This window comes from Halorubrum sp. B53, from assembly GCF_059752395.1.
The window spans coordinates 261,593-317,083 of record NZ_MWTH01000012.1; the positions used below are offsets into that span (position 1 = coordinate 261,593).

Consider the following 55,491-nt stretch of genomic DNA (forward strand, 5'->3'; position numbering starts at 1 on the left):
GCTTGCCGCCGGCGAGGACGACGTGGCCGACCTCGTCGGACAGCTCGTCGGGCTCGATCTCGTCGATGACGGCCTCCAGCCGTTCCTCGACCAGCGCGACCCGGCGCTCCAGGTACTCCATCTATCGTCCGGAGGAACCGGTCGCGCAAAGGCCTAACGGAACGACGCCCGCGAGCGCTTATTTAAATCGGATGCCGAGGTCGTGGAGCCCGTCGTTGTTCGAGGCGACGTTGATAAGCAGGGGCGTCAGCCCCTCGATCTCGGGCGCGTTGGCGATCCCGCCGGCGTCGAGCGCGCGGAGCCCCTCGATCCCCTCCGCGACGTCCGAGACCGTCCGCTTTGCGTCCTCGTCGTCGCCGATCACGAGCGTGTCGATCCCGAGGTCGGCGTCGAGGTTCGCGAGCCGGGCCGCCGCGAGATTGTGGAACGCGCCGACGACGGCGACGCGCTCCGGCGCGGCGTCCGCGGCGATCCGCGTCACCGAGCCCGCGCCGGGCTTGTGGTAGTGGAACCCCTCGTCGTCGCGCTTCATGCCCGTCGCCGGCGAGACGAGGACGTCGCCGTCGTCCAACTCGTCGGCGATCGCCTCGACCGTGTCGCCGATGTGGTACGGCGGGACAGCGAGGACGACGACCTTCGCTGCGGCCGCGGCGACCGCGTTCTCGGCGCCCTCGACCGTCGCGTCGAGGCCACGGCTCTCCAGCTCCGTGGTGTACTCTTCCGCTTTGTTTTCGGCCTTCTCCGCGTCGCGCGAGCCGATCGAGACGCGGTGAGGCGTGTCGGCCGCCAGCCGGAGGGCCAGTCCCTCGCCGATGTCGCCGGTGCCGCCGAGTATCGCGATCTCCATGCGTACAGTGGGGTCGCTCGCGGCTTATGGGTTGCGTGACCGGCCGTCCTCGCCACCGTTCGGAGCGGGATTGATACGCGTCGAGCGCCTCTTGTGAGCATGGCCAACACTCCGTCGCTCGCGCTGCGCTACGTCGCCTGCGACGCCTGCGACACGGTGTTCGCGCGCCCCGACGACCCCGACGAGCCGGCCGCCTGCGGTCGGTGCGGCGCACGTCCTCTCCGCGAACTCTCCGGGGTTCGGGGGCCGGACGCGTACTTTGCGCCCTGAGTTCGGCCCGCGGCCGCGGGCCTCGGGGCGCGAGCGACGCGTCAGCGCCGCCGACTCACCGCAGGTCGTCCATCTCCAGCTTCCCGGCGGCGATCGCACGCAGTTCCTTGTCGGAGAGCCGATCGATCACGAACTCGGGGATGCCCTCCGGAAGCCCGGGCGGTATCGACCGACCGCCGTCCGTCAGGGATGCCGCGCGGGACCTACTGCCGCCGTCCCCGCCGCCGTCCGCGGACAACCGGCGCACGGTCCGTTCGACCTCCTCGACCGCCGCCGACTGGCGCTCGCTTTCCGCCGCTAGCTCCTGCATCCGCTCGCTGATCCGGGTCGACTGCTCGACCACCCCGTCGATCGTCGCGGCGATCTCCTCGGCGGCGGCGGCCTGCTCGTCGGTCACGTCCGCGACCTCGTCGATCCCGTCCGCCGTCTCCGTCACCGCCTCGGCGATGTCGGTGAGGTTCTCGGTCGCGTCGTCGACGCGCTCGCTCCCCTCGTCGACCCGCACCGTCGTCTCCGAGAGGCTCTCGACCGTCTCCTCGGTGTCGGTGCGGATCCCGTCGACCATCGACTCGATGTCGCTCGCGTGCTCCTGCGACTCCTCCGCGAGCGACTTGATCTCGTCGGCGACGACGCCGAACCCGGCGCCAGCTTCGCCGGCCCGCGCCGCCTCGATCGAGGCGTTCAGGGCGAGCAAGTTCGTCTGGTCGGCGATGCCGTTGATCGCGTCGACGAACTCGTCGATCTCCTCGACGCGCTCCTTGAGCGCCTCGACGTCGTCCGCGACCTCGTCGACGGCGTCGCCGATGTCGTCCATGGCCGCCGCGGCGTCGTCGGCCGCGTCCCGCCCGTCCTCCGCCAGCGCCTCCGCCCGACTGCTCGTCCGCTCGACCTCGTCGGCGGTCGACGCCACCTCCTCGACCGTCGCCGAGAGGTTCGCCACCTCGGAGGAGATCTCGGCGACCCGCTCCGACTGGTCCTCGGCCGCGTCGCCGACCTCGGCGGCGCTGTCGGCGACGTCGTCCGCCGACTCGCGCAGGTCGCCGATCGGCCCTTCGACCTCGTCTTCCACCTCCGCCATCAGCCGCTCGTTCTCCTCGACGACCTCCGAGAGCTTCTCGCTGTAGGAGTGGATGTACGTGTCCGTGACGACCTGCATGTCGAGGTTGACGATCCGGAGGACGGAGAGCAGGTCCTCGATCGCGTCGTCGACCTCCTCCTCTATCGCCGTCGCGGTCGCGTCGTCGACCGCCGCACCGGCGGCGTCGGGGGCCAGCCGGTCGGTGAGCGAGTCGACGAGGCGGTCGCCGATGAGCGGGAGGATGAGGTCGTAGTACACGCCGTACTGGCCGATGTAGTGTTTCATCGGCATCTCCAGCATGTCATGGATCTTGCCGATCCGCGCTCGGTCCTCGAAGTACTCCGTTCCGTACTCGCCGTTCGCGAGCGTCACGAGGTAGGCCGACTGCGTCCGCTTGAGCTGGTCGAGCCCCTTGTCCGACCGGCCCAACACTTCGACGGTCTGCTCGTGACCGGTGAGGTTCTCGTAGAAGTCCTCCGCGATCCGGTCCGCGTTCTCCGCGAACGCGTCCTCGTACCGACTCAGTCGCCGCTCGTCCTCCTCGTCGAAGCCGACGAACTCCTTCCGCCACCGGATCTCCTCGGCGTCGAGGCCGATCTCCTCGACCAGCGCCGCGACGTCTAGCCCCTCGTTCAGGCCGCCCTGACCGAAGTCGTCTCGACCGTACTCTCCAGACGCAGTCATGCGAGCCCCTCTTCGTCTGGATCATATAAGCCCGCCCTCCCGTCTCTCACGAGTGATACCGCACCGCCTGCCGGTCGGCGCGAAGCCGGTCCCCGACCGCGCGAGCGACACTCTCTCAGTCGGCGTCGGCGGCGTCGCTCTCGCCCCCCGCCTCGCCGACGGCGGCCGGTTCGACGGTGACCGCCGAGTGCTTGAACTCCGGGATTCCGGCCTCGGGATCGAGCGCGTCGCCCGTCAGGGCGTTCGCGAGCGGCTCCGCGTAGTGGAACGTACAGAACGTCACGCCCTCGCGGACCGCCGGGGTGACCGCGGCCGCGACCTCGACGGTCCCGCGGTCGTTCGAGACGGTCACCCGGTCCCCGTCCTCGATCCCCCGGTCGGCCGCGTCGTCCGGGTGGATCTGGAGCGCGTCCTCGCCGCGCATCGCCATCAGGCGGTCCGAGCGGCGACTGAGCGCCCCGCTGTTGAAGTGCTGGAGCACGCGGCCGGTCGTCAGCGTCAGCTCGCCGGCGGCGAGGTCGTCTGCGGGCGGGACGGGGTCGACGACCGCGAGCGGCGCGGTGCGCTCGCCGGTGAGGAACTCCGCCGCGTGTAACACGTCCGTCCCGGCGCCGTCGTCGGCCGAGAAGGGCCAGCGCTGGTAGCCGTCGCCGATCCCCTCGTAGCTCATCCCCTCGTAGATGGGGGCGACGCGCGTCAGCTCCTCGAAGGCCGCCGCCGGCCCGTCGTACTCGAACTCCGCGGGGCGGTCGGTCAGCCGCCGCCCGAGCGCACTCAGAATCTCGAAGTCGCGCCGGGCGTTCCCGGGGAGGTCGGCGTTGGGCCGCATCCGCATCACGCGGCGGTCGGTGTTCGTCACGGTGCCGGCCTTCTCGGCCCACGAGCTCCCCGGGAGGACCACGTCGGCGTGGGCCGCGGTCGCCGTCTCGAACAGGTCGATGACGACGCAGAAGTCAAGTTCCTCGAACGCCGAGGCGACCGCGCTCGCGTTCGGCTCGGTGACCGCCGGGTTCTCGCCGAAGACCACCGCCGCCCGCACCTCGTCACCGAACCGGTGGGTCGCCTCGACCTCGGTGAGCCCGGGGTCGCTCGGCGGTTCGACCCCCCACTCCGCGGCGACGCGCTCGCGGGCGTCCGGGTCCGTCACGGGCTCGTAGCCGGGGAGCACGCCCGGGAGGCCGCCGACGTCGCTGGCGCCCTGCACGTTGTTCTGGCCCCGCAGGGGGTTGACGCCGGTTCCGGGCCGGCCGACGTTGCCGGTCAGCAGCGCGAGGTTGAGCAGGGCGTGGACGTTGTCGGTGCCGCAGCGGTGCTGGCTCGTTCCCATCCCCGTCACGATCGCGGCGCGGTCCGCCTCGCCGTACGCCCGGGCCGCCTCGCGGATCGCCTCCGGGTCGACGCCCGCCGCCTCGGCGTTCTCCCCCACGTCGACGGCGGCGAGGTGCTCGCGGAGCTCGTCGAACCCGGTCGTCCGCTCGGCGAGGAACGCCTCGTCGACGAGGTCCTCTTCGATCAGGACCGCGGCGATCGCGTTCGCCACCTCGATGTCGGTGCCGGGGCGCAGCGGGAGGTGGACGTCGGCCGCCTCGGTCGTGTCGTTCGCGCGCGGGTCGACGTGGACGAGCGTCGCGCCGTCGCGGACCGCCGGGAGGAGGTACGACCGGAAGGCGACGGGGTGTTGCTCCGCCGGGTTCGCGCCGTTGACGAAGACGCAGTCCGCCTCCCGCAGGTCGTCGAGGGTGTTCGTCATCGCGCCGGCGCCGAGCCGGTCGCTCATCGCGGCGACGGTCGAGGCGTGACAGAGCCGCGCGCAGTTGTCGACGTTGTTCGTCCCGAGGACGCGCGCGAGCTTCTGGAGGACGTAGTTCTCCTCGTTCGTGCAGTTCGAGGAGGCGAAGAACTGCACGGCGTCCGGGCCGTGCTCGTCGACCACTCGCCCGATCCCGCTCGCGACGCGGTCGAGCGCCTCCGCCCACGGCGCCGTGACGAAGCGCCCGTCGTGCCTGACGAGCGGCTCGGTCAGGCGGTCCTCGTGGTCGACGACGTCGAACGCGGCCGCGCCCTTCGGACAGATCTCCCCGCGGGCGTTCACCGGCCCCTCGACGCCGGTCGCGCTCCCGCCGCCGGCGTACTCGATAGCGCAGCCGACGCCGCAGAACGGACAGACGGAGGGGTTCGACTCGAAGCTCCGCTCGGGCGTCTCGGTCGGATCAGTCATCACCTCAACCGAGGGGCTCCACGGCCCTCCCGATGCGGCCGGAGTAATGTGGTGTTTTAAATAGCGATCCCGTGACCCGCGTCCCGCCGCGGGTCGCGGTCGCCGCGGGTCACCCGACGACCACCTCGACGCTCACCCGGTCACGGCGTCGCTGCCGACCGGGGCGAGGACGCGCCCGAGCGACAGGCCCCCCGCGGTGACGAGACAGGCGGCGAACGCGATCGTCCCGAGCTTCCCGCCGAAGCCGACGAAGTACGGCGCGGCGCCGACGAACGCGACGCCGGCGACTCCGCCGGCCAGCAGCATCGCGCCCGGACCCGGGATCCGCTCCGGGGTCGCCATCCCGGCGAACGACGCGCAGAAGGCGACCGCCGCGATCACGTCGCCGGCGGCGAACAGCGGCGGGCAGACGGTGCCGGCGACGAGCCCGACGACCGCGCTCCCGACGACCGGCCCGTGGTCGAGCCGGACGCTCACGAGGAACGTGGCGAGCGCAGTGACGGCCGCCGCGACGACGAGCCCCGCCGCGACGGTCGGCTCCGGGACGGACCCCGTTCCGGGGGCGAGGCCGCCGAGCGCCGCCACCGACAGGCAGCCGACGAACGCGGTCGTCCCGAGCTTCCCGCCGAACCCGTTGAACGCGCGCTTGGCGGCCACGAAGACGCCGCCGGCGACGAGCCCCGCGGCGGCGACGGCCCCGAGATCGGCGCCGGCCGCCGGGGTCGCCATCCCGACGAACGAGCCGCAGTACGCGGGGGCGCCGTACGTCTCCGACAGGAGGTACGCGCAGAGCCCGACCAAGGCGGACGCCACGATCGGCCCGACGCCGGCCTGCACGGAGAGCGCGTAGGTGACCGGCGCCGCGAGGGCGACGGCGGCCGCGTTGCCGAGGTCGGTCCGCGTGACGCGGAACCCGTCGGTCCGCAACGCCCATCTGGCCTCCGTGACGGCGGTGTAGCCGAGGGACGTCGCGGTGACCGCGAAGACGAGGGCGCCGGCCAGCAGCTCCGCGCTCGCCGCCGCCCCGGCGCCCGAACCGACGCCGACCCCGGCCGCCACTCCGGCGGCCGCCGCGACGCTCATCCCGCCCCCGGCCCCGGCCAGGGCGATCGCTCCGACAGCGTGGATCGCTCGTTGCACGGCCACGGCTCCGGGTCACGAACCGATACCGACCGGCCCACAGTATTGCGGGTGTTCTCGGGGCTCCTCGGGAGACGCCTCGCTGGTTGGGGATCAGGCCTTTGTGTCCGTCGCCCCTTCGGAGATCCGATGGCAACCGGGGGCGAGTCGACGGGGAGTCGCGCGGGAGACGCGCCCGAGGGCGTCCGCGCGGGCGTCGCGATCCACGGCGCGGGGAACTGCCCGGTCGTCGCGGCGTCGACCGCCCACGACGGCCCGATCACCGGCGTCACGTGGACGCACGCGGGCGACACGCACACCGAGGAGTTTCGCGCCCGCGATCCGGAGGCGGTCGCCGAGATCGAGGACGTTCCGGCGACGGCGTCCGTCGTCGACCTCGGCGACGAGCGGGTGTACCGGTACGACCGCCCGCGGGACGGGGCGTGCGCCTGCCGAGTCATCGAGGAGCTCGACTGCCCGATCGCCGACGCGCGCGCCGAGGACGGCGTCCTCCTCCTGACGCTCCATCTCCCCGACCTCGAACGCCTTCGCGACATCGTCTCGGCGCTCGACGGCATCGCCGACCACGTCGAGGTCCGCTATCTCGTCCACGGCGCGACCGACGGCGACGCGGTGCCGGACCGGACCCTCGTCGACCGCGGCCGGCTCACCGACCGCCAGTGCGAGGTGTTGCGGACCGCCTACCGCATGGGCTACTTCGAGCGTCCCCGCGACGCCAACGCGAGGGCGGTCGCCGAGGCGCTCGACATCTCCCCCTCGACGTTCGCTGAGCACCTCGCGGCGGCACAGCGGAAGCTGCTGGAGGAGACGCTGGCCTGCGAGTGACCGCCGACCCGCGCTTTTAAGCGGTCTCTCTCCGGTCCAACGTCTCGTTTATCGCGAGCGGCACGACGACGCCGCCCCCGATGAACAGCGCGAGCGGGGCCCACTCCGGATACGACACGGTCAGCGACTCCACGAGGAGCGCGACGGCGACGGTGAGGGCGATACACGTTCCGATGACGGCGTTCTCGCGGGAGACCATGTGCGACCCGTCGGCGGGGATTTATTAGGGCATTTCCCCGCAGCGGCGCGACCGAGGTCGGTCACCCGACATCGCCGAGCCCGAGCGCCGAGAGGTCGACGTTGTCGGCGACGAGGTCGGCGGCGCGGTCGTAGGGGGAACGGTCGTCCGCCTCCCCCGCCGCGCCCCCGTCGCCCTCCCCCGCTCCGACCGCCGGCCGCGACTTCCCGGCGGCCGCGAACGCCCGGTCCACGAACGCCGCCCGGACGCCCTCGTTCTCGAAGAGGCCGTGGAGATACGTTCCGAGCGCCCGGTCGGTCGCAGCGCTCTCGGGGCCGAGCGGTCGGGCGACCGCCTCGGTGGGCGACGACCGGCCCATGTGAATCTCGTAGCCGGTCGCGGTCCCGGCCGCGCCGGCGAGCGGGCCGCCCCCGTCCACGGACCGCGTCACGCGCTCGACGCGCTTGTCGGTCGCAAAGCGCGTCTCGACCGGGAGCACGCCGACGCCCTCGACCGTCGACGTCGGTCCGGTCCCCTCGACGTCGGCGTTCGTCAGCCGCTCTCCGAGGATCTGGTAGCCGCCGCAGAGCCCGACGATCGGCCCGGCGAAGTCGCGGAGCGCGTCGTCGAAGCCGGCGTCGCGGAGCGCGAGCAGGTCGTCGACGGTGTTCTTCGACCCGGGGAGGACGACCGCGTCGGCGTCGTCGAGGAGCGCGTCGGTACCGCTCCGGTCCCCGTCGATCGGGACGTACGCGACCCGCACGCCGGGCTCGCGAGCCAGCGGCTCTAAGTCAGTAAAATTCGAGATCCGCGGGAGCCGCGGGACGGCGATCCGGACCGCGTCGGCGTCCGCGACCCCGTCGTCCGCGCCGAGGACGTTCCCTCCGTCCCCGCCCCGGCCGCTCCCCGTCTCGCTTCCGTCGCCCGCGTCCGGCAGCGAGAGGCTGTCCTCCGCGGGGAGGCCGGGGTCGTCGTGCGGGACGACGCCGAGGATCGGGACGCCCGTGCGCTCCTCGATCTCCGCGATGCCGGGCTCCAGCAGGGCGGGGTCGCCGCGGAACTTCGTGATCACCGCGCCGGCGACGCGCTCGCGGACGTCGTCGGGGAGGAGCTCTAACGTTCCGTAGAGGCTCGCGAAGGCCCCGCCGCGCTCGATGTCGACGGCGATCAGGATCCGGGCGTCGGCGAAGCGCGCGCACTCGACGTTCGCGAGGTCCCGGTCGTGGAGGTTGATCTCGGCGATGCTGCCCGCCCCCTCGGCGACGACCACGTCGTGATCCGCGGCGAGGCGACCGTGGGCGGCGACGGCCGCCTCGCGGGCACGCTCCCAGTGCGACTCGTAGTACTCGCCGGCCGCGTAGTGACCGACCGCCTCCCCGTCGATCACCAGCTGGCTCTCGCCGTCGCCGCGCGGCTTGAGCAGCACGGGGTTCATGTCGGTCGTCGCCGGGAGCTCGGCGGCCCGCGCCTGCACGAACTGGGAGACGCCGATCTCGCCCCACTTGCCGTCCGGCGCGAGCGCGACCCGGGCGTTGTTGCTCATGTTCTGCGCCTTGAACGGCGCCACCGAGACGCCGTTCCGCGCGAGGTGCCGGCAGAGCCCGGCCGCCAGCGTGCTCTTGCCGGCGTGGCTCGCCGTGCCGGCGATCAGTATCGTGTCGGCGTCGGGGTCGCCGTCGGTCACGGGCGCCTCCGACGCGGCGCGCGTCGCCGGGAGACGGATCGCCGGCGGGACATGCGTCTCAGTACTCCGTCCCCCGCCGGGCGCGGTGGCCTGCGTCGAAGGGGTGCGCCACCTTCCGGACGTTCGTGATCAGGTCGGCGACGCCCTCCAGGTACGCCGGCTCCGCGTGGCTCCCGGTGAGGACGAGCTCGAGGCCGTCCGGCTTCGACTCCGCGAGCGCGACGACGTCGTCGGGGTCGACGAGCCCGCGATCGGCCGCGTACAGCAGCTCGTCCAAGATGAGCATGTGGACGCCGTCGTCCGGGTCGCCGCCGAGCGGGAGCGGCTCGGTCAGGTCCGCCTCGCCGGCGCCCACCACGAGCGCCTCGGCGCGCTCGAAGGCGGCCCGCGCCTGCGCCTCGTGCTCGTCGTCCGCGGAGCCGTCGAGCAGCCCGTGCCAGCCGTAGTGGCCGGCGTTCTCGTAGCTGAACCCCGGCATCGCGGCGATGGCGTTGTACTCGCCCCTGACGCCCTCCACGCTGTCGGCGCCCCCCTTCATGAACTGGAGCATGTGGACGCGGTAGCCGTGCCCCGCGGCCCGGAATCCCATCCCCATCGCCGCCGTCGTCTTCCCCTTCCCGTCGCCCCACCAGGCCTGCACGAGCCCGAACTCCTCGGGCGCGGCCGGCTCGATGGGCTCCGGCTCGGGGGCCGCGCCGCCGCCGGGCGTCCGGGTCGCGGGGTCCTCGTCGGTCGGCTGTTCGTCGGTCGCGTCCTGTGCGTCGCCGTCGGTGGTGGTGTCGTCGTGTGTCATGGGTCGAAAACCTCCGCCCGCTCGTCGGCGACGACGCCGTGTTCGGCGTCGCCGGTCGGACCGGGCAGGTCGCCGTCCGGGTACCGCGACCGCAGGCTCGCGCGCACCGCGTCCCGGACGCAGACGCGGGCCGCCGCGCCGACCGGCGTGGCGCTGCCCGAGAACGCCGCCGGCTCCCCGTCCGGATCGTCGGCGACGGCGACTGCGTCGCTGGTCGTCCCGGGCACGCCGGCGGTCGCGAGCAGCGTCGCCGCCTTCGCCTCGGCCGCGACGGCGACGAGGTTCGCCGCGGCGCCGTCCGCGAGCCGTCGGGTCGTCCCGACGAGCAGGTTGACCGTGCCGGGTCGCCGGGGCGGTCCCTCGGCCGTCGCCGCCTCGCGGTCCGGGTCGGGGGCGTCGTCCGTCGCCGCCGCGTCGGCCGCGTCGGCTGCGTCGCCCTCGCCTTCCGCCGCCGGGTCCATCGGGAGCATCGCCGGGTTCGAGAGCCCGACCGTCGCGTACGCGACCACTGGCCCGCGGCGCGCGCCCCGCGCGTGCTCCATCGCGACGCCGGTGAACAGGGTCGGCGGGTCGTCGCCGCGTCCCGCGTCGCTCTCTGCGTCGCGGTCGCGCCCCACCCCGCTCTCAGTTTTAAACCCCGCCCGCGCCAGCCGCTCGTCGCGGTACGCGCCAAGATCCGTGCGCTCGAACCCCTCCGGGACGGTCACGTTGTAGGCGGCGGCCGCGCGCGAGCGCCCGCCGTTCCACCCGGTCGAGAGCCAGCGGGTCTCCGGGCGCCGCAGGCGGAGGACGCCCTCGCGCACGGTCGCCTCAAACATCGTCGTCCTCCGGGGTGGTCGTCCCGTCGGCCGCCTCCCCCTCTCTCACGCCGAGCGCCGCGAGCAGTCGGTCGTTCTCGGCGGGGCGGCGCACCGCGACCCGGACGTGGGAGTCGAGCCCGCGGAAGGTCGTCGCGTCCCGGACCGCCACGCCGCGCTCGCGGGCCGCCGAGACGACCGCTTCGACCGACCGGCCGTCCCCGCTCACGTCGAGCAAGAGGAACGGCGCGTCGGAGGGGGCGACCGCGTAGCGCTCGGCGAGGGCCTCGCGCATCCGGGCGCGCTCGGAGCGCACGCGCTCGCGGGTCTCGTTTATAAACTCCTCCCGCCGCATGCAGTGCGCGCCGGTCGCGAGCGCCGGCGCGCTCAGGTTCCACGGGCGTCGGGCGTTCGCGAGTGCCGCGCCGAACGCGCCCGTCGCGACCGCGAACCCGGTCCGGATCCCGGGGAGGCCGAACAGCTTCGTGAGCGAGCGGGCGACGACGACGCCCTCGGTCCCCGCGAGCGACGGGCGGTCGGTGAACCCGAGGAACGCCTCGTCGACCAGCAGGCGCGTGTCGGCCTCGCGGCACCGCGCCGCGAACCGCTCTACCGCCTCCCGGTCGTAGGCGGTCCCGGTCGGGTTGTTCGGGTTACAGACCACGGCGAGCGCGTGCCCGCTCGGGTCGGCGTCGAGGATCTCGCTCGCCGGAACGAACGCGGGCTCGCCCCCCTGCAATCGCACCTCGCGGGCGTACTCGCCGAAGCTCGGCGCCGGGACGAGGGCGGTGTCGCCCGGGTCGACCGCGAGCGCGACCGCGGCCCGGATCGCGGCGAGCCCGCCGGGCGTCGGGACGACCGAGTCCGGGTCGCAGCCGACGTAGTCGGCCGCGGTCGCCCGGAACGCCGCCGGCGGCTCCGCGGGGTACGACCGCGCGTCGGCGAACGCCTCGCGGTAGACCGCCTCGACGCCCGCCGGAACTTCGGGGTTGGTGTTCGCGGAGAAGTCTAGCAGGGAGGGGTCGTCGCTGCTCCCGTGGGGCGCGCGGTCGAGGTCGGTGGCGTCGTCGAGGTTCATGGGTGTGGTCTCGGAGCGTCGGTCAGTCGTCGGCCTCCCCGTCGGCGAGGAGCCGCTCGGCGACCCGAACGTCCGACGGGTAGTTGACGTTGACGGCGAGCCGCGCGTCCTCGGTGACGTGGACGGCGGCGTCGCCGTCGTCGCTTTCGGTCTCCCCGTCGCTCCCGCCGTCCTCCTCGCCCGCGACGACGTTGATCCCGGCGGGAACGACCTCGCGGCCGTCGATCTCTGTCGCCGCGTCGGCGCTGACACCGAGCTCGCGCTTGCGCGCCGCGGGAACGCAGACCGTGAGCGACGCCGGCGCGTCGTCGTCGCCGGCGGCTCGAGCGGCGTCGATCACGCCGTTCACGGCCGCGGGGTCGAGGAGTGGGAGATCGGCGGCGACAGTTACGAAGGGTCGAGCGGCCGCGTCGCCCGCCCCGACCCGCTCTATTGCGTACCGCAGGTCAGCGACGTAGCCGTCGCCCGGGGCGTCGATCACGGGGAGATCCCTCCGCCCGTCGACGAGGTGTTCGCGTGTCGCCGACGCGTGCGGCGAGACGACCGCGTGCGTCGCCTCGACGCGGCTCCTGGCGAGCGCGTCGCACACGCGGTCGACCATCGGCCGCCTCCCGATCGGGGTCATCGGTTTCTCCGTGGCTCCGCCGAGGCGGGTGCCGCGGCCGCCGCACATCAGAAGCGCGTCCACGCGATCACCCCCGCGTGCAGCGCGGCGACCCGCGCGAGCTCGTTCGTCGCGCCGAGCACGTCCCCGGAGACGCCGCCGAGCCGCCGCCGGGCCCACCGCCGGAGCAGCCACGCCGTCGCCAGTGCGGCGAGGAGCGCGGCGACCCCCGGGAGGAGCCGCGGCCACGCGAGCAGCGCCGCCGGCGCCGCGAGCGCGAGGACCGGGAGCGCGGCCCCGGCGTCGACCTCCCCCGTGAGCGCGGACCCGAGCCCCTCGTGGGCCGCGTCGCCGACGCAGACGAGCGTCGCGGTCGCGGCCTTTGCGCCGACCTCGGCGGCGACGACGACCCCGACCGCGGTGCCGAGCCGGTCGCGAACGCCCGGCGTCCCGGCGGCACTCGCGGCCTCCGCCAGCCCGAGCGCGGCGGTCGCCAGCCCGAGGACGACGGCGACGAGCGCGACCGTCCCGCCGACGCCGAGCGCGGAGTCCTTCATGACCTCGCGGCGCTCGTCCGGACCGCCGTGGACGACCGCCGCGTCGCCGAGGTCGGCCACGCCGTCGAGGTGGGTGATCCCGGTGACGGCGTAGACGGCGAGGGGGAACGCCAGCGCGACCGTCGGCGCGGGGACGGGCGCGAGGAGCGGGAGCGCGACGAGCCCGCCGACGAGGTAGCCCACGACCGGGAGCGTCCACGGCGCCCGCGCGAACGCCTCCCATTCCGCCTCGTCGCGGCCGACCGGGATCCGGGTGAGGAAGCCGAGCGCGCCCCGGAGCGCGAGCGCAGTCGCGGTCATCCGACCACCCCCGCGGGGGGAAGCACCGAATCGCCAGACAACAGCCACCCGACCGCGAGCACCCACGCCGCCGTCCCCGCGACGGCGACCGCGCCGGCGACGCCGACGAGCCGGACCGCCCGCTCCGCGTCAGCGACGGTCGGCGACGCGGCGGCCGCGTTGAGCGCGTAGTGGCCCGGCTTCGCCAGCCGCACGTCGAGCGCGGCCGCCGCGGTCGCCATCGGCCACCCGGAGTTCGGGGACCCCGGCTCCCGCGCCCACGACCGGGCCCGCGAGAGCGCTCCGACCGACCCGGCCGCGACCGCGAGACAGCCCGCGGTCGCGCGGGCCGGGAGGTACATGACGGCGTCGTCGAGCCGGGCGCTCGCCCGCCCGACTGGCTTCGACCGGTAGCCCAGCATCGAGTCGAGCGTGTTCACGGCCTTCACCCACGCCGCGCCGGCGGCCCCCGCGGCGAGCGGGAGGGTCGCTGCCGGGGCGACCGCCAGCCCGACCGTCGCACCTCCCGCGAACCCCGCCAGCGGAGCGACGAACCCGTCCGCGAGGTTCTCGGCCGCGCTCTCGACGGCCGCGCTCCGGAGGGCCGCCGGCGAGAGGTCGGCGGCGTCCCGTCCCACCAGCGCCCGGACCGACTCGCGGGCCGCGGCCGGGTCGCTCTCGGTCAGCGCGACGACCTCCGCGGTGACCTCGCGTAACATTCGGAGACTGAGGAGCGAGAAGAGGACCGCGCCGGCGACGGGGACGGCGAGGAATCTCGGCTCCGCGCCCGCCCGCGCTCCGACCTCGGCGGCGACCGTAACGACGCCCCCAGCGAGCGCTGCGGCGGCGAGCGGGAGTCCGACCGCGGCCGCGACGCCGACGAGCCGCGGGCGTGACCACGCTCGGTCGACTCGGTCGACGACCGAGCCGAACAGCGCGACGGGGTGGACCCGCCCCGGGGGCTCCGCGACCGCGAGGTCGAGCGCGACCGCGACTGCCAGCGCGGCGGTGGCGGCGAGGGCGGCGATCGCGGGAGCGGGGAGGAGCGCGACCACGGTCACAGCCCGTCGAGGAACGCGTCGAACGCCCCGCTCTCGGGGTGGACGTGACAGTACGTTCCGAGCGTTCGGTGTTCGATCAGGCCGTCGTGCTCGCCGTCGATCCCGGTCCCGCGCTCCACGTCGAAGGCGAACCGGGCGTCGCCCGCGACGTCGGCGTCGGAGTAGTGGAACTCGTGGCCGCGCAGGGTTTCGCCCGCGGCCGCCGTCGGCGCGTCCCGACGCGCCCGCAGCTCGACGTGGTCGAGCGCTTGGTACCGGTCGCGCATTCGCACGTCGGCCGGGAGGGCGCCCGCCATCGGGTGCGTCTCGCCCTCGACGGTCGTCAGCGACTCGGCGAGCGCCATCAGCCCGCCGCACTCGCCGAGCACGGGGACCCCCTCGGCGGCCGCGGTCGCGAGGTCGTCGAGCGCCGGGCTCTCCGCGAGCGCCGCGGCGTGCAGCTCCGGGTAGCCGCCGGGGAGGTAGACGCCGTCGCAGGGCGGGAGGGGGTCGCCCGCGGTCGGCGCGAACGGCTCGACGGTCGCCCGCCCGCGTAAGCGCTCCACCGTCGCCGGGTACGCGAACCGGAAGGCCTCGTCGCGGGCGACCGCGACCCGGGGGCGGTCGCCGTCGGCGGTCTCGGTCGGCCCGCTCGCCCCCGCCGGCTCCGTCGTCCCCGCCGGCTCCCGCGCGATATCGAGCAGCTGCTCGACTCGGAGCCCCTCCGCGGCCGCGTCGAGCGCGTCGTCGTCGATCGGTGACTCCTCGCCCATGTGGAGCCCGAGGTGCCGCTCCGGCACCTCCAGCTCGTCGTTCGGCGGGATCCGGCCGAGGTAGGCCAGCTCCTCCGGGAGCGCCTCGCGGATCCCGTTCGCGTGCCGCCCGCCGTGCGCGCGCTGGGCGATCACGCCGGCGACGTCGACGTCGCGCCCGGCGCGCTCGGCGTACGCCCGGAAGCCGAGCGCGGTCGCGGCGACGCTCTCCATCCCCGCGCTCGCGTCGACGACGAGGGCGACCGGGAGATCGAGCGCCTCGGCGACCGCGGCCGTGCTCGACTTGTCGCCGTCGTACAGCCCCATCACGCCCTCGACGACGCAGACGTCGCCCGCTCCGCGGGCGTAGTTCCGGCGGAGCCCCCCTTCGCCCTGCAGCCACAGGTCGAGCGTCCGCGAGGGGCGTCCCGCCACGCGCTCGTGGTGGCTCGGGTCGATGAAGTCGGGACCGGCCTTCGCCGGCTGGACCGCGTGCCCGGCGGCTTCGAGCGCGCGGATCGCCGCGAGCGTCGCGACGGTCTTACCGACGCCGGAGGCGACGCCGCCGAGGACGACCCCCTTCACGGCGCACCACCCGCGGTCGACTCCGCCTCGCGCTCGGCGAGCAGTCGGTCGGTGACGGCGGCGACGCGCTCGCGGACGGCCGCGGTCGTCGGCTCGCCCCGGTCGGCGAGCGCCAGCGCGCCACCCATCCCGACGCCCTCCTTCGCCTCGCCGCGGGCGTACGCCCGCATCGCCGGGTGGTCGCTCGCGTCGAACGCGGGGTCGGTCGCGGCCAGCGTCAGGTCGAGGTCGTCCGCGAGCGCCGCGGCGTCGGCGGTCGGGTCGTCGGCGACGAAGGCGGTCGTCGCCAGCGGGAGCCGCCGGTCGACGCCCGCGTGCCGCGCCAGCGCGGCGACGGTCGCCAGCTGCGTGCCACCCGCGAGGGTCACGTCGACCCCGCGCTCGACCGCGCCGACCACGAGGCCGGCGGCCGCCGCGAGCACGGGGTCGCCCATCAGCCGGACCGCGCCGATCGGGTCGCCCGCGGCGTCGCCGGGCGCGAGCCCGCTCGCTTCCAACCCCTCCTCGACGACCGCCCGCTTGGTCGCGAGCGGGTTCGCCGCCAGCGACGAGGAGACGACCGGGCGCTCGCCGAGCGCCGTCAGGACCCCGAGCGCGGTCGTCGTCCCCCCCGGGATCGTCTCGCCGACGAGGAGCTCACCGGGGTCGCCGGCGTCGGCGTCATTATGACCGCCACCGCCGCTCCCGCCGGCGATCGTCCCCGCCAGCTCCCGCCCCCGCTCGAAGACGGCCGCCGCGTCCGGCACCGGCTCGGCGGTCCGGACGTCCCCGCCGGGGGACGCGTCCGAGTCGTAGACGGTCGCCTCCGTCGGCGCCGTCGGCACCGCGAGGCCGGCGTCGACGCCGACGAAGTCGACGCCGACCAGCTCCCGGACCGCCCGGGTGACGACCGCGGGAGTCGGGCAGCCGGAGGGGCTGACCGGCACCGGCGAGTCGGCGGCGGGCCGGCCGTCCGCGACGATCTCCAGGTCGGCGCTCGGCGTGTGCCGGCGGAGCGCGGGGTCGGCGCCCGCGGCGCTGATGCCGTCGATCGCGGCCGTCTCGGTCGCGCCGGCGACGACCGCGAGCGTCGCGTCGGTCACGCGGCACCTCCCGCCCGCCGCTCCGGTCGAGCCCGCCCGTCGGTCGCCGCGTCGATGATAACCACTAGCGGTTGGTTAGCACAAGTCGACTTTAATCGATCGGGTCGTGGGCGGTCGGCGCCGAGAGCCGCCGGCGTCGCGACCGGCTCGTCGGTCGGCCGCCCCGGTCACGGCCAGTCGGTCGGTCCGGTCACAGCTCGTCGGCCGTGCTGACGTGCATCCCGACGAAGCGCCACTCCCCGTCCCGCCGTTCGAGCGCGCCGCTCCACCGCGTCTCGAACGCGCGCCGGTCGCCGGTCGCCGCGTCGGTCCACGCCATCGACACGTCGTCGCTGAACCACGCGTGGCGGTCGCGCTCGGCGACGCGGAGCGCCCGACTCGTCACCGTCCAGTCGGTCGTCGTCTCGGTCTGCCGGCGGAGCCCGGTCCGGATCGCGTCCGCGCCGACCAGTCGCTCGGAGATCCCGAACTTCACGGGGTCGTCGTCGCCGGGGTCGGCCGCGGCGAAGTACGGGCCGAGCGGCTCCTCGGTCCGGAGCGCGTCGTAGTAGCTCTCGATCCGCTCGCGTGCGTGCATGGCGATCGGTTGGGAGTCATCCGGAAAACCAGTTCGGGTGTCACTGCCTCCCACCCGCGTTTCGACCGGCTGGGAACTCTCGCACGTCTTCTTATGAATTCCGTGCGCGGAGCTAGCTTATGACACAGTATGACGCGCTGCTGGGGACCGATATGGACGACGCCGCGATCGACGAGCTGCTGACGGCGGCCGGCGTCGGCGTGCTGTCGATGAGCGCCGACGGCGTGCCGTACGGCGTTCCGCTGTCGTTCGGGTACGACGGGGACGGCACCCTCTACTTCGTCTTCCTCGGCGGGACCAGCGAGCTCCGGAAGGAGACGTACGCGGAGCAGTCCGACGTCGCGAGCCTCGCCGTCTTCGACGTCGACCCCGACGGATCGTGGCGGAGCGTGATCGCCGCCGGACCGATCGATCGCATCGCGATCGACGAGTGGGACGACGCGCGCGAGGCGATGGCGGACAACGCGTATCAGGCGACCCACCTCACCGAGCACGAGTTCCAGGAGGCCCCCAACGTCTGGGCGCTGCGGGCTCGCGACCGGTCGGGCCGCGCTGTCGGGTAGGAGTGACCGCGTCGCCTCGAACGCGGCGGCGACCCGGGCGGCTCGGCGTCAGCCCCTGAACAGCCGCACGACCTCGTCGCTGATGTCCGTGTTCACGGCGACGACGTACCGGAAGCCGGGTTCCAGCACCATCTCCGGCCCCGGGAGCTGATTGCTGTCGCGCCCGGCGACGACGACCGCGCCCCGCGGGAAGGCGACCTCGCGGAGCTCTCGGTCGGCGACCGGCGCGTCGCCCGCCACGGTGAGTTCGAGCAGCGTGAGGTCGCCCGACACCTCCTCGATCGTCCGGACGCCGCCGCCGGCGACGTGGACGATCTCGTTGGTCGCCGCGTGCGCCGCCAGCTCCTCCGGATAGACCACGCGGTCGGCGAGCCCGGCGTACTCTTCTCTGTCGCCGTGGTCGATCCGCGCGACCGTCCCGATATCGGGTTCGATCTCCGTCGCCATCGCACAGATGCCGATGTTCGTCATCGCGCCGTATCCGGTCAGCGCCGCGAGGACGTCGCTCCGGTCGAGGCCCGCCTGTCGGAGGACCGACCGCCGGCCGCCGTCGCCGTGAATGATCGTGGCGTCGTACTGTTCGCTCAGGAACTCCACTCGATCGCGGTCCTTCTCGACGATGACGACGTCGTGACCGCGCTCGGAGAGGTGTCGCGCAGCGTGATAGCCGACGTGTTGTCCGCCGACGATCACGACTCGTAGGTCCGCGCTCATTCGCGAAATTTTCCGGACGCAGGTAATTGTAGGTTACGCTCGTTCCACCCGTTGCGGCGAGTGTCCCACCGGTCGTCCCGACCCTGCACGGGAGCCGTCCGCTCCGTACCGACGACTGTTAGAAAATACACATTATTGCGGGTTCCGCAACGGGAGCCGCGTATTCTCTTTCGGTACTCGGGTTCCTTTTACCTGACATCGAGGGAGCAGATTGATATGGGTTCAGCCGTCGTAACTGATACAGCCGCGAAATGATCGTTCTCAGAAGGGGCACTCTGGCGGGCGACGTATGAGTAGTCACGACCAGCGGGAACCGGAGGCCGAGTTGGGCCTGCTGGACGCGACGATGATCGGGATGGGCGCGATGATCGGCGCGGGCATCTTCGTCCTCACGGGCCTCGCCGCTGAAATATCCGGGCCGGCGGCGCTGCTCGTCTTCATGTTGAACGGGGTCGTGACCGCGTTCACCGGGCTCTCGTACGCGGAGCTGGCGTCCGCGATTCCGAAAAGCGGCGGCGGATACGCCTTCGTGCGGGAGATCTTCGACGACTTCGGCTCGTTCATCATGGGCTGGATGCTCTGGTTCGCGTACATGATCGCCGGCGCGCTGTACGCGCTCGGGTTCGCGCCGAACTTCCTCGAGCTGCTCCACGTGTACGGGGTGGTGGCGCCGCCCGACCAAGTCGGCGCGGTGGTCCTCCCGTTGCTCGGCGTGGGGGTCCCGGCGAAGTTCCTCCTCGCGTTCGTGGCGGTCGCCGGGCTCGTGGCCATGAACGCGGCGTCGACCGCCGCGAGCGGGAGCGCCGAGACGGTGTTCACGATCGTCAAGGTCTCGATCCTCGTCGTCTTCGTCGCCTTCGGGTTCCTCTCGGCCGGCGGCGGCGGCGAGACGAGCTTCACGTTCCAGAACTTCGACCCGCTGTTCCCGGAGGGGTCCGGCGCGTTCAGCATCCTCCCCGCGATGGGGCTGACGTTCATCGCGTTCGAGGGGTACGACCTCATCACGACCGTCACCGAGGAGGTCGAGAACCCGCGCGAGAACATCCCCAAAGCGATCTTCGTCAGCCTCGCCGCCACCGTCGTCGTGTACCTGTTGGTCGTGACGGTGGCGATCGGCACGCTGGGCGCCTCGGAGCTGGCTGCCGCCGGTGAGGCCGGCATCGCGACGGCGGCGACCTCGTTCATGCCGACCGGCCTACCGATCATCCAGAACGGCGGCGCGCTCATCGTCTTCGGGGCGGTGTTCTCGACGATCACCGCGCTCAACGCGGTCGTCATCGCCTCCTCGCGGGTCGCCTTCTCGATGGGTCGGGAGGGCCAGTTACTCCCGTCGATCGGCCAGATCCATCACCGGTTCGGGACGCCGTTCGTCGCGGTGCTTCTGAGCGCGGTCGTCATGCTCGGGTCCGTCTTCCTCCCCACGCAGAGCGCGGGGAACATGTCGAGCCTCTTTTTCCTGCTGTCCTTTATCATCGTCAACGTCGCGGTGATCCGGCTCCGTCGGGAGCGCCCGAACATGAACCGTCCGTACGAGATCCCCTACTACCCGATCCCACCGATACTGGCGATCGCGTTGAACGGGATACTCGCCGTCGTTCTGATCCGGTTCCTCGTGCGGACGGACCTGCTCGCGCTCCTCTTGAGCGCCGGGTGGCTCGTCGCGGGCGCGGTGATGTACGTCGCGCTCAACAAGTACCGAGCGCGAGGGACCACCGAAGAGGGACCGGACGCATCAGCTGACAAGCCGGCCACGGCCGGCTCGGGTGAGGACTGACATGCCACGAGACATCATCATCGCCGGCGGCGGCCGCGTCGGCTTTCAGACGGCCGAACTGCTCGCCGCCCGAGACGAGAACGTAACGATCATCGAACAGGACGAGACCCGTATCGAGGAGATCGCCGACGCGTGGATCGCGACCGTGATCCAGGGCGACGCGTCCGACCCGGACATCCTCGAACAGGCCGGCGTCGACGACGCCGACACCATCGCCGCGCTGACGGAGCTGACCGGGCTGAACCTCGCGGTCTGCCTGCTCGCCGACCGGCTCACGGACGAGATCAGAACGGTCGCCCGCGTCGACCGGGAGACGGACGAGACGTACGACCGGTTCGTGGACGCCGTCGTCTACCCCGAGGCGGCGGGTGCGCGCGTCGCGGCCAACAGGACCGCCGGCGAGGACGTCCAGAGCCTGGCGGACGTCACCGGCGACGTCGAGATCATGGAGATCAGCGTCGCCGAGGGCGCGCCCGCGGCCGGGCGAACGCTCTCTGACGTCGCCTTTCCGGCGGGAACCCTCGTCATCTCCGGCGAAGACGGCAACCGGATCGCGAAGCCGGACACGACGCTGACGCCGGGGCGGCGCTACGTCGTGGCCGTCGAGCCGGGCGTCGTCGACGAGGTGCTCCAACTGATGCGCGGGTAGCGCTCGCTTATAAAAGGCCGCCGGCGGTGAAGACGGCGTAACAGATCCCCACGAGCAGTCCGGAGTGGAGCAGCGCCTCGTAGCGCCCGCGGGAGGCGGTGCCCGCGAACCAGCCCGAGGCGAGCATCGTCGCCTGCGTGACGACGTACAGCCGGAAGCGCTCCAGGTCGGGGTGGACCGTCTCCGGTTCGGTGACGAGGTCGGTGGCGGCGGCGAGGTCGGCGAGCCGGGCGGCGTCGATCACCTGCGTGTTGACGACGGCGACGACGCCGGCGACCAGCGCGGCCGCCGCCCAGCCGACCGCGACGTACGGGTGCATCGACGAGCGGAGCGCGCGCTGCTCGCTGTACAGCTGTCCCACCTCGATCCGGAGCGTCTCGAAGACGGCGTCGGCGTCGCTCCCGGCGTTCAGCGCGCCCGTTACGAGTCCGAGCGTCCCCTCGGCGAGGGGCGTCCCCACGCGGTCGACGAAGCGGTCGATGGCGGCCGCGCGGACGTCGGCGGCGCCGTCGGTCTCGGTACGTGTCTCGCCCGTCGCCGTCGTCGACCCGAGCGCGAACGCGAGGGCGGCCACGTCGTCGTCGAGCACCCCGAGGTCGACGTCGCGCGCCACGGCCGCGACCGCGTCCGGGAAGGGGCGCCCGTGCGCGACGTGGCCGGAGACGGCGTGGACGAAGTCGACCAGCTCGCGGTCCTTCGCGTCGTCGATGCGAGTGCGCCTGACCGCGACGCTCCCCACGGGGACCGCGAACGCCGCGTACGAGAGCAGCACCACGTTGACGAGCGTGTACTCCGCGACCGCGAGCCCGATCGCCAGCAGGGCGGCCGGCGGCGCGCAGACGACCGCGGCGCTCGCCGGGTTGCGCCCGACCGAGGCGAGGACCGCGCGCGGCGCCCCCGGCAGGTCGTAGCTCGCGCGCTGGTTCGGCGGGCGGAGCGTCCCGACGGCGACGGCGCCGGCGAGCCCGATGGCGACGAGGAAGACGACGGCACCGTAGAGCACGACCGCACGCGTCGGCACCACCCCGACCGGCGTGTCGACCGGCGGGAGCAGCTCGGGGACCACGACGGTGAGCGCGGTCGCCGCGATGACGAGCAGCGCCGGCAACACCAGCACGGCGACGAACAGCTCCGTGAGCAGTTCGAGGAACCGGCGAGCGCGCTTGCGGGCCCGGTCCTGTCGGTGGGCGAGCATCCGGCTCTCCGTCCGGAGGTACTCCGCGAGCGCCTCGTCGCCGGTCGCGGCGTGCTTCCGGAACTTCAGCAGGAACGGCGCGAGCAGTTCCCGCGAGGGGGTGTCGCGGGCCACCCGCCGGAGCCCCTCGTCGAGGCTCCCGGCGAGCCGCGCCGCGTTGAGCGCCTTCCGGAGCGACGTGGCCGTCCCGCCGTACGCGTCGCTGGCGGCGGTCTTTGCGACCATCTCACGTGGCCCGTCGCTCCCGGAGGCGAGCAGTTCGAGGTACCGGACCGCCGCCGGGAGCGTCCGCTCGATGTCCGTCCGGCGCGTCGCCGTGAGCCACCGGAGGTGGAGTCCCCCCAGCCGAACCGTCGCTCGCTTCGCGAGGAGCCCGGCGAGCCCGGCGAGCGCGACGGCGACCGCCCCGGACGACGGCAACGAGACCGTCGCACTCTCGCCGATCCACCTCTCAAGGGCCGCGAGCAGATCGGGCGCCGCGCCGAGAGCGACGAGGAGGGTCGGTCCGGCGACGGCCAGCGCGACGAGCCACGAGCACCCGTACACCCGCGACAGGTACGTCTCGAACCCCGTGTCCAGCGCCGTCCCGCGGTACCGCTTCCGGTCGGCGTCGTGCCGCCGGTCGCTCGCGTGCCGCGCGAACAGCGCGTAGAGGACCCGGTCGACGGCCGCCGACCGACCGCTCCGCAGGAACCCGTCGGCCTCGGCGGCGTCGACGGCCCGGCCCAGCCTCGCGCCCGCATCGTCGCCGTCGGCGGTCGGCTCCCGACTCACGGTCGCCCCCGTTCGTCCTTTTTACCGCGCTCGTCCGCCGCCCGGTCCATCGTCCGCGCCGCGCGCTCGACGGTCGCGGCCTCGTCGGTCCGGAGGTCGGCGAGGAACTCGAACAGCGCGTCGACGTCGTCGACGCCCTCGCGGACGAGATACTCGACGTACCGGCGCTTGGCGACGAACTCGGACCGCACGGCGTCGGTCTCGCGGTCCGTGTGGTCCGCGATTCGGTCGAACGCGTGGAGACGCGGTCCGTCGCCCGGCGCGGTCGCCGCGTCGCTCTCGGGGGCGCCCGGGAACCGGAACTCGCCGTCGGCGTCGCGCCACGCGAGGGTGTTGTAGTACACCGCCTCCCCGCCCTTGTCGACGACGCCGGCGCCGCCGCGCTTGGGGTCCCCTGTCGGGCTCCGCTTCGCCTCCGGGTCGAGCGCCTCGTACTCCTCGGCGGAGAGCAGCTCGACCGCCCGCGAGACGTATCGCTCGCCGCCGACCTGTCGGGGGAAGACGACGAGGTCGATCTCGCGGAGCAGGTACGGCGGGAGCCCGCGCTCCACCACGCGGTTCACGAGCGCCTCGACGTCCTCGGCGTGCGTGGAGCCGATCACCCCGTGGCCCGTGTTGAGGGTCTCGGCGAACGTCTCGAAGCTCGCCGGCGTGTTGATCTCGGCGATCACCTCCACGTCCGGATTCAGGTAGTTCGCCTCCGTCATCAGCTCCGACATGCTCACGGCCTTGTACGCCTCCTCGTGCTCGCGGGTGGTGAGCGACACCCCGGTCTCGTGCGGAAGCCGGACCTCGCGGGACCCCTCGTCGATCGACACCGGTCGGTCGTCGAACGGGATGAAGGGAGTGTGGGCGTTGAGCAGCGTCGTCTTCCCGACGCCCGTCGGCCCCGCGAAGAGGACGACGCCGCGGTGCTCGTAGCACAGCCACAGCAGCGTGACGAGCTCGGTCGAGAGCGTCCCGCGATCGACCAGATCGACGGGGGTCATCGCGTCCGCGCTCTGCTTCCGGATCGAGACGTGCGGGCCGTCCGCGGAGATGACGGGCAGCGCCACCGCACACCGGATCGTCTCGTCGACGCCGTCGATCTCGAGGTTCACCTTCGCCGACGGCGTGGAGGCGTTGAGCTCGGTCCCGTCGCGGGCCGCCAGCCCCGTGACGACGTTGACGAACGTCGTCTCGTCCTCGAACGCGAGGTTGGTCGGGACCCGGGCGCCGGCGTCCGGCGTCGGGTCGTCGTGGTCGGTCTCGGCGTCGCCCTCGGCCTCTACGCCTCGCAGAACGGACGCCCGCGGGACGACCTTCACGCGCTCGCCGACGCGGTTGGCCTCGACGTCCTCCAAGTTCGGGTCCCGGATCGGTACCGTGAGGATTCCCTCGCCGACGAAGTCGCGGAGCACGTAGTACGCCAGGTCGTCGAGCCGGTCGTGCGCGTACCGGGAGTCGACCGGCGGCACGGCGAGCCCGCGGTCGGCGAGCGCGGACCGGACCCGGTGGGCGGCCGCGTCGAGCCACGCCCGGGTGTTGCGCGCGGTGAGCCGCCGGGAGAGGAACCGCCGGGCGTGTTCGGCCACGAACGCCTCGCGGTCGTCGACCGCGCCGTTCACGGTCGTCTCCCAGATCCGCTCTTTGCACTCCTCGATCAGCGCCTCGTCGCCGGGGAGGAGGTCCGGCTCGAGGACCGCGTACTTCGTCTCGAACGCGTCGGAGCCGAGCAGCCGCTCCCGGTAGACGACCACGTCGACCGAGAGGCCGGCGAAGCCGACCGCGTACTGCGAGAGCCGCTCGGCGGCGACCCGCTCGACGTAGTCGGCGTCGGCGTCGATCCCCGTCTCCAGCGGCGCGAACGTCTCGGTGTGGACGACCAGCTCGCGCTCGTCGCCCACGTCGGCCACCTCGATCCGGTCGTCCAAGGCGAGCGGCGTCACGTCGCCGAGCAGCCGGAGGTCCCGCAGCGCGTGGTAGTCGATCCGGCGGCGCGCCGCGGCGCTCGCGTCGAGCAGGCGGTCGAGCGCGCGGTCGTACTTCGGCTCGAACCCCGCCTCGGCCCGTTCGACGACGCCGACGCGGGTGAGCGGTCGGCGGTGCCGGACCGCGGAGAAGTGGTCGCGGACGCGCGCTAACGCCGCCTCGTCGGCGGGGGACAGCGGCGGCTCGCGGACGTCGTAGCCGAACCGGCCGCCGTCGCGCTCGCGGACCGTGGCGACGACGCCCGGCGCGGCCTCGTACTGCGCCCGCACGTCGGGGGCGTACCACGCCTCGGGGTCGTCCGGCGGGACCGGAGCGGGCACCGCGCCGCCGGGGTCGTCGTCCGGCGCGTCGACGATGCGGAGCGTCGGTCCGTCGCTCACGGCTCGGGTCCCGTCCTCGATCGGTTCGTCGAGACGTCGGTGTCCCGTCTCGGCGTCATCGTTCGATCCGCGGATGACCCAGAATCGATTTAAGAGTTATTTTCTCTCGAAATCGGTTTATTTCAAGTGCTAAAAATATGTGCGGGCGGAGCTTCGATCAACGGACGGCACGCCGTTTCCTGAAGGTGGTGTTCGCGGCCCTCGGTACCGCTTTTCAGTCTCTCGTCTCCTTTTAAATCCTCTCTATCCCTTTTTATATGACACCCCCGCGCCGCGCGTCGGGTACGTCCACTCGACGTTCCCCTTCGGACACGCCCACCGGCAGCTCCCGCACTCCAGGCAGTTCTCGTAGGCGATGTTCGGCACGCCGTCGTCGCCCTCTCGCCAGACGTTGGCGGGGCAGACGTCGATGCAGTCGTAGGTGGTACAGCCCTCCGCGCAGATGCCGGGGATCTTCACGTCGAGGTGCGACTCCCCCGGATCGTCGTACCGGACCGTGTACAGCCGGTCTTCCAGCGTGTCGTTCTCGGCGGACGGTGCTCCGGCGTCGACGTTCGGAACGTTGGGTGTGGCGCTCATCGGAGAACTCCTCTGTAGCGGTAGGCGAGCTTGGCGGCGCCTCGGAGACCGCCGACGGTCTCGAAGAGCCGCTCTCTCGCCTCTTCGGCGTGTTTCTCTTTCGGCTCTCGGTCCATCCGGAAGTACTCCGCGCCGGCGTCCGCGAGCGCGTGCGGGAGCTCCTCGAAGATCAGGTCGCGGTCCGTCTCGACGCGCTCCATGAGCCAGCCGTACCGCTCGAGGTTCTGGACGACGAACGACTCCTCCAGCCGCTCCGGATACGACCTGAACGCCGCCTCGTCGGTGCGGCCGCGCTCGGCCGCCTCCGCGACCGCCTCGCCGGCGAGGTGGCCGCTCTCGACGGCCATGTTCGTCCCCTCGAGGTGGACGCCGTTGTTGAGCACGAGCCCCGCGGCGTCCCCCACGACGACGGCGCCGTCGTGAACCAGTTCGGGGACCGACTCGCTGCCGCCCTCCGGGATCGTCTTCGCGCCGTACTCCACCGTCCGGGCGCCCCTGAGCAGCGGCGCGACCGCCGGGTGCGACTTGAAGGCGTTCAGCGTCTGCTCGGGCTTCGGCTGGGTCCCGGCGGCGTCCGAGAGCCGGTACGCGAGCCCGACGCTCACCGTGTCCTCGTTCGTGTAGATGAACCCGCCGCCGACCGCGTCGCCGACGGCGCCCTCGCCGAAGTAGTGGTACGAGACGCCGGCGTCGTTCGACAGCCGGAACCGGTCCCGGATGACCCCGTCGCGCTCGGGGAACTCCAGCACCTCTTTTACCCCGACGGCGATGTTCTCGGCGCGCTCCGGTTTCTTGAGGTCGGCCCCCTCGCTCACCAGCGAGTTGCCGCCCTCCGCGAGGACGACGTAGTCGGCCGTGATCGTCCCGTCCGGCCGGTCGGTCTCGACGCCGGCGATCCGCCCGTCGTCCTCGCGGACGAGCCCGGTCACCGTCGTCTCCGTGAGCAGGACCGCGCCGGCCTCGACCGCCTGCTCGGCGAACCAGCGGTCGAACTCGCCGCGGAGGACCGTGTACGAGTCGTTGTGCGGCGGGTCGTGCCACTCGCCGGGCCGCAGCGACACCGCCGTCTCGTCGTCGTCGGACAGCATGCTGAACCGCTTCTCGGCGACGTATCGCTCGACCGGCGCCGAGGTGACGTCCACGAGCTCGCGGAGCGTCGGCGTGTACAGCACGCCGCCGAACACGTTCTTCGCGCCGGGGTACCGACCCCGCTCTATCAGGAGCACGTCGAGCCCCTCGTCGGCCATCGTGACGGCCGCCGCGCTCCCGGCGAGCCCGGCGCCCACCACGATGGCGTCGAAGGCGTCGTCGTAGCTCGGGTTCGCGATCGGTTCGGACCGCTCGGTCGCGTCCGCGTCGTCGGTCATTGGAGTACCTCCTCGGGATCGGCCTCGCCCTCCAGCGCCGTCGTCAGCCGCGGCGCCACCTCGAAGAGGTCGCCGACGATCCCGTAGTCGGCGTGCTCGAAGATCGGTGCGTTGGGGTCGTCGTTGACCGCGACGACGACCTCGCTGTCGTTCATCCCCTCGACGTGTTGGACGGCGCCGGAGACGCCGAGCGCGACGTACAGCTCGGGGCGGACGGTCTTGCCGGTCTGCCCGACCTGGCGGGCGCCGTCGACCCACCCCTCGTCGACCGCCTTGCGGCTGGCGGCGAGCTCCGCGTCGAGCGCCTCGGCGAGCGCCCGTGCGGGGCCGAGCTCGCCCTCCGTCCCGCCGCCGACCGCGACGATGCGGTCCGCGTCGGTGATGTCGGCGGTGTCGCTCACGTCGCGCTCTCGCACCTCCGTGAGCGCGTCGGCCTCCTCCACGACGACCGCCACGGCTTCCACGTCGCCCTCGCGTTCGGGCTCGGGGTCGGCCGTCTCGAACACGCCGGCCCGGACGGTCGCCATCTGCGGGCGGTGCTCCGGGCAGACGATGGTCGCCAGCACGTCGCCGCCGAAGGCTGGTCGGCGAGCCAGCAGCTGCCCGTCCTCGTCGACGTCGAGCTCGGTCACGTCGGCGGTGAGGCCGGCGTGGGCCGGCACGGCGACGCGCCCGGCGAAGTCGCGACCGGTGTGCGTGCCGCCGATCAGGACGATCGAGGGGATCCGCTCCTCGACCAGCGCGCGGAACTGCGTGCCGTACGGGTCCGCGCGGTACGGCTCGAACACGGGGTCGTCGGCGACGAGGACGCGGTCGGCGCCGCGAGCGATCGCCTCGTCGGCCACGTCGCCGACGTCCTCGCCGATGACGAGCGCGACGAGGTCGTCGCCGAGGTCGTCCGCGAGCCGTCGTCCCTCGGTGAGCAGCTCCCACGAGACGGACATCACGTCGCCCGCGTGCTCCTCGATGAACACCCAGACGTCGCCGGCGCGGTCGACCTCGCTCGGCGCCGATTCCGCGTCGCCGGTCTCGGCGTCGGTCATCGGGCGATCACCCCCTCGTCCGCGAGGGCGTCGAGGAGTTCCGCGGGCGTCTCGACCGTCTCCTTCTCGCGGTCGACCGGCTCGACCGTCTCCATCCCGCCGACCTGCGTCGGGGAGGCGTCCATCCCCACGTCGTCGGCGTCGATCCCGAGGTCGTCGGCCGTGAGCTCCATCGGCTCGAAGTCGTTCTCGGCGTAGAGCTTCCGGTGGAGGCCGGCGGGCCTCGGCTCGAACTCCCCGTACGCGACCGCGACGACGACGGGGAGGTCGGCGGCGACCCGCTCGTGGCCCCCCTCGACGTCGCGTCGCGCGGCGAGCCGACCCTCCTCGGGGAGCGGGTCGACGCCCTCGACGTAGGTCAGCTGCGCCCAGCCGTTGTGGGCGGCGATCCCCGGCGGGACCTGCCCGGTCGAGGAGTCCGTCGTCTCCTCGCCGCAGACGACCACGTCGGCGTCGAGGTGGTCGACGGTCTCGGCGAGCGCGTAGCTCGTCGGCCACGTGTCGCTGCCGGCGAACGCGCGGTCGGTGACGAGCGCGGCGTCGTCACACCCCATCGCGACCGCCTCCTCCAACACGTCCGTCGCCGTCGGCGGCCCCATCGTGATCGCGGTGACCGTGCCGCCGACCGCGTCGCGGATCGACAGCGCGGCCTCTAACGCGTCCCTATCGGGCGCGTTGAGCACGGCGGGGGCGTTCGCTCGGTCGAGCCGTCCCGTGTCGGGGTCGATCCCGACCTCGTCGCTGTCGGGGACCTGCTTGACGGCGGCGACGATGGTCCAGCCGTCCTCGGCGTCGCCGGCGGCCGGATCGCGGTCGGTCGCACCCCCGCTCATGGCCTGCGCACCTCCGCGTTACCGCGACGTCCGACGGTATCAGTCGATCGAGTCGGCGGCGGCTCTCGATTGAATCCTCCCATACGTGACCATTCGGGGCTCGGTGAATAACGGTCTCTGCGAATAATACAGGCGTATAAGTACGCGAGTCGGTGACGACGTCACGCTCACCGGCGGCGTCGCTCTCGTCAGCGCGTACGCCGAGGAGCCGATGACCGACGTGCTCCGGGACACTCTCGCCCCCGCGCCGATCTTCACCGAGACGGTCGGCCTCGACGAGGTCGCCGAGGGCTACCGGATGATGGACGAGCGCGAGGCGATCACGGTGCTCGTCAAACCGTAGGAACGCCCGTTTCAGCGGTCCTCTCCGCGATATCGGCGTAACGCTTATCCGTGCATGGTCCTTGACAACTGTTGTCATGTGCCATCACAACGTCGAGGCGCGCTCGATCGAGGAGCTCCGAGCGCGTCACCGGTCCGAGGAGGCGGACGAACGGCTCGACGAGTCCCCCGACGTCGAGGCCGTCGACGACCCGGCGGACGACGCCGAGCCGCCGGCCGAACCGCGCACCCCGGCCGACGACTGACGCGGCCGGGGCCGTTCCCGCCTCGAATCCCGACGATTTTTCGCGGTCGACGTCTCGGTGAGCGGTAAGTCCGTATCCCGCAGCTCAGCGTCTTAGACCTGGTTTCAGGCTCTCCTTGACGATGTTTCAGCAGCCGGAAACGACGGTTCTGGCGGCGAAATACTACCCTACCGCCGGGCCTTCGTTACGATAGCTCCACGGCGGAGTGTCGCGAGTATGTACGGGCTCATCGACGGTTCACGCGAGGCGGGACAACGACCGGTGGTCAGTAGATGACACGCTCGTTGGCTCGTACGGTCTTCCTCGCCGCGGTTATCGTGACGCTGTCCGTGATCGCGTCGATCGGAGCGGCCGGGGGCGCTCCGGTCGGGGAGCCGGGGCTCGTCCCGCCGACCGCCCTGGGCGGGGTCGTCGGGGCGCTCGCCCTCGCGCTGCTGATCGTGGCCGTGGTCCGCCGCGCGGACCGCTGAGCGCACCCGACACGGCCGGGGTTCAGCGGCCGTCCTTTCTATGTTAACTCGCTTCCGACTCAGAGAAAATACCCCCGGGTGAGGTAGCTTTATTTTCATGGACGAGCGTGGTACGGCCGCTATATGACTGACGTGACTCTTCGCCGGACGCAGCTTGCAACGCCCGCGAGCGACGAGAAGATGATGCACTCGGCGGCCGACAGCGACGCCGACGAGGTGTTCCTCGACCTGGAGGACTCCGTGGCGCCGAACGCGAAGCCGGACGCGCGCGAGCCGCTCATCAAGGCCGCACGCGAGGAGGACTGGAGCGACAAGGTCCTCAGCTTCCGCATGAACGGGATCGACACCAAGTGGTGGTACGACGACCTGATCACGGTCGTCGGCGAGGCGGGCGAGTATATCGACGACATCATCGTTCCGAAGGTCAAGTCCGCCAGCGACATCCACACCGTCGAGAACCTGCTCGAACAGGTTGAGGAGAACAACGACCTGGAAGTCGGCGGCATCGGCCTCGAACCGCAGATCGAGGACGGCGAAGGGATGCACAACGTCCACGACATCGCGCACGCCTCCGACCGGCTCTCGTCGATCATCTTCGGTCCGGGCGACTACTCCGCCGCGATGGGGACGCCCGGGCTCGACATCGGTCAGTTCCCGGAGTACCCGGGCCACTACTGGCACCACGCGCTCTCCGAGTGTAACGCCGCGGCGAAGTCGGCCGGTCTGCCGTGTCTCGACGGGCCCTACGCCGACATCGAGGACGCCGAGGGCTTCCGCGAGTCCGCCGAGAACGCCAACATGATCGGCTGCGACGGCAAGTGGGCGATCCACCCGTCGCAGATCGAAATCGGCAACGAAGTGTTCGCGCCGGATCCGGAGACCGCCGAGCGCGCCAAGCGCATCGTCGACGCCTACGCCGAGGCGATGGAGGAGGGCAAAGGCGCCGTGAGCGTCGACGGCCAGATGGTCGACGAGGCGACCAACAAGATGGCGCAGGACATCGTCGAGACCGCCGAGGCCGCCGGCATCCTCTGAGGCCGCGTCCGACTTCGAGAAGTTCTTTTTATTGGACCCGTCGGCTCCGGAGCGTGCCGTTCACGCGTCTCCGACGTGCTGTCACCGTTGATTCACGACAAACGCTTATTCGACGGGTTCCGGGAGGAACGGCGCCGGATCGTCGTGGACGAACCGCACGGTGTCGTCGTTCAATCGGCGACAGAAGAGGCGCACAGTTCCCGCGTCTCTGATCGATTCGATCGTCTCCGCCGCCTGGCTCGGGTCGTAGTACGCGGGGACGAACACGGCCGTCTCGCTCTCGGGAGCGAGCTCGGCGACGAGCAGGTACACCAGCCCGTCGCCCTCCGCCCGGAACACCTCGACGTCTCGGAACTCCCGGTCGTCGACGAGCGACTCGAGGTCCTCGAACTCCGGGCCGGGGAGGACGACGTCGAGCCCCGTTCGACGGTCCGAGTCGACCAGGACCGAGTCCCCGGGGTGCAGTTCGAGCGCCGTCCACCCGCGCGCTCGGTACTCCGCCGCGGTCGCCTCCATGTCCTCCATGACCGCGGACCACCCGTCTCCGACCTGTACGTTCGTGGGCGCGTCGTCGCCTGCGGGACCGCTCATATCGTGAGACGCTCCGGTAGTCGTATAAAGGTTCCACTGTCCCCAAAGATATTTTTCCGTCAGGCGCGCTACCGCCGGTAGTGACTGACCTCCTCTCGCTCTCGTCGCTCCGGACCCAGTTCAGAACCGAACGGGGCGCGGTCAAGGCCGTCGACGGTATCGACCTCTCGATAGAGGACGGCGAGACTGTCGGCCTCGTCGGCGAATCAGGCTCCGGGAAGAGCGTTACCGCCCTCTCGGCGATGGACCTCGTCGACGATCCCGGCGAGGTCGTCGGCGGCCGGATCACCCTCGCGGATCCGGCGCTCGCTACCTCTCTCCTCGAGGAGTTCGACGGCGCGTACGTCCCGTACCCGTCCGAACTGGTCGACGCGATCGCGGCCGTGAGCAGCGACCTCCGCGCCGGACGACGCGTCCCCGACACGGCGGCGGAGCTCCGCGGAATGGTCGACGACCTCGCCGGCGAGGCGGACCCCGACGACCTCGCGAGCGACCTCGCGACCGCCGCCGATCGCCTCGCGGACGACGCCGACCCGACGGCCGTCGGCGACGACCTCGAGGCGGCGCTCGCCGACGCCGTCGACGGTTTCGTGTTCCTCGACGCCGACGCCCGCGAGCGGATCCGCGACGGCGCGAAGCCGAGCGACGTCGAGGTCACCGAGGGGATCGTCGACGTGACGGCCGCCCCCGAGGCGGCCGTCCGTCGGATCCGCGGCGGCGAGATGGGCATGATATTCCAGGACCCGATGACCTCGCTCAACCCGGCGGTCACCGTGGGCGAACAGATCGCCGAGTCGCTGCGGCTCCACCGGTACGGCGGGCAGAAGCGCGACTCGTGGCTCAACGGGATCCGCGAGATTCTCCCGAAGGCCGGGGGCCGCGACGGCGACGAGGAGGTGATGGACGAGGTCGTCAGAATGCTTCAGGCGGTCGGCATCCCGGAGGCGAAACAGCGCCTGGACGACTACCCACACGAGTTCTCCGGCGGGATGCGCCAGCGCGTGCTCGTCGCCATCGCGCTCGCCTGCCGGCCGAACCTCCTCATCGCCGACGAGCCGACGACCGCGCTCGACGTGACGATCCAGGCGCAGATCCTCGACCTGATCGACGACCTGCAGACGGAGTTCGGGATGTCCGTCCTGATGATCACCCACGACCTCGGCGTCGTGGCCGAGACCTGCGATCGGGTGGCCGTGATGTACGCCGGCGAGATCGTCGAGGAGGGACCCGTCGAGGAGATATTCGCCAATCCGAGCCACCCCTACACCTACACCCTGCTCGAGTCGATCCCCACCGAGGAGAAGGAGCGGCTGACCCCGATCGAGGGGAACGTCCCCGACCTGATCGACATGCCCGAGGGGTGCCACTTCGCGCCACGGTGCCCGTGGGCCGAACCGCAGTGCCGCGAGGGAGAGATCCCGTTCCTCCAGCACGGGGGGGAGGACGTCGACCACCGGTCGAAATGCGTCCACGACGAGTTCGACAAGGCCGCCTACGGGACCGACGGCGTCGAGGCCAGCGCCAGGTCCGCCATCGGCGACCCGCTCGTCGAGGTCCGCGGGATGCGGAAGTACTACCAGCAGGAGGCGGGCCCGCTCGACCGGGTGTTCGGCACCGGCGATCCGAGCGTCAGGGCCGTCGACGGGATCGACCTCGACGTGCGCGAGCGGGAGACGCTGGGGCTCGTCGGTGAGTCCGGCTGCGGGAAGTCCACGGCGGGGCGCGCGATCCTCCACCTGGACCCGCCGACCGACGGCACGGTCGTGTTCGCCGGCGGGGACCTCGGATCGCTCTCGAAGTCGGACCTCCGCAAGCGCCGGAAGGACATGCAGATGGTCTTCCAGGACCCGATGTCGAGTCTGGACCCGCGGATGACCGCCGGCCAGACGATCATGGAACCGCTGAAGATCCACGACCTCGCCGAGGGACGCCGCCGCCAGCGCGTCTTCGAGCTGATGGACGCGGTCGGATTGGAGCGCGGTCAGTTCGGCCGATACCCCCACGAGCTCTCCGGCGGCCAGCGCCAGCGGGTCGGCATCGCGCGGGCGCTGGCGGTCGACCCCGACTTCATCGTCGCGGACGAGCCGGTGTCCGCGCTCGACGTCTCCGTGCAGGCGCAGATCATCAACCTCCTGGAGGACCTCCAGGAGGAGTTCGGGCTCACCTTCCTGTTCATCGCCCACGACCTGAGCGTCGTCCGCCACATCTCCGACCGGGTGGCCGTGATGTACCTCGGCGAGATCGTCGAGGTCGCCGAGACGGACGAGCTGTTCGAGACGCCGAAACACCCCTACACACAGGCGCTGCTGTCCGCGATTCCGGAGCCGGACCCCCTCGCCGACACGGCCGATCGGACGATCCTCAAGGGGGACGTCCCGTCGCCGATCGACCCGCCATCCGGCTGTCGGTTCCGCACCCGGTGTCCGTCGATCATTCCGCCGGCCGATCTGGACATCGATCAGGAGCGGTACCGGGAAGTGATGTTCTACCGACAGCGCCTGGAGTCGGGGGACATCGACCTCGACGCCATCGAGTCGGAGGTCCGCCTCGAGGACGGGTCGGCGCCGACCGCCGTCGCCGACGGCGGCGAACACCCGACGCTCTTCGAGTACTTCTTCGACGGGCCGCTCTCGGGAGAGGCGCGGGCGGTCGTCGCCGACTCCTTCGACCACCTCAAAAACGACCGGTGGGAGGAGGCGGAAGCCACGCTCCGCGAGACGTTCGAGAGCGTCTGTGAGCGAGAGAACCCCGCGCTCGACGAGAGCGGCCACCCCGCCGCGTGCCACCTCTACGACGAGCGACCAGATAGATAAATAAACGCGCGACCACTCCGTCGGAATTTATGTCGCGGATCCGTCCCATCACTCCACCAGAATTATTTAGGTAGCCAATTTACGCCCTGTGTATGTCCCCTGACACCACGGAAACGTCACGACGGAGCTTCTTGCAACGAGCGGGCGGCGCGACGGTCGCGACGGCGTCCGTCGCCTCGCTCGCCGGCTGCGGCGGAAACGGCGGCGACGGCAGCGACGGCGAGGACGGCAGTGACGGCAGCGATGGCAGCGACGGCGAGGACGGCGGCGACGACACGACCTCGCTCCGCTACGGCCGCGGCGCCCACTCAAGCACCCTCGACCCGCAGAACACGACCAGCGGCGAGGTCGCGAAGGTCACCAATCAGGCGTACGAGGGGCTGATCGCGTTCCAGCCGGGCGAGGCGTCGCTCACCGAGTCGCTCGCCACCGACTGGTCGCTCGACGGCGACTCGGTGACGCTCACGCTACGAGAGGGGGTGAGCTTCCACGACGGGTCGGAGTTCACCGCCGACGACTTCATCGCCACGTACCGGCGGTTCGTCGACGACGACTACGAGTACCACTTCGAGGACTCCTCCGTCTACGGGCCGTTCACGCTCGGCAACTGGATCGACAGCGTCGAGGCCCCGGGCGACTACGAGCTCTCGATCACGCTGACCCAGACGTACGCGCCGTTCCTCCGCAACCTCGCGATGTTCGCGGCCGTCGTCATCTCGCAGGACGCGATCGAGGGCGACACGAACCTCGGAGAGGAGATGGTCGGGACCGGTCCGTTCCAGCTCGAGACCCTCGACGACGCCAACAACCGCATCCGGCTCACCGCCTTCGACGACTACTGGGGAGAGGCCCCGAACGTCGACCGGGTGCTGTTCCTCACCCGCGGGCAGAACTCCACGCGTGCGCAGGCGCTCGTCGAAGAAGAACTCGACATCATCGACGGGCTCGACCCCGACAGCATGCAGATCATCGAGGGGTCGGACACCGCGGAGAACCGGACCGCGACGGGAATCAACATCGGGTACATGGCGTTTAACCTCTCGCGCGTCGAGGCGTTCCGCGACCGCCGGGTCCGCCGCGCGATCAGCTACGCCATCGACACCCAGGCGATCGTCGAGAACATCTACTCCGGTATCGCCACGCAGGCCGACCAGCCGATCCCGCCCGCGCTGTTCGGGCACAACGACGACATCAGCCCCTACGAGTACGACCCCGAACAGGCGCAGAGCCTCCTCGATGAGGCCGGCTACGGCGACGGGTTCTCGTTCTCGCTGACGACGTTCCAGAACCCCCGCGGGTACAACCCGGCGCCGCTGCCGACCGCGGAGACGATCCGGTCGAACCTCGCCGAGGTCGGCATCGAGGTGTCGATCGACGACCGGCAGTTCTCCGACTACCTCACGTACACCAGCCAGGGGAGCCACGACGCGACGCTCGCCGGGTGGTACACCGACAACGCAGACCCCGACAACTTCTGTTACGTCCTCCTCCACCCGCAGACCGACGTGCCGGAGGGGCAGGACTGGGTCTCCTGGGACACCGAGGGGTTCAACACCTCGAACAACGCCGCGTGGGCCAACAGCGAGTACATGAGCGTCGTCGAGGAGGCCCAACGGACCACGAATCAGGAGGACCGCGCCGAGCTGTACCGAGAGGCCGCCCAGATCGCGCACGACGAGGCGCCGTGGGTGTTCCTCGACTACGCCGACGAGGTCCGCGGCGTGTCCAACAGCGTGAGCAACTACAGCGTCGCCGCGATCGGCGGGCCGTTCCTCGCCGAGGTCGAGCTCGAGTAACCAGCGCCGAACGCAGATTTTTTGACCGTCCCACGCGCCCGTTTCCCTGAATGGTCTCCAAACGCTTCGTCTTCAAACGGCTGCTCATGCTGTTCCCCGTGCTGTTCGGGGTCGCGACGGTGGTCTTTGCCATTCTCCACCTCTCGCCGGGCGATCCCGCCGTGGTCATCGCCGGCGACCGAGCGAGCCAGGAGTTCGTCAACCAGGTCCGCTCGGACTTGGGGCTCGACGACCCGCTCTGGCAACAGTACGTTCGCTTCCTCGGCGAGGTGGCGACGTTCGACTTCGGCCAGTCCTACCAGGTGAACCGGGGCGCGGCGGTGAGCCAGATCCTCGTGGATCGGCTCCCGATCACGATCGAACTCGCGCTGCTCGGACAGCTCGCCGGCCTCCTGTTCGGGCTCCCGCTGGGTATTCTCAGCGCGGTCAAACAGGACACGTGGACTGACCACCTCACACGCATCGGCGCGCTGAGCGGGATCAGCATCCCGATCTACTGGAGCGGTCCGCTCCTCATCCTGCTGTTCGCGCAGTTCCTCGGGCTCCTCCCGACCAGCGGTCGAATCGGCTCCGAGTACTTCGTCGAACCGGTCACGGGGCTCATCCTCGTCGACACGCTGTTGGCGGGGAACGTCGCGGCGTTCCAGTCCGCGGTCGTTCACCTCCTCTTGCCGGTGGTGGTGCTCGGGATCTATCAGATGGCGCTGCTCTCGCGGATGATGCGCTCGTCGATGGTCGAGGTGATCCGCCAGGACTACATGCGGACCGCGCGCGCGAAGGGACAGGGCTCGAAGATCACCGTCATGAAACACGGCCTCCGCAACGCCTTCATCCCCGTCATCACCGTGATCGGCATCCAGTTCGGATCGCTGCTCGGCGGCGCGGTGCTCACGGAGACCGTCTTCGAGATCAACGGCATCGGCACGCTGCTCGTCGACGCGATCAACCGCAGCGACTACCCCGTCGTCCAGGGGACCGTCCTCGTCTTCGCCGTATTGTACACGCTCGTTAACTTGGGCGTCGACCTCACCTACTCGGTCCTCGACCCGCGTATCGAACAATGAGCACGGAGACACAGACCGGCGCCGTCGACCGAAGCATCGTCGAGCGGCTGCGCGCGAGCCCGTTCCTCTCGCAGCTCTCCTCGAACCGACTCGCGATCACCGGGATCATCATCATCGTGAGCGTCGTCCTGATCGCGGTCTACGCGCGGCTCACCTACGACCTCAGCGAGCTCATGGCGACGCAGTTCGGGACGAACCCCTCCGAGGCTTCGCCCAGCGCGGAGTACCTCTTCGGCACGGACGGGCAGGCCCGCGACATCTTCCCGCGCGTGATGTACGGGGCCTGGTACGCGGTCCTCTACGGAACGGTCACCGTCGTCGCGTCGACGTTCCTCGGGGTGAGTCTGGGGATCGTCGCCGCGTACTACGGCGACCTGACCGACAACGTCATCATGCGGACGATGGACGTCCTGCTGTCGTTCCCGTCGCTACTCTTAGCGCTCGCGCTCGTCACCATCTTCCCGGAGGAGCTGGGCCTGTGGCGGGCCGTTGGGGCGCTGACGCTCGTCTACACCCCCCGGTTCGCCCGCGTCGTCCGCGGGGCCGCGCTGAAGGTGCTCGAAGACGAGTACACCGACGCCACGCGGGCGCTGGGCGCGACCGACCCCCGACTGCTCATCCGTCACGTCCTCCCGAACTGCCTCGCGCCGATCACGGTCCAGTCGACGCTCAACTACGGGCTCGCGATCATCGACATCGCCGCGCTGTCGTTCCTCGGCTTCGGCGCCAGTCCCGGGGAGCCGACGTGGGGGATGATGCTCTCGAACGGCGTCGAGTTCGGGCTGTTCTCCGGGGCGTGGTGGTGGTCGTTCTTCCCCGGCCTGCTGCTCGCGCTGACGGTGCTCGGCTTCAACCTCCTCGGCGACGGGATGCGCGACGCGCTCGACCCGCGGATGCGCGAGACCGTTGACTGACCGCGATCTCCTGCCGTTCGGACGGACCGTCGCGCGGTACGTCGGCGGCGGCGGCCTCCTCGGGCTCGTCGTCGCGGGCGTACTCCTCCCGATTACCGGGCCGCAGCGGGCGACCGACACCTCGTTCGCGCTCGGCGTCCTCCTGTTCGGCTTCGGCGTCGCGACGTGGGGCGGGACGGTCGGCTTCGGGGACTCCATGTCGACGGTCCAGCGCCATCTCGGCGGCGAGTCCGAGTGGAGCCGCGAGGGGGCGCGACAGGCGTTCGCCGTGTTGACCTGGGTCGGTGCGGGTTGGACGGGGGCCGCCGTCGGGGCGTCGATACTGCTCGTCGGACTGTAGAACGAGGCGTCGACGGGTCGGATCGACCAGCCCGAGGCCGTCGCGCGGTACCGACGATCGAGCGGGCGAGCGGATTACAGCGGCTCGATCAGCTCGACCGCGTGGCCGTCGGGGTCCTTCACGAACGCCGTGCGCGCGCCGGCTTCGGGCTGGTCGCCCGGCTCCTTCACGACGCCGTGGTGGTCGATCGCCTCGAACGCCGCGTCGACGTCGTCGACGCCGACGGCGACGTGGTCGTAGCGGTCGCCGTCCGAACTCGGCTCCTCGCCGTCGGTGTCGGACAGCTGGAACTCGACGCCGGCGTCGTCCGAGACGTAGACGTTGCGCGTGTCGCCGTCGGCGGTCGTGAACTCCCAGGAGCGCTCGAACCCGAGCTGCTCGACGTACCAGTCGGCGGTGCGGTCGGCGTCTGCCACGTTGAGACAGGTGTGGAGAATCTCCATAGGTCGCGGTGTCGCGGCGACACAATAAATCCCATCGAGACCGGCGCGCCCCCGGCGAGAGCGATCCGCGCCCCGGTCGTCGCAACCGAAAATTCAGAACAGGCGATCGGATGAAAAAAGCGAAACGGCGGGGCTGTCGCCCGGCGCCGGCGGGTCGCGATCATATTCATTTTTAACAAAGGATTTATTCGCCTTTCGACTCGGAGTTGTACTATGGCAACTGAGCCCACGTGGGGAGCTGACACGCCCGACCTGGACACGTCGGCGGCCGCGCTCGGTCACGATCGACCGGACGTGCCCGCCTACCGGGCGCTCGCGGAGGACCTCCGCGAGCGCGTCGCCGGCGAGGTCCAGTTCGACGAGTACGCGCAGGTGCTGTACGCGACCGACGGCAGCATCTATCAGGCGCGCCCGGCCGGCGTCGTGACGCCGCGGTCGGTCGACGACGTGCAGGCGGCGATGCGGGTCGCGGCCGACCACGAGGTCCCCGTCATCCCGCGGGGCGCCGGCTCCTCGCTGGGCGGCCAGACGGTCGGCCCGGGCTGTGTCGTCCTCGACTTCTCGAAGTACATGGACGAGATCGTCGAGGTCCGTCCCGACGACCGTCGGGCGGTGGTCCAGCCCGGCGTCGTCCAGGACCACCTCGACGACCGGCTGGCCGAGGACGGGCTGAAGTTCGCGCCCGACCCGGCCTCGTCGGCGCGCGCGACCGTCGTCGGCGGCATCGGCAACAACTCCACGGGCGCGCACTCGGTGCGGTACGGGATCACCGACGCGTACACGGAGGAGCTGAAAGTCGTGCTCGCGGACGGCTCGCTGCTCCACACCCGCGAGGTCGTCCTCGACTCGCCGGAGTACGAGGAGATCGTCTCGAAGGACGACCAAGAGGCCGCGCTGTACGAGACCACCCGCGCGCTCGTCGAGGAGAACGAGGCCGCGATCGACGAGAAGTACCCGAACCTCAAGCGCTCCGTCTCCGGGTACAACCTCCACAAGGTGATCTACGAGAACGACGCGGGCGAGACGGTGATCAACCTCTCGAAGCTGTTCGTCGGCGCCGAGGGGACGCTCGGCACGATCGTCGAGGCCGAGGTGTCGCTGGTCACCCGCCCCGAGGAGACGGCGCTCGCGCTGTACACCTTCGACTCGCTGGTCGACGCGATGAAGGCGGTGCCCGAGGCGCTGGAGTTCCCGGTGAGCGCGGTCGAGCTGATGGACGACGAGGTGTTCTCGCTCGCGGCCGGGTCACAGGAGTTCGCACAGTACGCCGAGCCGATCCCGGACCGCGCGGCCGCGGCGCTCATGCTGGAGTGGGACTCCGAGCTCGTCGACGACTTCGAGGACGCCATCGCCGACACGAACGCGTACTTCGTCGACGAGGGCGACGCGTTCGACGTGCTGGAGGCGTACACGCCCGAAGACCAGGCCGACATCTGGAAGCTCCGAAAGGCGGCCATCCCGCTGTTGATGGGCATGCAGGGCGACCCGAAGCCGTACCCGTTCATCGAGGACGCGACGGTGCCGCCCGAGGAGCTCGCGGAGTACGTGGGGCAGTTCGAGGACGTCCTCACCGACCACGACACCTCGGCGGCGTACTTCGCGCACGCGGGGTCCGGCACCCTCCACATCCGGCCCATCCTCTCGCTGAAGGAGGAGGAGGGCGTCGAGAAGATGCACTCCATCTCCGAGGACGTCACCGACCTCGTCTTGGAGCACCACGGTGCCTTCTCGGGCGAGCACGGCGACGGGCTCGCGCGCACCGAGTTCAACCCGAAGATGTACGGCGAGGACCTCTGGAGCGCGTTCCAGGAGCTCAAGTCGACGTTCGACCCCGAGTGGCGGATGAACCCCGGGAAGGTCGTCTACGTCGACGGCGACACCGCCGCCGAGCGCGGCTACCCCGACACCGCCGCCGACACGGACATGCGGGAGAACCTCCGGTACGGCCCGGAGTACCAGTCGATCGAGCCGCAGACCGCCCTCGACTTCTCGGACGAGGGCGGGTTCTCGCACCTCGTCGAGCTGTGTAACGGCTGCGGCACCTGCCGGGAGGTCGACTCCGGCGTGATGTGTCCGACCTACCGCGCCTCCGAGGAGGAGATTCAGGCGACTCGCGGCCGGGCGAACATGCTCCGGGCCGCCATCAGCGGGGAGCTCGACGAGGACGAGATCCATTCCGACCGATTCCAAGAGGAGGTGCTCGGGCTCTGCGTCGGCTGCAAGGGCTGTAAGAGCGACTGTCCCACGGGGGTCGACCTCGCGAAGCTCAAAGCCGAGGTGAAACACGAGCACCACGAGGAGGAGGGGTCGGGACTCCGCGAGCGGATCTTCCGCGACATCGACCGCTTCTCGGCGCTCGGGAGCACGCTCGCGCCGATCTCGAACGCGGCGTCGAAGATCCCCGGCGCCCGCGCGGTGATGGACGCGGTCGCGGGGATCGCCCCGGACCGCGAGCTGCCGACGTTCCGCTCCGAGAGCTTCGAGGAGTGGTTCGCGTCGCGCGGCGGCTCGACGGTCGACCCCGCGGAGGCGGTCGACACGGTCGCGCTGTTCCCCGACACCTACACCAACTACAGCTACCCGGCCGCGGGCAAGGCCGCCGTCGCGGTGCTGGAGGCGGCCGGCGTCCGCGTTGAGGTCCCGGACGACCTCGCGCCCTCGGGCCGGGCGGCGTTCTCGACCGGGTTCCTCGACGACGCCCGCGAGCGCGCCGAGACCAACGTCGCGGCGCTCGCGCCCCGCGTCCGCGACGGGCAGTCGGTCGTCTTCGTCGAGCCCTCGGACGCGGTGATGTTCCAGGACGAGTACCTCGTCCTGCTCGACGGCGAGGACGTCGAGGCCGTCTCAGCGGCCGCGTACGGGGTCTTAGAGTACCTCGACGCCGGCCGCGTCGACGAGCGGTTGGCGTTCGACGCGCCCGCGGAGTCGCTCACGTACCACGGCCACTGCAACCAGAAGGCGACGAACAAGGACCACCACGCGGTCGGCGTGCTCCGCCGGGCCGGCTACGACGTCGACCCGCTCGACTCCTCCTGTTGCGGGATGGCCGGCTCGTTCGGCTACGAGTCCGAGCACTACGACATCTCGAAGGCGATCGCCCGGATCCTCTTCGATCAGGTCGACGAGAGCGACGGCGAGACGGTGACCGCGCCGGGCGCCTCCTGTCGCTCGCAGCTCGGCGACCGCGACGCCGACGCGGAGAACCCGCCGCACCCGATCGAGAAGGTCGCCGAGGCGGTGACCGGACCCGCGCCCGACGCCGTCGCCGACGCGGGCGCCGCCGACGCGACGACCCCGTCGCCCGCCGACGACTGAGCCGGCGTCGCGGGCGACGGGCCTCGCGACACGGACTTTTGCTGCCGCCATTTTTCATGTCTCGCGTATCGACAGCACGAGACGGGTGACGAGCGACACCGGAGCGGGTGGATCAAACCGACATCTCCGAGACGATATTTAAAAAGCGAGCGACCGCGACGATCATTTATAAAACCGACGCGGTCGGCGCGTGCCGCCGAGCGCCCGCAGGGCGCGAGGTGCGCGCGCGAGGGAGTCGCTGGCGGCGCCAGCCGCCAGCGACGAGGCTGGGGAGGCGTGAGGCTGCGGTCCCGCGAGCAACGCGAGCGGGAGCACGGAAGTCGCAGCCTGCGAAGCGAACGTAGTGAGCGAGCAGGACCGTCTTCCGGCGGTGCCGTGCGGAGCGGGGCGGGACTCAAAGGGGCAGTCGCGAGGACGGCACAGGCGTTCACGAGAGCAACGCTCTCGTGAGCCAATCAGAACGCTTCGCGTTCTGATGACGACGTAGGCAGCGTGGCGCGTAGCGCCACGGGCAGCCGGCGGCGGAGCCGCCGGCGACACCGCAGGGAGTGAGCGAAGCGAACGACCGAAGCGCGCAGCGAGCGTGCGCCGTCCTCGCGGCTGGGGCTTTGGAGGAATTTAGCGTGGAATAGTCAGATACGTATCGCCGAGTGGCTGGGCCTTTGGCGGTGTTCACCGTCCCCCCACTGTCAGCCAATTATCAGCGAGCGGCCGGGGCTCCGGACGCGTTCGTCTCGGATCGTCGATGGATTATAAAAAAAGAGCCGCACCGCCGTCCCGTTCCCGCGTTCAGAACACGCCGGGGAACAGCACGTAGCTGAACAGCAGACACAGCAGACCGACGCCCGTCGCGTAGTACAGCAGCGGGATCAGGTTCAGCCGCATCACCCGCCCCTCCTGTCCGAGGAGGCCGACCGTCGCCAGCGCGGCGACGAGGTTGTGGATCGCGACGAGGTTCCCGATGGCGCCGCCGACGGCCTGCGCGCCGACGATGATCGTGCGCGGCAGTCCGAGCTGCGTCGCCGCCTCGAACTGGAACGCGCCGAACGTGATGTTCGAGACGGTGTTCGACCCGGCCATCGCCGCGCCGAGCGCGCCGATGAGCGACGCGAACGCCGGGTACGCGACGCCGAGGATGTCGGCGGTCGTCTGCGCGAGCAGGACGATCATGCTGACGCCGCCCGGCGTGTTTCCGGGGTGGGCGCCGGACTGGAGCATCACCTGCACCATCGCGATCACGAACACCAAGGCGATGAACGGCGAGACGATCTTCCGGCCGGCTTCCTTCCACGCGTCGGCGATTTCCTGCCCGGACATGCTGAAGATCGGGATCGCGAGCACGGCGCTCACGAGCAGCCAGAAGCCCGGCACGTTCATCCACGCGACCGCTCCGGTGAGGTCGGTGCCGAGGATGTTACCCCAGCTGACGATGAAGATGTCGCGGTTAATGAAGTCCGAGATCGGTCCCACCGCGCGGGTGACGACCAGCAGGATCACGAGCAGGACGTACGGCGACCACGCCTTGAACAGCGACATGTCCTCGTCGCCGCTGAGGTCGGCCGCCTGGGCCTCGGGCGAACCGCCGTTGCTGCCGTTCGACTGTCCCGGCTCGATCGTTCCGACCCAGTGGTCGGCCCACTTCTCGCGCTCGGGGAACTCCCACTCGTCGTCGGGCAGGAGGTACCCCGCGCGCAGAACGGTCAGGATGATGGTGCCGCCGACCATCGACCCGATGAGCGACGGGAACTCGGCCGTGAGGAACCACGCCGAGATCCAGTACGGGACCGCGAAGGCGATCCCCGACGCGATACAGAGCGGCGCGACCTCCCAGGCCGGCTTCAGCGACCGGTCCTCCGGGTCACCGAAGAAGTAGACGACCATCCCGACCGCGAACAGCGGCATCACGAACCCGACCAAGGCGTGATACGTCGCCGCCCAGGCCGCCACGTTGACGGAGAACTCCTGGACGGTCATCCCGCCGTCCTGGATCGCGGTGCGAGTGAACTCGACGCTCTCCATCGGGTTTTGGATCCCGACCACGATCGGCGTCCCCACCGCCCCGTACGTGACGGCGATGATGTGGCCGATGATCCCGGCGACGACCGCCGCGAGCGCCGGGAAGCCGAGCCCCAAAAGGAGCGGCGCGACGACGGCGGCCGGCGTCCCGAAGCCGGCGGCGCCCTCGATGAACGTCGCCATGAAGAAGGCGATCAACACGATCTGTACGCGTCGGTCGTCGCTGACCGTCGCGAACCCCTGATTGATTCGGTCGAACGCGCCGGCCTCCATCAGGGTGTACAGGAGGACGAGCGCCCCGAAGACGATCCAGAGGATCTCGATCGCGGTCATGAACCCTCCCGCCGACGCCGCGAGCAACCAGTTCACCGGCATGTTCCACGCAGCGTACCCGATCCCCATGGCCGCGACCCACGCGATCGGCATCGCGCGCGTCGCCGGCCAGAGGAACCCGACCAGTAGAATCCCCGCGAGCAGGAGCGGGATCGCGGCCACGGCGACGTCGATCCCCGTCGTCATGGGTCCGTCCCCCCGTTACTCTCGTTCACTCGATTCCGTCGACGACTCATGTGACAGGTTACCATCCACATACGACGCGAAGGACATCACGTTCATTAATTATAAAATGTAACTTTTCTCTGCGCCGTTCTTTCCCAGCTTACCCCCGTCACATGTCGCAAAAACTCCCGGGACCACTTTCTTTATCATTAGTCATCTATCAATCTGAACACCTCTGGCCTCACGCAGTTTGCGACCGGCCGCCCGAGGAGTGATGTGTCTCGCACGGTACCAATAGGCATGAACCGAAGCGAGGTGCGGCGAGCGTGGGACGACGTGGCGGCGACGTACGCCGACCGACGCGACCCGGACGGCTCCGACGCGGCGCTGATCGACGACCTGCTCGCCGGGCTTCCGCCCGACCCGGACGTCCTCGACGTCGGTTGCGGCGACGGGGCGCGGACGCTCGCGAACCTCCCGGCCGGCAGCGTCGGGGTCGACGTCTCGCGGCGCGGGCTCGACCTCGCGGCCGAGACCGTTCCCGAGGCCCGGCTCGTTCACGGAGAGATGTCCGCGCTCCCGCTCGCGGCCGAGAGTGTCGACGCGATCACGGCGTACCACGCGGTGTTTCACGTCGAGCGCGACCGCCACCCCGACGTGTACGCGGAGTTCGCCCGCGCCCTCCGCCCGGGCGGACGGCTCCTCATGACCCTTCCGGGCGGGCGGTTCGAGACGGTGCGCCGCGGCTGGATGGGCGGCCGCATGTTCTTCTCCGCGCCGGGCCGCGATCGCACCCTCGCGCAGCTCCGCGAGGCCGGGTTCACCGACGTCGAGACGACGACCGCGACCGACCCGCTCGGGAGCGACACCGAGTTCGCGCTCGCGACGCTCGGCGGGAGGTGATCGACGTGCGCGTCGCCGCGCTGCTTCCCTCCGCCACGGAGACGCTGTGTGCGCTCGGCGTTGAACCGGTCGGCGTCTCGCACAGCTGCGACTACCCGCCCGTGGCTCGTGACCTGCCGACGCTCACGAGCACCGCCGTCGACCACGACGACCGCTCGGCCAGCGACATCGACGCCCAGATGCGGTCGGTCGACGGCGCCGTCTACGACCTCGACGTCGACCGGCTCGCCGCGCTGGAGCCGGACCTCGTCGTCACGCAGGCGACCTGCGACGTCTGCGCGGTCGACGCGAGCGCGGTCCGCGAGGCCGTCGCGTCGATCGACTCCGCGCCCGAGGTGCTGACGCTCGACCCGCACGCGTTCGAGGACGTCCTCGACGACGTGACGCGTCTCGGCGAGGCGGTCGACCGCCCCGACGCCGCCGAGGCTCTCACCGACCGACTGAGGGCTCGCGTCGACCGCGTCCGGGAGCACGCGGCCGACGCGGTCGCCGCCGAGGGTCGCCCCCGCACCGCCGTCCTCGACTGGACCGACCCGCCGATCCGGGCCGGTCACTGGGTGCGCGACATGGTCGAGATCGCCGGCGGCGACCCGTCGTTCCAGCCCGACGGCGCCTCCGAGCCGGTGGCGTGGGACGGTGTCCGCGCGTACGACCCCGAGGCGCTCGTCGTCGCGCCCTGCGGCTTCGAACGCGACCGCGCCGTCGACGCGATCGCGGACCTCGCCGACCGACCGGGGTGGCGCGACCTCGCCGCGGTCGCCGACGACCGAGCGTACGCGATCGACGGCAACGCGCTGTTCAACCGACCGAGCCACCGGCTCGTCGACTCGCTGGAGGCGCTATTGGCGTGTCTGCACCCCGAGTACGCGGCGGCGCCGCCCGGCGAGCGGGACCGCGTCGCGCACGTCAACGCGGGGACGGCGTCGATGCGCGCCGACGGCGGGTGACGCCGACCGCGGGCCCGCGACCTGGATCCGTTGACGTCCTCAGCGGCTGCCAGGTGTCGCACGCTGAATACAGAGGATGGGCCTTGTTTAGCTGGATATAGGCGCTAAGCCCCCACCCTCAACGGAGCGACTGAAGGGAGCGGAGTAGGGTGGGGATACAGCGTCCCCAGAAATCGAAGATTTCTGGTGTGCGAACGAGACGCGGAGCGTCTCGTCAACGCCGTCATCATCTGTTTATACAGCGATACGGTTGCAAGCCCACAGCCCCACGTGGTCGTAATGGTTTTGTATTGGGGTACCGTATAATTGTACGAACCTAATGGAATACGACCTCGATTCGGGAGCGCACTCGACGTATTCCCTGCACTACCACCTGATACTCACTACGAAGTATCGGCGCGGAGTGCTAACCGAGGAGCGAACCCAATTCATTCGCGGGGTCATCAGCGGGTTCACGGACAACTACGGCGTCGAACTGACGAACCTCGACGGAGAGGACGACCACGTACACATCCTGTTCCGAGCGAAACCAACCACGGACCTCGTGAAGTTCATCAACACGGTCAAGGGCGCGACTGCTCGCCGTATCCGCAACGAGTACGCGGATAAACTGAAGACCGAACTGTGGGGCGACTCGTTCTGGAACGACTCCTACTGCCTCATCTCGACGGGGCAGGTGTCGTTGGATGTGCTGAAACAGTACGTCGAGGACCAACGCGAGTAGCATGTACTACGCCTACAAATATCGTCTCAAGCCGTCCGACGCCCACCGTGAGGAGTTGGACCGCCACCGAGACATTTGTAGGCAACTGTACAACCACACGCGCTACCGCCTCAACGAGTACCAAAACGAACACGGCGAACTGCCGTCCATGACCACCCTGCGGTCGGAGCTACCTGACCTCAAGAAATGGTGGGACGGTCTCTCGGACGTGTACTCGAAGGTGCTCCAAACCGTCGTAGAGCGTCTGTTCGACAACCTCAAAGGACTCTCCAAGCTCAAGGAGAACGGCTACGGCGTCGGTCAACTCAAATGGAAGCCACCGCGGGAGTTCCGCAGTTTCACGTACAGTCAGTCTGGCTTCAAGCTCGACAAGAAGGGCGGTCAGGCTGTCCTGTCACTCTCGAAACTCGCGGATATACCGATACGGCTCCACCGCGCCATCCCCGATGACGCGAAGCTCAAGCAAGTCACGGTCAAGAAGGAACTAACGGGCGAGTGGTTCGCCACGTTCGGCGTCGAAATGGACCACGAACTGCCCGACCCGCCCGAGACTCCCGAGAAGTGCGTCGGTATCGACGTGGGAATTCTCAAGTACGCCCATGACACCGACGGTACGGCTGTCGGGTCACTCGACCTCTCAGACGAGCGCGAACGCTTGGAACGCGAGCAACGGAAACTCTCGCGCAAACAGCATGGGTCGAACAACTACGAGAAGCAACGGCGACGAGTCGCGGAGTGTCACGCCGATCTCCGACGAAAGCGCCGCGACTTCTTACACAAGCTCTCGGCGTACTACGCTCGGGAATACGACCTCGTGGCGGTCGAAAACCTAAACGTGAAGGGGATGATGAAGTCGCCGTCGAACAGCCGCAACACGGCATCTGCCGCATGGGGGACGTTCCTCTCGTTGCTCGAATACAAGTGCAAGCGTGAGGGGACGCACTTCGTCGCGGTCAACCCGAAAGGGACGACCAAGGAGTGCGCGTCGTGCGGCGTCTCAACCGATAAGCCGTTGTGGGTCCGTGAACACTCCTGTCCCGCTTGCGGATTTGAGGCGGACAGGGACGCGAACGCGGCGTGGAACATTCTTTCTCGCGGCCTCGAAGATGTAGGAGTGGGACACTCCGAATCAACGCCTGTGGAGACTGCGCTCCCTGTGGATACGCCTGTATCTGCAAAGCGCGTCGTGAAAGCAGGAAGCCCTACCCTCAAGGAGCGAACCGCGTCAGCGGTGAGCGAGTAGGGTGGGGTAGTTCACCCAACACGGACGCTAACTCACGTTACCGAGAGCGTCTAAACGAGGCTCAGAGGATGCATATACCAAGGGATTACACTAGAGGTGAGGGGTGAAATAGCTGAACCTACATGCTCGAAAAGAGTGGCCCACCCAAACCTATATTAAGAATCATTATATATTTTTACTTTATGAAATACTTTGTCACTGGTGGTACCGGGTTTATTGGGACTAATCTCGTGGAGATCCTCGTGAACGATGGGCATGAAGTAGTTGTGCTTACCCGTGACCTCACTAAGGCAGAACATCTACCAGAACCCGTTGAAATAATTGAGGGGGACATTACAGATAAACAGAGTATGCGCGACGCCATGGACGGCGTCGATGGAGTGTTTCATCTGGCTGCTTGGTTCCAAATCGGGCCTGGACCATGGAATGCTGAGAAGGCCGAACGCATCAACGTCGATGGGACCCGTAATGTTCTCGAATTGATGAACGAACTGGACGTGCCAAAGGGCCTCTACGTGAGCACCGTCGGAGTCTACGGGAATACGGGCGGCGAGTACGTCACCGAATCGTACCGGTCTCCAAACAACTTTAGTTCGGTGTATCAGCGAACGAAGTGGCAGGCACATTACGAGGTGGCGGAGCCGATGATTGAAGACGGACTGCCGCTCGTAATAGCCTCTCTCGGAGCGATTTTCGGACCGGGAGACAAGGATTACGGTGGCACTCCACGGACTGGCTTTACTGGTTACCTCAAACAAGAACTCCCGATGATACCGAACGATTTCGTCCTCCCGTTCGACTACGTCGAGGACACGGCCGCGAACATCAAACGAGCGATGGACGAGGGCGAACAGGGGGAAGAGTACATTATTGCGAGCGAACCGCGGAACTTCGTCGATGTCCTTGATCTCGCGGAACGACTCACAGGAATTCCGGCTCCGCGGGCGGTGCCCGGGAAGATATTTCAGTTAATGAGTTACGGGGTGACAGGACTGGAGTCTCTCACTCGTCCACCGGAAGGGTTTGAAAGCGAGCTGCTCGGCTTTTTCGCCACTGGTGGAGTGCTCGTCGATAACTCGAAGGCCAAACGCGAACTCGGAATCGACCATCGGCCTTTTGAAGAATCATTACGGCTATACCTCGAATGGGAGATTGAACAACAGGGCCTAGATCAAAAGATCACCGGAGAAATCGCCTGAAAACCACGGGCAGGAGTTTCTTGATTTGTTTTATACATCCTACCTCAGTATCTGATTTTGAAATGATCGGACTGCCGACCTCCGCTAGGTGAACAGGTATATTCACCCTCAATCCTCTCCAGTCGGTCGTGTAAGATACGCGCCCTCTATTCAGCACGTGCTGCCGCAATCACTCCAGTTCTGTCAGTATTGCCTGACCGATACAGAGGGTGTAGTCAGCACGGGAACTGTGTTATTTTCTTCACATGGATCCTAAATCAGCCGGTAGAATGTGCCTGCGAACGGAGCGGTTACGATAGTATTCCGCCACCGGAGTACCGTCCAGTGAAGTGTGAAGCAAAACAGATTAGTGATGCGTTTTGAACTGGCTTGTATGCCCTCCACTAGGCGACAGATGCTCGTCCCCGTTGGAGCGTCTCTTTTGGGAGTTGCCGGATGTCTAGGGTTGGGAGATCCGAATTTGGTGATCAACAACGAGTTGAACCAGAGGATAACTGCAAACATCGATATTACCAGGATGTCGGATATGCGGGTGGTGATGCGTACTGGTCGCTCGATTGGAGCCGAAGAAACGACGAAGCTCTCGTATCCGTTTGAGGAACCTGGCGAGTATCGAATTCAAATTACCGCTCAGGAGGCGACTGTTGGCGGAGAAACGACCGTCTTTGTCGATGAATCCGCTGTTATCCACGCCACTCTCGATCCCGACGGAGTGTCGTTTGAAACCCGATAACGCTTACCCCACTATCGCCCTTGGAGTCGTGTGTACTCCCGATACGGAGCGATACTTGACTTCGCTGTACTGACCGATCACTCTCTCCCGGAGATTGGTATCGGCTCGTGCCACATTCGCACCCTGTAACTACCACGCCGGACGATTGAAAACTGGGAGATTTCTCGTGGCGATTTTGCGCTCTGTATTCCGCGCGAATGGAGGTGGTGTCGCCGTTGGGGGGTTCAACAAAGCCAACCGAGTAGCAGACGATCGCCGCGAGGCCGGCGGATGCTGGTCGAGCCAGTTAGTCGCCGGTCGCTGGTGCGGCTTCGTCGATAAGCGCATCGCGAATGGCGTCGCGTTTGACGAGCGCGAAGCCGACGGCGATGACGAGGAAGCCGAGGATGGTGGTCGCTGCGAGACGTTCGTCGAGGAAGAGCCATCCGGTTATGGCGGCGAACACGGGGGCGACGTACCCGAAGAGGTTGACCTCGACGGGACCGAGGCGGTCTAAGAGCGTGTAGTAGAGGAGGTAGCCGACGACGCCAGCGGCGAGCACGAGGAACCCGAACGCGATGAGTACGTCCGTGGTGAGTGCGACGGTCTGGGGTTCGCCGCGGGCGAGGCTGGCGGCGTGGAGGACGGGACCGCCGACGAGCATCATCCAGCCCTGGCGGGCGGCGACGCCGAGCGTGGGGGTTTCGCGGCGGAGGGCGACGGCGGCGAGCGCGAACACGACCGCGCTCGCGGTCAGGAGTGCGACGCCGAGCGGGTCGGGTGGCTGTATGTCGGTGGGGCCGGGGACGACAAGGATGCTGGTGCCGACGAGACCGAGGAGGATACCGAGGACGCGCGTGGGCGTCGGGCGGGCGGTGTCAAGGGCGACGACGGCGAACGCGACGCTCCAGATGGGGACGGTAGCGAGGACGACCGCGCCGACGGCCCCAGAGACCATGGTCTGGCCGACGAAGAGGAGGCCGTTGTGGACAGCGATCATGCCGACACCACCGATCAGGATAGTCGTGGCGTCGGCGCTGGTGGGGCGGACCTGTTGGCTGCGGGCGAGTGCGTACCCGAGGACGACCACGCCGATAGCGTCGAACCGGAGTGCGGCCATCAGCAGCGGCTCGACGCCCGCTTTCGCGGCGCGTATGGCGGGATAGGAGGCGCCCCAGAGGGCGGCGAGCGCGAGGAACCCGAGGGCGTTCTCGTAGCGCTTCACGTGCCGACGCAGGCGACCACACAGAATAGCTTTTGCGTGGTGAGAACGCCCAACACGATCCGGGTCGTCACGATACCCGGTAACAGTTCAGCTCCGGGGGTAGTCTGGCAAGTGTCTTCTGCCCGATTCGCGCCCTCTACTCAGCACGTGCTGCCGCAATCACTCCAGTTCTGTCAGTAATTGCCTGACCGATACAGAGAGTGCAGTCAGCGCAGCGGCTTCGTTTCTTTCAGATACTTTCAGCTGAATTAGCTGCTCAGTGTGGCTGCGTATCTACTACTGCAATCGCGGTGTTCAGTCTCTATCCAAATTGAGAACACCCATTTTTTAATATATCGTGGAGAACGTCAGTTGCATGCCCTCCCTGAAACGTGTCCATCTTGTAGCAGCATTCGTCTTGCTTGGTGTCACTGCGTTCCTTTACTCGGTGATTATCACCCAAGAACTCCTTCTCGGCACGGGCGTTGCGATCGCGTCCTTCGTCGTCGCAATATTCGCGTACTACGGAGGTACCAACCGAAAGACAGCCACTCGCGCAACGATCACCGTCACACTCATTTACGGCGTTTTCACTCTCCAGCTTCCTATTGCTGTCATCGCGGCCTGCGTCGTCTACCTCACCGTGTGGCTGACCGGCTCGGACAGTCCACTCGACGCACCTGACACGCAGGTCTTCCCGGTCGAATCGACGGCTACCAACGAATCCGACTAGAGCAAGTGAACCGGACGATCTATGGGTCCCTTGAGGCGATCAGTCGCCGATTCTTGGTACGTGGTTTGTTCAGTGAGTCACCCAAACTGACCGCACTGAACAGCCTCGAACCGACCGAGTCATCGTGTAAGACTCGCGCGCTGTATTCAGCGACGCCGCTCTAACCTATCAGTCACAGCGGATCGTAACGCAACCCGCGATCTCGACCGGCCAGTCAGGTCTCGGATCGGTCGCAGAGCCCGGACAGCGTCGCCGCCTCGCGGAGGTCGTCGACCGTGCAGTACCAGGCCCCCCGCACCCCGTTCGCGTCGTTCTCGACCGGCGAGTCGAGCGGGACCAGTTCCCCGAACTCGAAGACGACGACGACCCGCTCCTCGGAGAAGGGGTCGATAAGCGCCTCCCAGTCGGTTTCGTCCATGGGGCCGGGCTCGCCGCGGGTCTGCTCTGCCCGGTCGACGACGCGGGCGTAGTGGGTGACCGCCGACACCGGCGCGGTCCGGTAAAAGGCCATGTAGTCGAAGTCGACGCGGGTGCGGTCGTACGACCGCGGCGCGGGGTAGAACCCCTCGCGGCAGCGCTCGAACGTGTCCGGTCGCGTCGCGACGACGCAGACCCGCGCGTCGTCAGGGGCGTCGTCGGTCGGCGCGTCGGCGGCGAATCGGTCGAGGTCCATCGCGTGCGGTGCGGTAGCCGCCGGACGCGGATATATCCGCGCTCGGCACGTACCGGCGGTAATGGCACGCAGCGCGGCGAGCGACCGCGACCCGCCCCGCGAGCGCGACGGGTCCCGCCCCGACGATTCGGCGGATCCCTCTCCGGCGGCGCTCGCGATCGAGGGCGTTTCGAAGCGGTTCGGCGACGGCGCGGAGTCGGTGCTCGCGGTCGACGACGTGAGCCTGACCGTCGAGCGCGGCTCGATCGTCGGCCTCCTCGGCCCGAACGGGGCCGGCAAGACGACCCTGATCAAGTGCGCGCTCGGAATCGTCCTCCCCGACGCCGGCTCGGTCCGGGTGTTCGGCACGGACGTGGGCGACGGCCGTCGGGCGGCGTACGCCGACGTCGACGCAATGCTGGAGGGCGCGCGCAACGACTACTGGCGGCTGACCGTCCGCGAGAACCTGCGGTACTTCGCGACGATCGCCGGCGTCGACCCGGACTCGGTCCGGGCCCGGCACGACAGGCTGCTCGACCGGCTCGAACTGACGGAGAAGGCCGACACCCCGGTCCGGGAGCTCTCGCGGGGGATGAAACAGAAGGTGTCGCTGGCGAGCGTGCTCGCGGGCGGCGCGGAGCTCGTCTTCCTCGACGAGCCGACGCTCGGACTCGACGTCGAGAGCTCCCGGACGCTCCGCCGGGAGCTCCGCCGGCTCGCGCGCGAGGAGGGGCTCACCATCGTCCTCAGCAGCCACGACATGGGCGTCATCGAGGACGTCTGCGACCGCGTCGTGATGATGGCGAACGGCCGGATCGTCGCCGACGACGCCGTCGGGGCGCTCCTCTCCGGGACCGACCGCGACGCCGTCCGCGTCGTCAGCGCCGACATCGACGACGCGGTCGTCGCCCGCCTCCGGGAGCGGTTCGACGTGCGGGGAGTCGAGACGGGGCTCGGCGCGGTCGGCCGCGACGGGCCGGGCTCGACGGCCGTCGAGGTCGCCGCCGCGGGCGACGCCCTCTACGACCTCATGGACGCGCTCCGCGAGGCGGGTGTCACGGTGGAGGACATCGGGACCGTTCGCCCCGAGCTGGAGGACGTGTTCGTCGATCTCACCGGGATGGAGGCGGGCGGGAGCGACGCGGGCGACGCGGGCGAGGCCGGTCCCGCGACCGCCGACTCTCGGGGGCGGTCGCCGTGAACCGCGACGGCTCGGCCGCTTCCGACGGTGGGAGCGCTCCGGCGTCGGCCGCCGTCGACTCCGCCGACGAGCCGCGGCCCGCCACCTACTACCACCTCGCGCGGGCCGTCCTCTACCGCGAGTACCTCATCTTCGTCCGGTACCCGGCGAACGCGATCGGGGGGATCGTCGTCGCGCTGTTCTTCTTCGGCGTTCTCTTCTACGGCGGGCAGCTGCTGGCCGGACAGGCGCTGACGGATTCGCTGTCGGGGATCATCGTCGGCTACTTCCTGTGGACGCTGTCGGTCGGCGCCTACTCGTCGGTGTCGAACGACATCGGCAGCGAGGTGCAGTGGGGGACCTTAGAGCGGCACATCACCACGCCGTTCGGCTTCGCGCCGGTCGCCCTCCTGAAGGGGGTCGCGAAGGTGGTCCGGACGTTCCTCACGAGCGCGGTGATCCTCGCCGTCATGCTGCTGCTCACCGGGACCCGACTCAGCCTCGACCCGCTCACCGTCGTCCCCGTCGCGGGGCTCGCGATCACCTCGGTGCTCGGGCTCGGCTTCGCGGCCGGCGGCGTGACGGTGCTGTACAAGCGGATCGGCAACTGGCTGAACCTGCTGCAGTTCGGCTTCGTCGCCCTGATCTCGGCGCCCGTCCTCGACGCGCCGTGGACCCGGTTCCTCCCCCTTGCCCACGGGAGCGCGATGCTCCAGCGCGCGATGGTCGACGGCGTCCGACTGTGGGAGTTCGGCCTCGGCGACCTCGGCCTCCTCGTCGCCGTCGCGGTCGGCTACCTGCTCGGCGGCTACGTGGTCTTCCACTACGCGACGCGTCGGGCGCGGCGGCTCGGCGTGCTCGGGGATTACTGACCCGCGGGTCGCACCGAGGCTCGTCGCGCTCGACGGGCCGTCAGGGCCCGGGTGACGGAGCCGGTGGGACGCCGTCGAGGAGCGGTCTACCCGAGCCCGTCACTGCTGTCCGCCGTCACCACGACGTAGATCAGCGCTACCGGGATCGCCGCGCCGAGCGCGCCGGTCGGGATCAGCGTCGTGGACGCGCCGACCGTGACCAACAGCCCGATCGCGACGCCGGCCGCCGCGGCGCCCGCGAGGAGGACTTCGACGGTTCTCCGCATATCCGATCGATGACACCGAGTTCACATGGGCGTGTCGCTCCCGGCCTCCGGAGCAAGACCGCGC

General features: G+C 69.9%; 51 protein-coding genes and 2 pseudogenes. 24 read left to right on the forward strand and 29 right to left on the reverse strand.

Translation table 11 applies throughout. From position 1 onward, the window contains the following. Together B4V06_RS10520 and npdG are read right to left on the reverse strand one after the other, a co-directional pair. Positions 1-121, reverse strand: a pseudogene (locus tag B4V06_RS10520) (polyprenyl synthetase family protein); the annotation flags it as partial. A 57-nt stretch (positions 122-178) separates the two neighbouring features. Beyond that, entirely contained in the window at positions 179-847 is a 669-nt protein-coding gene (npdG, locus tag B4V06_RS10525; protein WP_123113852.1) for an NADPH-dependent F420 reductase, read from the reverse strand. Between the two features lie 99 nt (positions 848-946). Here npdG and B4V06_RS10530 point away from each other — a divergent pair, with 99 nt between their 5' ends. Further along, positions 947-1,117 (forward strand): hypothetical protein, encoded by a 171-nt coding sequence (locus B4V06_RS10530; protein ID WP_176329367.1) that lies wholly within the window; start codon positions 947-949, stop codon positions 1,115-1,117. 55 nt (positions 1,118-1,172) lie between these two features. On the opposite strand, the gene B4V06_RS10535 is transcribed toward B4V06_RS10530, so the two are convergent. The 3 genes from B4V06_RS10535 to B4V06_RS10545 all read right to left on the reverse strand — a co-directional run bounded on the left by B4V06_RS10535 (position 1,173) and on the right by B4V06_RS10545 (position 6,180). Continuing rightward, on the reverse strand, positions 1,173-2,879 hold the full coding sequence (locus B4V06_RS10535) for a globin-coupled sensor protein (protein WP_255212564.1): 1,707 nt from the start codon (positions 2,877-2,879) through the stop codon (positions 1,173-1,175). A 115-nt stretch (positions 2,880-2,994) separates the two neighbouring features. Next, positions 2,995-5,097: a formate dehydrogenase subunit alpha gene (gene fdhF / locus B4V06_RS10540; protein ID WP_123113853.1), complete on the reverse strand. Its 2,103-nt coding sequence runs from the start codon at positions 5,095-5,097 to the stop codon at positions 2,995-2,997. Between the two features lie 132 nt (positions 5,098-5,229). Next, a complete protein-coding gene (locus B4V06_RS10545) occupies positions 5,230-6,180 on the reverse strand; it encodes a hypothetical protein (protein WP_498170061.1) in 951 nt (316 codons plus the stop codon). Between the two features lie 186 nt (positions 6,181-6,366). Between B4V06_RS10545 and B4V06_RS10550 the strand changes: the two genes are divergently transcribed. Continuing rightward, positions 6,367-7,062, forward strand: coding sequence for a helix-turn-helix domain-containing protein (locus tag B4V06_RS10550; protein ID WP_123113854.1), 696 nt, complete (start codon positions 6,367-6,369; stop codon positions 7,060-7,062). Positions 7,063-7,078: 16 nt separating this feature from the next. On the opposite strand, the gene B4V06_RS10555 is transcribed toward B4V06_RS10550, so the two are convergent. The 11 genes from B4V06_RS10555 to B4V06_RS10605 all read right to left on the reverse strand — a co-directional run bounded on the left by B4V06_RS10555 (position 7,079) and on the right by B4V06_RS10605 (position 17,068). Next, a complete protein-coding gene (locus B4V06_RS10555; protein ID WP_123113855.1) occupies positions 7,079-7,261 on the reverse strand; it encodes a DUF7987 family protein in 183 nt (60 codons plus the stop codon). A 61-nt stretch (positions 7,262-7,322) separates the two neighbouring features. Beyond that, on the reverse strand, positions 7,323-8,924 hold the full coding sequence (locus B4V06_RS10560) for a cobyric acid synthase (protein WP_498169726.1): 1,602 nt from the start codon (positions 8,922-8,924) through the stop codon (positions 7,323-7,325). Positions 8,925-8,982: 58 nt separating this feature from the next. After that, positions 8,983-9,717: a cob(I)yrinic acid a,c-diamide adenosyltransferase gene (locus B4V06_RS10565; RefSeq protein ID WP_123113857.1), complete on the reverse strand. Its 735-nt coding sequence runs from the start codon at positions 9,715-9,717 to the stop codon at positions 8,983-8,985. Further along, positions 9,714-10,535 (reverse strand): adenosylcobinamide amidohydrolase, encoded by an 822-nt coding sequence (locus tag B4V06_RS10570; RefSeq protein WP_123113858.1) that lies wholly within the window; start codon positions 10,533-10,535, stop codon positions 9,714-9,716. Before B4V06_RS10570 ends, B4V06_RS10565 begins: the two co-directional genes overlap by 4 nt. Next, a complete protein-coding gene (locus tag B4V06_RS10575) occupies positions 10,528-11,592 on the reverse strand; it encodes an aminotransferase class I/II-fold pyridoxal phosphate-dependent enzyme (protein WP_498169729.1) in 1,065 nt (354 codons plus the stop codon). The genes B4V06_RS10570 and B4V06_RS10575 overlap by 8 nt, the downstream gene beginning before the upstream one ends. A gap of 22 nt (positions 11,593-11,614) precedes the next feature. Beyond that, positions 11,615-12,265 (reverse strand): NTP transferase domain-containing protein, encoded by a 651-nt coding sequence (locus tag B4V06_RS10580; RefSeq protein ID WP_123114911.1) that lies wholly within the window; start codon positions 12,263-12,265, stop codon positions 11,615-11,617. Then, entirely contained in the window at positions 12,265-13,053 is a 789-nt protein-coding gene (gene cobS, locus B4V06_RS10585; protein WP_498169731.1) for an adenosylcobinamide-GDP ribazoletransferase, read from the reverse strand. The genes B4V06_RS10580 and cobS overlap by 1 nt, the downstream gene beginning before the upstream one ends. Beyond that, positions 13,050-14,093, reverse strand: coding sequence for a CobD/CbiB family cobalamin biosynthesis protein (locus B4V06_RS10590; protein WP_498169733.1), 1,044 nt, complete (start codon positions 14,091-14,093; stop codon positions 13,050-13,052). The genes cobS and B4V06_RS10590 overlap by 4 nt, the downstream gene beginning before the upstream one ends. Beyond that, complete coding sequence (locus tag B4V06_RS10595; RefSeq protein ID WP_498169735.1) at positions 14,090-15,409, reverse strand: cobyrinic acid a,c-diamide synthase; 1,320 nt, start codon at positions 15,407-15,409, stop codon at positions 14,090-14,092. The genes B4V06_RS10590 and B4V06_RS10595 overlap by 4 nt, the downstream gene beginning before the upstream one ends. Beyond that, a complete protein-coding gene (locus B4V06_RS10600) occupies positions 15,406-16,491 on the reverse strand; it encodes a nicotinate-nucleotide--dimethylbenzimidazole phosphoribosyltransferase (RefSeq protein ID WP_498169737.1) in 1,086 nt (361 codons plus the stop codon). The genes B4V06_RS10595 and B4V06_RS10600 overlap by 4 nt, the downstream gene beginning before the upstream one ends. A 190-nt stretch (positions 16,492-16,681) precedes the next feature. Beyond that, the gene (locus B4V06_RS10605) at positions 16,682-17,068 is read right to left on the reverse strand and encodes a nuclear transport factor 2 family protein (protein ID WP_123113863.1); all 387 of its coding nucleotides are present in this window, start codon (positions 17,066-17,068) and stop codon (positions 16,682-16,684) included. Between the two features lie 119 nt (positions 17,069-17,187). Between B4V06_RS10605 and B4V06_RS10610 the strand changes: the two genes are divergently transcribed. After that, positions 17,188-17,631 carry a pyridoxamine 5'-phosphate oxidase family protein gene (locus tag B4V06_RS10610; protein ID WP_498169740.1) on the forward strand — a complete coding sequence of 148 codons (444 nt, stop codon included), beginning with the start codon at positions 17,188-17,190 and terminating at the stop codon, positions 17,629-17,631. Positions 17,632-17,679: 48 nt separating this feature from the next. Here B4V06_RS10610 and B4V06_RS10615 read toward each other — a convergent pair whose 3' ends face one another. Beyond that, on the reverse strand, positions 17,680-18,345 hold the full coding sequence (locus tag B4V06_RS10615) for a potassium channel family protein (RefSeq protein ID WP_498169742.1): 666 nt from the start codon (positions 18,343-18,345) through the stop codon (positions 17,680-17,682). Between the two features lie 289 nt (positions 18,346-18,634). Between B4V06_RS10615 and B4V06_RS10620 the strand changes: the two genes are divergently transcribed. Further along, a complete protein-coding gene (locus B4V06_RS10620) occupies positions 18,635-20,119 on the forward strand; it encodes an APC family permease (RefSeq protein ID WP_498169744.1) in 1,485 nt (494 codons plus the stop codon). A gap of 1 nt (position 20,120) precedes the next feature. Then, complete coding sequence (locus B4V06_RS10625; protein WP_123113867.1) at positions 20,121-20,768, forward strand: potassium channel family protein; 648 nt, start codon at positions 20,121-20,123, stop codon at positions 20,766-20,768. Between the two features lie 7 nt (positions 20,769-20,775). On the opposite strand, the gene B4V06_RS10630 is transcribed toward B4V06_RS10625, so the two are convergent. The 6 genes from B4V06_RS10630 to B4V06_RS10655 form a co-directional block, all read right to left on the reverse strand. Continuing rightward, entirely contained in the window at positions 20,776-22,737 is a 1,962-nt protein-coding gene (locus B4V06_RS10630; RefSeq protein ID WP_498169747.1) for a type II secretion system F family protein, read from the reverse strand. Continuing rightward, complete coding sequence (locus B4V06_RS10635; RefSeq protein ID WP_498169749.1) at positions 22,734-25,088, reverse strand: type II/IV secretion system ATPase subunit; 2,355 nt, start codon at positions 25,086-25,088, stop codon at positions 22,734-22,736. Before B4V06_RS10635 ends, B4V06_RS10630 begins: the two co-directional genes overlap by 4 nt. Positions 25,089-25,331: 243 nt before the next feature. Further along, positions 25,332-25,667, reverse strand: coding sequence for a ferredoxin family protein (locus B4V06_RS10640; RefSeq protein WP_123113873.1), 336 nt, complete (start codon positions 25,665-25,667; stop codon positions 25,332-25,334). Then, the gene (locus B4V06_RS10645; RefSeq protein WP_498169751.1) at positions 25,664-27,034 is read right to left on the reverse strand and encodes an FAD-dependent oxidoreductase; all 1,371 of its coding nucleotides are present in this window, start codon (positions 27,032-27,034) and stop codon (positions 25,664-25,666) included. Before B4V06_RS10645 ends, B4V06_RS10640 begins: the two co-directional genes overlap by 4 nt. Continuing rightward, the gene (locus B4V06_RS10650) at positions 27,031-28,077 is read right to left on the reverse strand and encodes an electron transfer flavoprotein subunit alpha/FixB family protein (RefSeq protein ID WP_498169753.1); all 1,047 of its coding nucleotides are present in this window, start codon (positions 28,075-28,077) and stop codon (positions 27,031-27,033) included. The genes B4V06_RS10645 and B4V06_RS10650 overlap by 4 nt, the downstream gene beginning before the upstream one ends. Further along, on the reverse strand, positions 28,074-28,910 hold the full coding sequence (locus B4V06_RS10655; RefSeq protein ID WP_498169755.1) for an electron transfer flavoprotein subunit beta/FixA family protein: 837 nt from the start codon (positions 28,908-28,910) through the stop codon (positions 28,074-28,076). The genes B4V06_RS10650 and B4V06_RS10655 overlap by 4 nt, the downstream gene beginning before the upstream one ends. A gap of 151 nt (positions 28,911-29,061) precedes the next feature. On the opposite strand from B4V06_RS10655, the pseudogene B4V06_RS10660 reads away from it, so the two are divergent. From B4V06_RS10660 to B4V06_RS10675, 4 genes and pseudogenes are all read left to right on the forward strand, one after another. Next, a pseudogene (locus B4V06_RS10660) lies at positions 29,062-29,253 on the forward strand (IMP dehydrogenase); the annotation flags it as partial. A 76-nt stretch (positions 29,254-29,329) separates the two neighbouring features. Further along, positions 29,330-29,497 (forward strand): hypothetical protein, encoded by a 168-nt coding sequence (locus B4V06_RS10665; RefSeq protein ID WP_176329366.1) that lies wholly within the window; start codon positions 29,330-29,332, stop codon positions 29,495-29,497. A gap of 272 nt (positions 29,498-29,769) precedes the next feature. Continuing rightward, entirely contained in the window at positions 29,770-29,967 is a 198-nt protein-coding gene (locus B4V06_RS10670) for a hypothetical protein (RefSeq protein WP_123113877.1), read from the forward strand. 123 nt (positions 29,968-30,090) lie between these two features. Further along, positions 30,091-31,002, forward strand: coding sequence for an HpcH/HpaI aldolase/citrate lyase family protein (locus tag B4V06_RS10675; RefSeq protein WP_123113878.1), 912 nt, complete (start codon positions 30,091-30,093; stop codon positions 31,000-31,002). 105 nt (positions 31,003-31,107) lie between these two features. Here B4V06_RS10675 and B4V06_RS10680 read toward each other — a convergent pair whose 3' ends face one another. Then, positions 31,108-31,593 carry a DUF7529 family protein gene (locus B4V06_RS10680; RefSeq protein WP_498169759.1) on the reverse strand — a complete coding sequence of 162 codons (486 nt, stop codon included), beginning with the start codon at positions 31,591-31,593 and terminating at the stop codon, positions 31,108-31,110. An 80-nt stretch (positions 31,594-31,673) separates the two neighbouring features. On the opposite strand from B4V06_RS10680, the gene B4V06_RS10685 reads away from it, so the two are divergent. The 5 genes from B4V06_RS10685 to B4V06_RS10705 all read left to right on the forward strand — a co-directional run bounded on the left by B4V06_RS10685 (position 31,674) and on the right by B4V06_RS10705 (position 38,520). Then, on the forward strand, positions 31,674-34,406 hold the full coding sequence (locus B4V06_RS10685) for a dipeptide ABC transporter ATP-binding protein (protein WP_498169762.1): 2,733 nt from the start codon (positions 31,674-31,676) through the stop codon (positions 34,404-34,406). Positions 34,407-34,498: 92 nt separating this feature from the next. Then, positions 34,499-36,202: an ABC transporter substrate-binding protein gene (locus B4V06_RS10690; RefSeq protein ID WP_123113881.1), complete on the forward strand. Its 1,704-nt coding sequence runs from the start codon at positions 34,499-34,501 to the stop codon at positions 36,200-36,202. Between the two features lie 50 nt (positions 36,203-36,252). Further along, the gene (locus B4V06_RS10695; protein WP_123113882.1) at positions 36,253-37,266 is read left to right on the forward strand and encodes an ABC transporter permease; all 1,014 of its coding nucleotides are present in this window, start codon (positions 36,253-36,255) and stop codon (positions 37,264-37,266) included. Beyond that, positions 37,263-38,180: an ABC transporter permease gene (locus B4V06_RS10700; RefSeq protein WP_123113883.1), complete on the forward strand. Its 918-nt coding sequence runs from the start codon at positions 37,263-37,265 to the stop codon at positions 38,178-38,180. The genes B4V06_RS10695 and B4V06_RS10700 overlap by 4 nt, the downstream gene beginning before the upstream one ends. After that, on the forward strand, positions 38,173-38,520 hold the full coding sequence (locus B4V06_RS10705) for a DUF7268 family protein (protein WP_123113884.1): 348 nt from the start codon (positions 38,173-38,175) through the stop codon (positions 38,518-38,520). Before B4V06_RS10700 ends, B4V06_RS10705 begins: the two co-directional genes overlap by 8 nt. 74 nt (positions 38,521-38,594) lie before the next feature. Here B4V06_RS10705 and B4V06_RS10710 read toward each other — a convergent pair whose 3' ends face one another. Beyond that, positions 38,595-38,963 (reverse strand): VOC family protein, encoded by a 369-nt coding sequence (locus B4V06_RS10710; RefSeq protein ID WP_123113885.1) that lies wholly within the window; start codon positions 38,961-38,963, stop codon positions 38,595-38,597. A gap of 213 nt (positions 38,964-39,176) precedes the next feature. Between B4V06_RS10710 and B4V06_RS10715 the strand changes: the two genes are divergently transcribed. Further along, positions 39,177-42,278 (forward strand): FAD-binding and (Fe-S)-binding domain-containing protein, encoded by a 3,102-nt coding sequence (locus B4V06_RS10715; RefSeq protein WP_498169766.1) that lies wholly within the window; start codon positions 39,177-39,179, stop codon positions 42,276-42,278. 789 nt (positions 42,279-43,067) lie between these two features. On the opposite strand, the gene B4V06_RS10720 is transcribed toward B4V06_RS10715, so the two are convergent. Beyond that, complete coding sequence (locus tag B4V06_RS10720) at positions 43,068-44,813, reverse strand: L-lactate permease (RefSeq protein ID WP_498169768.1); 1,746 nt, start codon at positions 44,811-44,813, stop codon at positions 43,068-43,070. Between the two features lie 279 nt (positions 44,814-45,092). Here B4V06_RS10720 and B4V06_RS10725 point away from each other — a divergent pair, with 279 nt between their 5' ends. The 6 genes from B4V06_RS10725 (at position 45,093) to B4V06_RS10750 (ending at position 50,541) form a co-directional block, all read left to right on the forward strand. Continuing rightward, positions 45,093-45,695 (forward strand): class I SAM-dependent methyltransferase, encoded by a 603-nt coding sequence (locus tag B4V06_RS10725; RefSeq protein ID WP_498169770.1) that lies wholly within the window; start codon positions 45,093-45,095, stop codon positions 45,693-45,695. A gap of 5 nt (positions 45,696-45,700) precedes the next feature. Then, positions 45,701-46,642: an ABC transporter substrate-binding protein gene (locus B4V06_RS10730; RefSeq protein ID WP_498169772.1), complete on the forward strand. Its 942-nt coding sequence runs from the start codon at positions 45,701-45,703 to the stop codon at positions 46,640-46,642. A gap of 319 nt (positions 46,643-46,961) precedes the next feature. Further along, positions 46,962-47,366 (forward strand): IS200/IS605 family transposase, encoded by a 405-nt coding sequence (gene tnpA / locus B4V06_RS10735; protein WP_123113889.1) that lies wholly within the window; start codon positions 46,962-46,964, stop codon positions 47,364-47,366. Between the two features lies 1 nt (position 47,367). Further along, complete coding sequence (locus B4V06_RS10740) at positions 47,368-48,609, forward strand: RNA-guided endonuclease InsQ/TnpB family protein (RefSeq protein ID WP_123113890.1); 1,242 nt, start codon at positions 47,368-47,370, stop codon at positions 48,607-48,609. A 182-nt stretch (positions 48,610-48,791) separates the two neighbouring features. Next, on the forward strand, positions 48,792-49,808 hold the full coding sequence (locus B4V06_RS10745) for an NAD-dependent epimerase/dehydratase family protein (protein WP_123113891.1): 1,017 nt from the start codon (positions 48,792-48,794) through the stop codon (positions 49,806-49,808). A gap of 373 nt (positions 49,809-50,181) precedes the next feature. After that, positions 50,182-50,541, forward strand: coding sequence for a hypothetical protein (locus B4V06_RS10750; protein ID WP_148041763.1), 360 nt, complete (start codon positions 50,182-50,184; stop codon positions 50,539-50,541). A gap of 286 nt (positions 50,542-50,827) precedes the next feature. On the opposite strand, the gene B4V06_RS10755 is transcribed toward B4V06_RS10750, so the two are convergent. After that, positions 50,828-51,745, reverse strand: a complete 918-nt coding sequence (locus tag B4V06_RS10755) for a DMT family transporter (protein WP_498169775.1) — start codon at positions 51,743-51,745, stop codon at positions 50,828-50,830. Positions 51,746-52,100: 355 nt separating this feature from the next. Between B4V06_RS10755 and B4V06_RS10760 the strand changes: the two genes are divergently transcribed. After that, on the forward strand, positions 52,101-52,457 hold the full coding sequence (locus tag B4V06_RS10760) for a hypothetical protein (protein WP_123113894.1): 357 nt from the start codon (positions 52,101-52,103) through the stop codon (positions 52,455-52,457). 214 nt (positions 52,458-52,671) lie between these two features. Here the strand turns inward: B4V06_RS10760 and B4V06_RS10765 are convergent, their stop codons facing one another. Beyond that, positions 52,672-53,130: a DUF8743 domain-containing protein gene (locus tag B4V06_RS10765; protein ID WP_123113895.1), complete on the reverse strand. Its 459-nt coding sequence runs from the start codon at positions 53,128-53,130 to the stop codon at positions 52,672-52,674. Between the two features lie 61 nt (positions 53,131-53,191). Between B4V06_RS10765 and B4V06_RS10770 the strand changes: the two genes are divergently transcribed. Continuing rightward, entirely contained in the window at positions 53,192-54,310 is a 1,119-nt protein-coding gene (locus B4V06_RS10770) for an ABC transporter ATP-binding protein (RefSeq protein WP_498169778.1), read from the forward strand. Continuing rightward, the gene (locus tag B4V06_RS10775; protein ID WP_498169781.1) at positions 54,307-55,161 is read left to right on the forward strand and encodes an ABC transporter permease; all 855 of its coding nucleotides are present in this window, start codon (positions 54,307-54,309) and stop codon (positions 55,159-55,161) included. Before B4V06_RS10770 ends, B4V06_RS10775 begins: the two co-directional genes overlap by 4 nt. Positions 55,162-55,247: 86 nt before the next feature. Here the strand turns inward: B4V06_RS10775 and B4V06_RS10780 are convergent, their stop codons facing one another. Next, on the reverse strand, positions 55,248-55,427 hold the full coding sequence (locus tag B4V06_RS10780) for a hypothetical protein (protein ID WP_498169783.1): 180 nt from the start codon (positions 55,425-55,427) through the stop codon (positions 55,248-55,250). Positions 55,428-55,491 lie beyond the last annotated feature (64 nt).

What these genes read in the sequence shown, in the direction of transcription:
- npdG (WP_123113852.1), bottom strand. Translation starts at nt 847, where the DNA reads ATGGAGATCGCGATACTCGGCGGCACCGGCGACATCGGCGAGGGACTG.
- B4V06_RS10530 (WP_176329367.1), top strand. Translation starts at nt 947, where the DNA reads ATGGCCAACACTCCGTCGCTCGCGCTGCGCTACGTCGCCTGCGACGCC.
- B4V06_RS10535 (WP_255212564.1), bottom strand. Translation starts at nt 2,879, where the DNA reads ATGACTGCGTCTGGAGAGTACGGTCGAGACGACTTCGGTCAGGGCGGC.
- fdhF (WP_123113853.1), bottom strand. Translation starts at nt 5,097, where the DNA reads ATGACTGATCCGACCGAGACGCCCGAGCGGAGCTTCGAGTCGAACCCC.
- B4V06_RS10545 (WP_498170061.1), bottom strand. Translation starts at nt 6,180, where the DNA reads ATGAGCGTCGCGGCGGCCGCCGGAGTGGCGGCCGGGGTCGGCGTCGGT.
- B4V06_RS10550 (WP_123113854.1), top strand. Translation starts at nt 6,367, where the DNA reads ATGGCAACCGGGGGCGAGTCGACGGGGAGTCGCGCGGGAGACGCGCCC.
- B4V06_RS10555 (WP_123113855.1), bottom strand. Translation starts at nt 7,261, where the DNA reads ATGGTCTCCCGCGAGAACGCCGTCATCGGAACGTGTATCGCCCTCACC.
- B4V06_RS10565 (WP_123113857.1), bottom strand. Translation starts at nt 9,717, where the DNA reads ATGACACACGACGACACCACCACCGACGGCGACGCACAGGACGCGACC.
- B4V06_RS10570 (WP_123113858.1), bottom strand. Translation starts at nt 10,535, where the DNA reads ATGTTTGAGGCGACCGTGCGCGAGGGCGTCCTCCGCCTGCGGCGCCCG.
- B4V06_RS10575 (WP_498169729.1), bottom strand. Translation starts at nt 11,592, where the DNA reads ATGAACCTCGACGACGCCACCGACCTCGACCGCGCGCCCCACGGGAGC.
- B4V06_RS10580 (WP_123114911.1), bottom strand. Translation starts at nt 12,265, where the DNA reads ATGTGCGGCGGCCGCGGCACCCGCCTCGGCGGAGCCACGGAGAAACCG.
- cobS (WP_498169731.1), bottom strand. Translation starts at nt 13,053, where the DNA reads ATGACCGCGACTGCGCTCGCGCTCCGGGGCGCGCTCGGCTTCCTCACC.
- B4V06_RS10605 (WP_123113863.1), bottom strand. Translation starts at nt 17,068, where the DNA reads ATGCACGCACGCGAGCGGATCGAGAGCTACTACGACGCGCTCCGGACC.
- B4V06_RS10610 (WP_498169740.1), top strand. Translation starts at nt 17,188, where the DNA reads ATGACACAGTATGACGCGCTGCTGGGGACCGATATGGACGACGCCGCG.
- B4V06_RS10615 (WP_498169742.1), bottom strand. Translation starts at nt 18,345, where the DNA reads ATGAGCGCGGACCTACGAGTCGTGATCGTCGGCGGACAACACGTCGGC.
- B4V06_RS10620 (WP_498169744.1), top strand. Translation starts at nt 18,635, where the DNA reads ATGAGTAGTCACGACCAGCGGGAACCGGAGGCCGAGTTGGGCCTGCTG.
- B4V06_RS10625 (WP_123113867.1), top strand. Translation starts at nt 20,121, where the DNA reads ATGCCACGAGACATCATCATCGCCGGCGGCGGCCGCGTCGGCTTTCAG.
- B4V06_RS10640 (WP_123113873.1), bottom strand. Translation starts at nt 25,667, where the DNA reads ATGAGCGCCACACCCAACGTTCCGAACGTCGACGCCGGAGCACCGTCC.
- B4V06_RS10645 (WP_498169751.1), bottom strand. Translation starts at nt 27,034, where the DNA reads ATGACCGACGACGCGGACGCGACCGAGCGGTCCGAACCGATCGCGAAC.
- B4V06_RS10650 (WP_498169753.1), bottom strand. Translation starts at nt 28,077, where the DNA reads ATGACCGACGCCGAGACCGGCGACGCGGAATCGGCGCCGAGCGAGGTC.
- B4V06_RS10655 (WP_498169755.1), bottom strand. Translation starts at nt 28,910, where the DNA reads ATGAGCGGGGGTGCGACCGACCGCGATCCGGCCGCCGGCGACGCCGAG.
- B4V06_RS10665 (WP_176329366.1), top strand. Translation starts at nt 29,330, where the DNA reads ATGTGCCATCACAACGTCGAGGCGCGCTCGATCGAGGAGCTCCGAGCG.
- B4V06_RS10670 (WP_123113877.1), top strand. Translation starts at nt 29,770, where the DNA reads ATGACACGCTCGTTGGCTCGTACGGTCTTCCTCGCCGCGGTTATCGTG.
- B4V06_RS10675 (WP_123113878.1), top strand. Translation starts at nt 30,091, where the DNA reads ATGACTGACGTGACTCTTCGCCGGACGCAGCTTGCAACGCCCGCGAGC.
- B4V06_RS10680 (WP_498169759.1), bottom strand. Translation starts at nt 31,593, where the DNA reads ATGAGCGGTCCCGCAGGCGACGACGCGCCCACGAACGTACAGGTCGGA.
- B4V06_RS10690 (WP_123113881.1), top strand. Translation starts at nt 34,499, where the DNA reads ATGTCCCCTGACACCACGGAAACGTCACGACGGAGCTTCTTGCAACGA.
- B4V06_RS10695 (WP_123113882.1), top strand. Translation starts at nt 36,253, where the DNA reads ATGGTCTCCAAACGCTTCGTCTTCAAACGGCTGCTCATGCTGTTCCCC.
- B4V06_RS10700 (WP_123113883.1), top strand. Translation starts at nt 37,263, where the DNA reads ATGAGCACGGAGACACAGACCGGCGCCGTCGACCGAAGCATCGTCGAG.
- B4V06_RS10710 (WP_123113885.1), bottom strand. Translation starts at nt 38,963, where the DNA reads ATGGAGATTCTCCACACCTGTCTCAACGTGGCAGACGCCGACCGCACC.
- B4V06_RS10715 (WP_498169766.1), top strand. Translation starts at nt 39,177, where the DNA reads ATGGCAACTGAGCCCACGTGGGGAGCTGACACGCCCGACCTGGACACG.
- B4V06_RS10720 (WP_498169768.1), bottom strand. Translation starts at nt 44,813, where the DNA reads ATGACGACGGGGATCGACGTCGCCGTGGCCGCGATCCCGCTCCTGCTC.
- B4V06_RS10725 (WP_498169770.1), top strand. Translation starts at nt 45,093, where the DNA reads ATGAACCGAAGCGAGGTGCGGCGAGCGTGGGACGACGTGGCGGCGACG.
- tnpA (WP_123113889.1), top strand. Translation starts at nt 46,962, where the DNA reads ATGGAATACGACCTCGATTCGGGAGCGCACTCGACGTATTCCCTGCAC.
- B4V06_RS10740 (WP_123113890.1), top strand. Translation starts at nt 47,368, where the DNA reads ATGTACTACGCCTACAAATATCGTCTCAAGCCGTCCGACGCCCACCGT.
- B4V06_RS10745 (WP_123113891.1), top strand. Translation starts at nt 48,792, where the DNA reads ATGAAATACTTTGTCACTGGTGGTACCGGGTTTATTGGGACTAATCTC.
- B4V06_RS10750 (WP_148041763.1), top strand. Translation starts at nt 50,182, where the DNA reads ATGCCCTCCACTAGGCGACAGATGCTCGTCCCCGTTGGAGCGTCTCTT.
- B4V06_RS10760 (WP_123113894.1), top strand. Translation starts at nt 52,101, where the DNA reads ATGCCCTCCCTGAAACGTGTCCATCTTGTAGCAGCATTCGTCTTGCTT.
- B4V06_RS10765 (WP_123113895.1), bottom strand. Translation starts at nt 53,130, where the DNA reads ATGGACCTCGACCGATTCGCCGCCGACGCGCCGACCGACGACGCCCCT.
- B4V06_RS10770 (WP_498169778.1), top strand. Translation starts at nt 53,192, where the DNA reads ATGGCACGCAGCGCGGCGAGCGACCGCGACCCGCCCCGCGAGCGCGAC.
- B4V06_RS10780 (WP_498169783.1), bottom strand. Translation starts at nt 55,427, where the DNA reads ATGCGGAGAACCGTCGAAGTCCTCCTCGCGGGCGCCGCGGCGGCCGGC.